The 57,671-nt window shown below is 66.1% G+C and carries 52 protein-coding genes and 1 pseudogene (2 of these 53 cut by a window edge); 23 read left to right on the top strand and 30 right to left on the bottom strand.

Features of this window, described 5'->3' with window-relative positions; all coding sequences use genetic code 11:
* The 4 genes from EFK50_RS13560 to EFK50_RS13545 all read left to right on the top strand — a co-directional run.
* A protein-coding gene (locus tag EFK50_RS13560; protein ID WP_123228062.1) for an acyl-CoA dehydrogenase family protein crosses the window boundary here: on the top strand, positions 1-647 show its 3' portion. 514 nt of this gene lie to the left of the window's left edge; only the last 647 of its 1,161 coding nucleotides appear in the window; the start codon falls outside the window, past its left edge; it ends in the stop codon at positions 645-647.
* A gap of 29 nt (positions 648-676) precedes the next feature.
* A complete protein-coding gene (locus EFK50_RS13555) occupies positions 677-1,654 on the top strand; it encodes an NADPH:quinone oxidoreductase family protein (RefSeq protein WP_123228061.1) in 978 nt (325 codons plus the stop codon).
* Between the two features lie 82 nt (positions 1,655-1,736).
* Entirely contained in the window at positions 1,737-2,336 is a 600-nt protein-coding gene (locus EFK50_RS13550) for a DUF6125 family protein (RefSeq protein ID WP_123228060.1), read from the top strand.
* Between the two features lie 98 nt (positions 2,337-2,434).
* On the top strand, positions 2,435-3,046 hold the full coding sequence (locus tag EFK50_RS13545; protein WP_148046160.1) for a TetR/AcrR family transcriptional regulator: 612 nt from the start codon (positions 2,435-2,437) through the stop codon (positions 3,044-3,046).
* 222 nt (positions 3,047-3,268) lie between these two features.
* On the opposite strand, the gene EFK50_RS13540 is transcribed toward EFK50_RS13545, so the two are convergent.
* The 8 genes from EFK50_RS13540 to EFK50_RS13505 form a co-directional block, all read right to left on the bottom strand.
* Entirely contained in the window at positions 3,269-3,460 is a 192-nt protein-coding gene (locus EFK50_RS13540) for a ferredoxin (protein ID WP_123228058.1), read from the bottom strand.
* Positions 3,461-3,477: 17 nt separating this feature from the next.
* The gene (locus EFK50_RS13535) at positions 3,478-4,866 is read right to left on the bottom strand and encodes an aldehyde dehydrogenase family protein (protein ID WP_123228057.1); all 1,389 of its coding nucleotides are present in this window, start codon (positions 4,864-4,866) and stop codon (positions 3,478-3,480) included.
* Positions 4,866-5,654, bottom strand: a complete 789-nt coding sequence (locus EFK50_RS13530; RefSeq protein WP_123228056.1) for a coniferyl-alcohol dehydrogenase — start codon at positions 5,652-5,654, stop codon at positions 4,866-4,868. The genes EFK50_RS13535 and EFK50_RS13530 overlap by 1 nt, the downstream gene beginning before the upstream one ends.
* Before the next feature lie 30 nt (positions 5,655-5,684).
* The gene (locus EFK50_RS13525) at positions 5,685-6,758 is read right to left on the bottom strand and encodes a cytochrome P450 (protein ID WP_221177382.1); all 1,074 of its coding nucleotides are present in this window, start codon (positions 6,756-6,758) and stop codon (positions 5,685-5,687) included.
* Between the two features lie 176 nt (positions 6,759-6,934).
* Complete coding sequence (locus EFK50_RS13520; RefSeq protein ID WP_123228054.1) at positions 6,935-8,470, bottom strand: acyl-CoA synthetase; 1,536 nt, start codon at positions 8,468-8,470, stop codon at positions 6,935-6,937.
* Positions 8,471-8,495: 25 nt separating this feature from the next.
* Positions 8,496-8,897 carry an SCP2 sterol-binding domain-containing protein gene (locus tag EFK50_RS13515; protein WP_123228053.1) on the bottom strand — a complete coding sequence of 134 codons (402 nt, stop codon included), beginning with the start codon at positions 8,895-8,897 and terminating at the stop codon, positions 8,496-8,498.
* Between the two features lie 211 nt (positions 8,898-9,108).
* Positions 9,109-11,292, bottom strand: coding sequence for a 3-hydroxyacyl-CoA dehydrogenase NAD-binding domain-containing protein (locus EFK50_RS13510; RefSeq protein WP_123228052.1), 2,184 nt, complete (start codon positions 11,290-11,292; stop codon positions 9,109-9,111).
* A gap of 26 nt (positions 11,293-11,318) precedes the next feature.
* Positions 11,319-12,533, bottom strand: a complete 1,215-nt coding sequence (locus tag EFK50_RS13505) for an acetyl-CoA C-acetyltransferase (RefSeq protein ID WP_123228051.1) — start codon at positions 12,531-12,533, stop codon at positions 11,319-11,321.
* Positions 12,534-12,682: 149 nt separating this feature from the next.
* On the opposite strand from EFK50_RS13505, the gene EFK50_RS13500 reads away from it, so the two are divergent.
* The 6 genes and pseudogenes from EFK50_RS13500 (at position 12,683) to EFK50_RS22485 (ending at position 17,178) form a co-directional block, all read left to right on the top strand.
* Positions 12,683-13,306, top strand: a complete 624-nt coding sequence (locus EFK50_RS13500; protein ID WP_123228050.1) for a MerR family transcriptional regulator — start codon at positions 12,683-12,685, stop codon at positions 13,304-13,306.
* A gap of 93 nt (positions 13,307-13,399) precedes the next feature.
* Positions 13,400-13,918: a nuclear transport factor 2 family protein gene (locus EFK50_RS13495; RefSeq protein WP_123228049.1), complete on the top strand. Its 519-nt coding sequence runs from the start codon at positions 13,400-13,402 to the stop codon at positions 13,916-13,918.
* The gene (locus tag EFK50_RS13490) at positions 13,915-14,427 is read left to right on the top strand and encodes an SDR family NAD(P)-dependent oxidoreductase (RefSeq protein ID WP_123228048.1); all 513 of its coding nucleotides are present in this window, start codon (positions 13,915-13,917) and stop codon (positions 14,425-14,427) included. The genes EFK50_RS13495 and EFK50_RS13490 overlap by 4 nt, the downstream gene beginning before the upstream one ends.
* Positions 14,428-14,785: 358 nt before the next feature.
* Positions 14,786-15,571 (top strand): maleylpyruvate isomerase N-terminal domain-containing protein, encoded by a 786-nt coding sequence (locus tag EFK50_RS13485; protein ID WP_183407811.1) that lies wholly within the window; start codon positions 14,786-14,788, stop codon positions 15,569-15,571.
* Between the two features lie 29 nt (positions 15,572-15,600).
* Positions 15,601-16,752: a GMC family oxidoreductase gene (locus EFK50_RS13480; RefSeq protein ID WP_123228046.1), complete on the top strand. Its 1,152-nt coding sequence runs from the start codon at positions 15,601-15,603 to the stop codon at positions 16,750-16,752.
* Positions 16,658-17,178, top strand: a pseudogene (locus EFK50_RS22485) (GMC oxidoreductase). Before EFK50_RS13480 ends, EFK50_RS22485 begins: the two are co-directional and overlap by 95 nt.
* A gap of 448 nt (positions 17,179-17,626) precedes the next feature.
* On the opposite strand, the gene EFK50_RS21880 reads toward EFK50_RS22485, so the two are convergent.
* Both EFK50_RS21880 and EFK50_RS13470 read right to left on the bottom strand, forming a co-directional pair.
* A complete protein-coding gene (locus tag EFK50_RS21880; protein ID WP_148046159.1) occupies positions 17,627-17,818 on the bottom strand; it encodes a hypothetical protein in 192 nt (63 codons plus the stop codon).
* 135 nt (positions 17,819-17,953) lie between these two features.
* A complete protein-coding gene (locus EFK50_RS13470) occupies positions 17,954-18,442 on the bottom strand; it encodes a MarR family winged helix-turn-helix transcriptional regulator (RefSeq protein ID WP_123228045.1) in 489 nt (162 codons plus the stop codon).
* 140 nt (positions 18,443-18,582) lie between these two features.
* Between EFK50_RS13470 and EFK50_RS13465 the strand changes: the two genes are divergently transcribed.
* The gene (locus tag EFK50_RS13465) at positions 18,583-20,070 is read left to right on the top strand and encodes an MFS transporter (RefSeq protein ID WP_123228044.1); all 1,488 of its coding nucleotides are present in this window, start codon (positions 18,583-18,585) and stop codon (positions 20,068-20,070) included.
* A 127-nt stretch (positions 20,071-20,197) separates the two neighbouring features.
* On the opposite strand, the gene EFK50_RS22830 is transcribed toward EFK50_RS13465, so the two are convergent.
* The gene (locus EFK50_RS22830) at positions 20,198-20,428 is read right to left on the bottom strand and encodes a hypothetical protein (RefSeq protein ID WP_281274030.1); all 231 of its coding nucleotides are present in this window, start codon (positions 20,426-20,428) and stop codon (positions 20,198-20,200) included.
* A 173-nt stretch (positions 20,429-20,601) separates the two neighbouring features.
* On the opposite strand from EFK50_RS22830, the gene EFK50_RS13455 reads away from it, so the two are divergent.
* The 3 genes from EFK50_RS13455 to EFK50_RS13445 are packed head-to-tail and all read left to right on the top strand — an operon-like array spanning position 20,602 to position 23,104.
* A complete protein-coding gene (locus tag EFK50_RS13455; RefSeq protein WP_123228042.1) occupies positions 20,602-21,333 on the top strand; it encodes a hypothetical protein in 732 nt (243 codons plus the stop codon).
* 11 nt (positions 21,334-21,344) lie between these two features.
* A complete protein-coding gene (locus EFK50_RS13450) occupies positions 21,345-22,211 on the top strand; it encodes an SDR family NAD(P)-dependent oxidoreductase (protein ID WP_123228041.1) in 867 nt (288 codons plus the stop codon).
* A complete protein-coding gene (locus EFK50_RS13445; RefSeq protein ID WP_123228040.1) occupies positions 22,208-23,104 on the top strand; it encodes an SDR family oxidoreductase in 897 nt (298 codons plus the stop codon). Before EFK50_RS13450 ends, EFK50_RS13445 begins: the two co-directional genes overlap by 4 nt.
* Here the strand turns inward: EFK50_RS13445 and EFK50_RS13440 are convergent.
* Genes EFK50_RS13440 through EFK50_RS13420 form a run of 5 tightly spaced genes read right to left on the bottom strand, consistent with a single transcriptional unit; the run spans position 23,053 to position 28,070 of the window.
* Complete coding sequence (locus EFK50_RS13440; RefSeq protein ID WP_123228039.1) at positions 23,053-23,376, bottom strand: winged helix-turn-helix transcriptional regulator; 324 nt, start codon at positions 23,374-23,376, stop codon at positions 23,053-23,055. The genes EFK50_RS13445 and EFK50_RS13440 overlap by 52 nt on opposite strands.
* 21 nt (positions 23,377-23,397) lie before the next feature.
* A complete protein-coding gene (locus tag EFK50_RS13435; RefSeq protein ID WP_123228038.1) occupies positions 23,398-24,642 on the bottom strand; it encodes an NADH:flavin oxidoreductase/NADH oxidase family protein in 1,245 nt (414 codons plus the stop codon).
* Positions 24,643-24,662: 20 nt separating this feature from the next.
* The gene (locus tag EFK50_RS13430; protein ID WP_123228037.1) at positions 24,663-26,129 is read right to left on the bottom strand and encodes a class I adenylate-forming enzyme family protein; all 1,467 of its coding nucleotides are present in this window, start codon (positions 26,127-26,129) and stop codon (positions 24,663-24,665) included.
* Positions 26,107-27,099 carry an alpha/beta hydrolase gene (locus EFK50_RS13425; protein WP_123228036.1) on the bottom strand — a complete coding sequence of 331 codons (993 nt, stop codon included), beginning with the start codon at positions 27,097-27,099 and terminating at the stop codon, positions 26,107-26,109. The genes EFK50_RS13430 and EFK50_RS13425 overlap by 23 nt, the downstream gene beginning before the upstream one ends.
* Complete coding sequence (locus tag EFK50_RS13420; protein WP_123228035.1) at positions 27,099-28,070, bottom strand: enoyl-CoA hydratase/isomerase family protein; 972 nt, start codon at positions 28,068-28,070, stop codon at positions 27,099-27,101. Before EFK50_RS13420 ends, EFK50_RS13425 begins: the two co-directional genes overlap by 1 nt.
* 135 nt (positions 28,071-28,205) lie before the next feature.
* Here EFK50_RS13420 and EFK50_RS13415 point away from each other — a divergent pair, with 135 nt between their 5' ends.
* Positions 28,206-28,862, top strand: coding sequence for a TetR/AcrR family transcriptional regulator (locus EFK50_RS13415; RefSeq protein ID WP_221177379.1), 657 nt, complete (start codon positions 28,206-28,208; stop codon positions 28,860-28,862).
* 658 nt (positions 28,863-29,520) lie between these two features.
* On the opposite strand, the gene EFK50_RS13405 is transcribed toward EFK50_RS13415, so the two are convergent.
* The 10 genes from EFK50_RS13405 to EFK50_RS13355 form a co-directional block, all read right to left on the bottom strand.
* Positions 29,521-30,345, bottom strand: a complete 825-nt coding sequence (locus EFK50_RS13405) for an SDR family NAD(P)-dependent oxidoreductase (protein ID WP_123228034.1) — start codon at positions 30,343-30,345, stop codon at positions 29,521-29,523.
* A 52-nt stretch (positions 30,346-30,397) separates the two neighbouring features.
* Complete coding sequence (locus tag EFK50_RS13400) at positions 30,398-31,243, bottom strand: alpha/beta fold hydrolase (RefSeq protein ID WP_123228664.1); 846 nt, start codon at positions 31,241-31,243, stop codon at positions 30,398-30,400.
* A 263-nt stretch (positions 31,244-31,506) separates the two neighbouring features.
* The gene (locus tag EFK50_RS13390) at positions 31,507-33,327 is read right to left on the bottom strand and encodes a flavin-containing monooxygenase (protein ID WP_123228033.1); all 1,821 of its coding nucleotides are present in this window, start codon (positions 33,325-33,327) and stop codon (positions 31,507-31,509) included.
* Positions 33,328-33,588: 261 nt separating this feature from the next.
* Entirely contained in the window at positions 33,589-35,148 is a 1,560-nt protein-coding gene (locus EFK50_RS13385; RefSeq protein WP_123228032.1) for a long-chain-fatty-acid--CoA ligase, read from the bottom strand.
* Between the two features lie 28 nt (positions 35,149-35,176).
* Positions 35,177-35,887, bottom strand: a complete 711-nt coding sequence (locus tag EFK50_RS13380) for an SDR family oxidoreductase (RefSeq protein WP_123228031.1) — start codon at positions 35,885-35,887, stop codon at positions 35,177-35,179.
* 46 nt (positions 35,888-35,933) lie between these two features.
* Complete coding sequence (locus EFK50_RS13375; RefSeq protein ID WP_123228030.1) at positions 35,934-36,806, bottom strand: SMP-30/gluconolactonase/LRE family protein; 873 nt, start codon at positions 36,804-36,806, stop codon at positions 35,934-35,936.
* Complete coding sequence (locus EFK50_RS13370) at positions 36,803-37,555, bottom strand: ABC transporter ATP-binding protein (RefSeq protein WP_123228029.1); 753 nt, start codon at positions 37,553-37,555, stop codon at positions 36,803-36,805. The genes EFK50_RS13375 and EFK50_RS13370 overlap by 4 nt, the downstream gene beginning before the upstream one ends.
* Positions 37,552-38,340, bottom strand: coding sequence for an ABC transporter ATP-binding protein (locus tag EFK50_RS13365; protein WP_123228028.1), 789 nt, complete (start codon positions 38,338-38,340; stop codon positions 37,552-37,554). Before EFK50_RS13365 ends, EFK50_RS13370 begins: the two co-directional genes overlap by 4 nt.
* Positions 38,333-40,354, bottom strand: coding sequence for an ABC transporter permease (locus EFK50_RS13360; RefSeq protein WP_123228027.1), 2,022 nt, complete (start codon positions 40,352-40,354; stop codon positions 38,333-38,335). The genes EFK50_RS13365 and EFK50_RS13360 overlap by 8 nt, the downstream gene beginning before the upstream one ends.
* Positions 40,355-40,447: 93 nt before the next feature.
* Positions 40,448-41,752 carry an ABC transporter substrate-binding protein gene (locus EFK50_RS13355; protein ID WP_123228026.1) on the bottom strand — a complete coding sequence of 435 codons (1,305 nt, stop codon included), beginning with the start codon at positions 41,750-41,752 and terminating at the stop codon, positions 40,448-40,450.
* A 498-nt stretch (positions 41,753-42,250) separates the two neighbouring features.
* On the opposite strand from EFK50_RS13355, the gene EFK50_RS13350 reads away from it, so the two are divergent.
* Positions 42,251-43,312, top strand: a complete 1,062-nt coding sequence (locus EFK50_RS13350) for an alpha/beta fold hydrolase (RefSeq protein WP_123228025.1) — start codon at positions 42,251-42,253, stop codon at positions 43,310-43,312.
* A 230-nt stretch (positions 43,313-43,542) separates the two neighbouring features.
* Positions 43,543-44,772 (top strand): PucR family transcriptional regulator, encoded by a 1,230-nt coding sequence (locus EFK50_RS13345; RefSeq protein ID WP_123228024.1) that lies wholly within the window; start codon positions 43,543-43,545, stop codon positions 44,770-44,772.
* Between the two features lie 34 nt (positions 44,773-44,806).
* Here the strand turns inward: EFK50_RS13345 and EFK50_RS13340 are convergent, their stop codons facing one another.
* Positions 44,807-46,027: an MFS transporter gene (locus tag EFK50_RS13340; RefSeq protein ID WP_183407810.1), complete on the bottom strand. Its 1,221-nt coding sequence runs from the start codon at positions 46,025-46,027 to the stop codon at positions 44,807-44,809.
* 449 nt (positions 46,028-46,476) lie between these two features.
* Here EFK50_RS13340 and EFK50_RS13335 point away from each other — a divergent pair, with 449 nt between their 5' ends.
* Positions 46,477-47,484 (top strand): AraC family transcriptional regulator, encoded by a 1,008-nt coding sequence (locus tag EFK50_RS13335; RefSeq protein ID WP_183407809.1) that lies wholly within the window; start codon positions 46,477-46,479, stop codon positions 47,482-47,484.
* Between the two features lie 290 nt (positions 47,485-47,774).
* Here EFK50_RS13335 and EFK50_RS13330 read toward each other — a convergent pair whose 3' ends face one another.
* Positions 47,775-48,722 carry a 3-hydroxyacyl-CoA dehydrogenase gene (locus tag EFK50_RS13330; protein WP_123228021.1) on the bottom strand — a complete coding sequence of 316 codons (948 nt, stop codon included), beginning with the start codon at positions 48,720-48,722 and terminating at the stop codon, positions 47,775-47,777.
* 46 nt (positions 48,723-48,768) lie between these two features.
* Here EFK50_RS13330 and EFK50_RS13325 point away from each other — a divergent pair, with 46 nt between their 5' ends.
* The 3 genes from EFK50_RS13325 (at position 48,769) to EFK50_RS13315 (ending at position 52,693) form a co-directional block, all read left to right on the top strand.
* Positions 48,769-50,097 carry a zinc-binding dehydrogenase gene (locus tag EFK50_RS13325; protein WP_221177378.1) on the top strand — a complete coding sequence of 443 codons (1,329 nt, stop codon included), beginning with the start codon at positions 48,769-48,771 and terminating at the stop codon, positions 50,095-50,097.
* A 1-nt stretch (position 50,098) separates the two neighbouring features.
* Entirely contained in the window at positions 50,099-51,160 is a 1,062-nt protein-coding gene (locus EFK50_RS13320; protein ID WP_123228019.1) for an alpha/beta fold hydrolase, read from the top strand.
* 381 nt (positions 51,161-51,541) lie between these two features.
* Positions 51,542-52,693 carry a glycerate kinase gene (locus tag EFK50_RS13315; RefSeq protein ID WP_123228018.1) on the top strand — a complete coding sequence of 384 codons (1,152 nt, stop codon included), beginning with the start codon at positions 51,542-51,544 and terminating at the stop codon, positions 52,691-52,693.
* Positions 52,694-52,801: 108 nt separating this feature from the next.
* On the opposite strand, the gene EFK50_RS13310 is transcribed toward EFK50_RS13315, so the two are convergent.
* Complete coding sequence (locus EFK50_RS13310; RefSeq protein ID WP_123228017.1) at positions 52,802-53,779, bottom strand: GlxA family transcriptional regulator; 978 nt, start codon at positions 53,777-53,779, stop codon at positions 52,802-52,804.
* Positions 53,780-54,158: 379 nt separating this feature from the next.
* Here EFK50_RS13310 and EFK50_RS13305 point away from each other — a divergent pair, with 379 nt between their 5' ends.
* The gene (locus EFK50_RS13305) at positions 54,159-55,928 is read left to right on the top strand and encodes a zinc-binding dehydrogenase (RefSeq protein ID WP_148046158.1); all 1,770 of its coding nucleotides are present in this window, start codon (positions 54,159-54,161) and stop codon (positions 55,926-55,928) included.
* A gap of 50 nt (positions 55,929-55,978) precedes the next feature.
* Positions 55,979-56,839, top strand: a complete 861-nt coding sequence (locus EFK50_RS13300) for an MBL fold metallo-hydrolase (RefSeq protein ID WP_123228015.1) — start codon at positions 55,979-55,981, stop codon at positions 56,837-56,839.
* A 240-nt stretch (positions 56,840-57,079) separates the two neighbouring features.
* On the opposite strand, the gene EFK50_RS13295 is transcribed toward EFK50_RS13300, so the two are convergent.
* Positions 57,080-57,671, bottom strand: partial view of a PucR family transcriptional regulator gene (locus tag EFK50_RS13295; RefSeq protein WP_183407808.1) — the 3' end only. Its footprint extends 725 nt past the window's final position; the window shows 592 of its 1,317 coding nt (coding positions 726-1,317); its start codon lies beyond the right edge, outside the window — the gene reads right to left on this strand; it ends in the stop codon at positions 57,080-57,082.

Here is a 57,671-nt window from a genome sequence, read left to right as displayed (position 1 = left end):
TCGCGGTCACCGACCCAGAGGAGAAGCCAAGCCGCCGGACCACCTGCTTCCTGGTGCCGACGACGAACAATGGGCTGACGATGCGGAAGATCCCGAAGATCGGGATGCGCGCCGTGGCGTCCAACGAGGTCTACTTCGACGACGTCTTCGTCCCCGACGACCTCGTCCTCGGCGAGATCGGACGCGGGTGGGCCAACATTGTCGCCACCCTGAACAACGAGAGGATCCTGACGGCTTCCTTCGCCACCGGCATGATCGAGGGCGTGCTCGAAGGAAGCCTTGAGTACCTCAAGGTCCGTGAAGCCTTCGGCGGCCCGATCGGCCGCTTCCAGGCCCTCCAGCACTACGTCGCGGACATCTCGTCCTGGCTTCAGCAGAGCGAGCTCATCACCTACTACGCAGCGCTGCTCCAGCAGCAGGGCCAGCCCTGCGCCAAGGAGGCCACCATGGCCAAGATGGTCACGGCCGAGTACGTCTCGAAGGCCTCCGACCTCGGCATCCAGATCCTCGGCGGCATGGGAATGGCCCAGGAGACCGATATGCAGCGCTTCTGGCGCGATTCGCGGCTGTTCCAGATCGCCCCGATCACCAATGAGATGGCCCGGAACATGATCGCCGAGTCCTACGGCCTCCCCCGGTCGTACTGACCGATGCACTGCGCTCGGAGGACACGGCCGTGAAGGCGCTCGTCTGCGACACCTTCGGCTCGATAGACGACGTCACCTACCGCGACATCGAGGCGCCTGCGCCCGGGCCCGGTCAGGTCCTGATCGATGTTCGGTCGGCGGGGACCGGCTTCTACGACGTGCTCTTCGCCGAGGGCAACTACCAGATCAAGCCGGACCCGCCTTTCATTCTCGGGTGCGAGGTGGCCGGGGTGGTCCGCGTCGCTGATCCGGACGACGACCGACTGAAGGTCGGTGACCGAGTCATGAGCCTCGGGATCGAGTTCGGGACCTTCGCCGAGCAGATGGTGCTGCCTTCCTGGCTGCCGACCGTCGTCCCCGCAGGCCTGGACTTCGAGCGCGCCGGCGGGACCATGTCCTCCCTCGGTACCGCCCAGCACGCCCTCTGCCAGCGCGCCGGGCTGCGGCCCGGCGAGACCCTCGTGGTCACCGGGGCAGCCGGAGGTACCGGAAGCGCGGCCATCCAGATCGGCAAGGCGGTCGGCGCACGCGTGATCGCGGTCTGCTCGTCGGACGAGCGAGCCGACTACTGCCGGACGATGGGGGCCGACGAGACCGTGGTCTACACCCGGACCGACCTCAAGAGCGCCCTGCGCGAGCTCACCGGCGGCCGCGGCGCCGACGTCGTCTTCGAGACCGTCGGCGGCGAGGTCTTCGACGTCTGCACCCGGGTCACGGCCATGGGTGGCCGGCTCCTCGTCGTCGGCTTCGCATCCGGCGAGATCGCCCCGTTCCGGACCAACCTGGCCCTCGTCCTGGGCTACTCGCTGGTCGGGGTCAACTGGCTGAGCTACCTGCGCGCCCGACCCACCGACCACGAGGCAACGATGCGCCAGCTCACCGACTGGCTGGACTCCGGCATCGTCGCACCACCCGTCAGCGACGTCGTCGCGATGGCTGATGGCCGCGACGCGCTGCGCCGGATCGCCGAGCGCGCAGTCATGGGGAAGGTCGTGCTGGTTCCGTGAGCAGCATCTCCCGCCGATACAGGTGCACGTCGACCACCTGCTCCCGAATTCGCACGCCACGACAACGCACAGGAGGAAAACCATGGACGAGCTCGATGACTTCAGCGGTCCGTTCGACCCGAACTTCAAGGCTGAGGACCTATCAAAGGAAGCGCTGCTGAAGCTGTGGCGGAACACGTGCCGCCTGCTGATCGGCGTCGACGGCCACTGGGCTGCCCGCGTGCGCGAGCGCCTGGGTGAGGACGAGACCCACGAGATCAACAACGGCGTCTGGGAAGACATGGTGTCCCGCGAGAAGCGCTGGATCACCGACGGCATGAACATCGAAGGCAACGACATCGCCGCCTTCTTCAAGTTCCAGCAGATCAACCCGGCCACCGCGGGCATCATGGAGATCGACCTGGACCTGGAGTCCCCCAACAAGGGCACCATGACGGTCACCAAGTGCTCGGTTCTCGACTCCTGCGAGAAGCTCGGCCTGCCGGGTCGCCAGAAGTCGTGCTGCGACATGGACGTCGTCTACTTCCCGGCACAGGCCCTCGAGATCAACCCGAACATCAAGACGAAGTGCCTGAAACTTCCTCCGCGCAACCGCCCGGACGAGATCGCGTGCAAGTGGGAGTTCACCTTGGACCCCGAGCACGCCAACGTCGAGGAAGCCGAACCGGTAACGACGCCCTGAGCCGGTTGGGGCATGCACCGGTGTGCCCCAACCACCCGGCGTGCGCGCCGAGCGGCTCGCTAGTCTGGTCCAGCCGGTTGGCATGAGATCGTGAGGCGGTGACCACAGTGGCGAAGCGCGGACCCGGACGAGCCCCAGCGGGGACGATGGACGGCCGGGCAGCAGTGCTGCGGGCAGCTCGCGAGGTGTTCGCCGAGCGCGGCTACGGAAGCGCCACGACCCGCGAGGTCCTCGCGCGTGCCGGCACCACCTCGCCGACGCTGCACCACCACTTCGGATCGAAGGCCGGCCTCTACCTTGCCGTGCTCCACGACGTCGTCGAGGAGATCCTGGTGGAGCTGACCGACGCCGTCTCCGGCCACAGCTCGTTCCTAGACCGGGTCGACTCCATGCTCGACGCCTCGGTGCGCCTGAACGAGCAGGACTCGACCACCTCCCGCCTGGTGTTCTCGGCCCCTGTCGAGGTGCGCCAGAACCCTGAGCTCGCGTCCGGGTCGGACCGGGTCGGCCGGTTGGTCGACTTCGTCGAGGACATGTGCCGCGAGTCCGAGGACCTGGCGCTTGAGCCCGCGGAGGCGACCCGGGCCATCATGACGATCCTCTACGGCCTGGGCCGCTCGGCGATCACGCTGGACCAGCGTCAGTACGAGCAGGTGGTCGCCGCGATGCGCGCAGTGATCCACGGCGCGTTCGTCCGCCTTCCTGCCTGACGACTCCCGCTCGAGCGTGCAGAAACCCGCCCGGCACGAGGCCGGGCGGGTGGCGGACGAGCTCAAGGGGAGTTAGCTCGTCCACATGACCGCACTTCTGGGCGTCGGGCTCGAGAAGGAGCCCCGCACGCGGTCACGTCAGCCCGTGGAGCCCGTCCGGCGTCGGTCTGGTCACACGACGCCGGACGGAAGCCGGGTCAGGCGGTGGGTTCGGCCACCGCGTCAGCGCTCGATCCAGAGTGCCTCGGTCGGGCAGCCGGCAACGGCTTCCTCGACGGCCGCGAGGTCGCCCTCGTCGAGGTCCTCGCGGAGCAGGACCAGGTCACCGTCGTCGTTCACCTCGAAGAACTCCGGGGCGAGCGATTCGCAGATCCCGAGTCCCGTGCACTTCTCGAAGTCGACCTTCACCTTCATGCTCGATCACTCCTTCTCTAGAAGACCTTGCGGAACAGCTTGAGCGTGCGTTCGCTGTACGGCGGGTAGATGAACCGCAGGTCGAATTTCATGGTCTTGGCGAGCACCGACTTGCGGTGGCTCATGGTCTCGAAGCCGGTCTGCCCGTGATAGGCCCCCATGCCGCTGGCACCGACACCGCCGAACGGCATCGAGGGCACCAGGCAGTGCATCGCGACGTGGTTGATCACCGCACCGCCGGCCGGGATGGCATCGACCAGAGCCTTGGCCCGCTTGCGCGACTTGCTGAAGACGTACACCGCCAACGGCTTCGGTCGCGCGTTCACGAATGCCGCGGCTTCGTCGAGCGAGTCGACGGCGATAACCGGGAGGACGGGCCCGAAGATCTCCTCCTGCATGAGGTCGTCGTCAGGGTGCGGGTCCACGACGATCGTCGCCTCGATCGTCAGTGCGTCCGGATCGACGCCTCCGCCGAGCACGATCTCGCCGCGCGTGTTGGCCAGGTAGCGACTGAGCCGCTGGTGCTGGCGCGCGTCGATGACGCGCATGGCGTCGGGCTCGTCCTGGCGAAATTCGGCCACCACGGCGATCAGCTCGGCCACGAGTGCGTCCCTGATCGATCGGTGGGCGATCACGTAGTCCGGAGCGATGCAGGTCTGTCCGGCGTTGAGCAGCTTCACCCACAGCAGACGCCGGGCCACGACGGCCAGGTCCGCGTCGGAGGCCACGATGACCGGGCTCTTGCCCCCGAGCTCCAAGGTGACGGGGGTCAGGGTCGGTGCGGCACCGGCCATGATCTTGCTACCGATGTTGGTCCCACCAGTGAATAGAACGTGGTCGAACCCTGCTGCGAGCAGTGCCTGGGTGGTGTCGGCGTCGCCCTCGACGACCCGGACCGCCTCGGGGTCCAGGTACTGCGGAACGAGCTCGGCCAGCAGCGCGGACGTCCGGGGAGCGTGCTCAGAGGGCTTGAGGACAGCACAGTTCCCAGCCGCGACCGCGGCCACCAGGGGACTCAGGGTCAGGTAGACGGGGTAGTTCCACGGCCCGATGACCAGCACGACACCCAACGGTTCGTACTGGACCCAGCCCGACGCGGGCTGCTGGGTCAGCGGGACCCCGGTACGGCGGCGGCGCATCCACCGACGCACGCGCTTGCGGGCGAAGTCGGCCTCGCCGCGGGTCGACGCGATCTCCCCCAGCCAGGACTCGACCGCGTTCCGTCCGAGGTCGGCCTCGATCGCCTGGGCGATGGCCTGCTCCTGCTCCTCGACCAGTCGGGTGATCCCGGCGAGCTGCTGCTCACGCCACTCGAGAGACCTCGTCCGTCCGGTGGCGTGGACGGAGCGAAGTCCGTCCACCACCGCCTGGGCAGACCCGATCGCGTCGACTCCTGTGGTCGTCATCAGATCTGCGGGTCCGGGAACAGGCCGGTGGCGAGTGCACCACTGACGCCACCGTCGACCGCGAGGGCCTGGCCGTTGATCCAGCCGGCCTCGTCGCTCGCCAGGAACACGATCACCTTCGCGATGTCTTCCGGGGTCGCGTGCCGACCGAGCAGGTCCTTGACCCCGTCCAGGGTCTCCTTGCCCATCGACTCCTCGAAGTCGGCGAGGATCGGCGTCTCCACCGGGCCCGGCAGGACGGCGTTGATGCGGACACCGAGATCGACCAGGCCGAGGCCCATCATCTGGGCGTAGACCGTGGTCACCTCCTTCGAGAACGTGTACGCGTTCCCTTCCGGAGCGTTGTCCTTGAACCACTGGAGGCCGTCGGAGTAGGTGTCCGTGGACAGCAGGTCCCTGATGGCGTCGAGCCGGCGCGGCCAGCCGTAGCCTGCCGACGATCCGACGATGACGACGCTTCCGCCGTTGAGGCGGTCGAGCAGCGCTTCGGTCAGGTGCCGGACGGCCAGGGCGTTAACCGCGATCACTACGTCGGCGGGAGCCGTGCCCGGGACACCGGCGACGTTGAGGAGGCCGTCGAAGTCACCCTCGAGCTGGGCGATCGCCTCGTCGATGCTCGCCTCGTCGGCGAGGTCGACCGTGATGTGCCGGCTGACTGCTGCCGTCGGCTGGTTGCGATCGAGGCTGATCACCTCGGCGCCTTCCGCGAGCAGGCGCCGCGCCGTCGCGTCACCGACTCCGGAGGCGGTCCCGGTGACGACGAAACGCTTTCCCTTGAGGCTGGTCATGCTGTGTCTCCTTGAATTCTTCGGACCGACTCAGTCGACCGTGCAGGGCATGGATTTGACCGACCGGACGAAGCTGCCGGTCAGGAAGTCCGGGTCACCGACCCGCAGGTTCGGCGCACGGTGCAGGAGTTGGTCGAAGATCGCTCGCAGCTGCATCTTGGCGACGAAGTTGCCCATGCAGAAGTGCGGTCCACCACCACCGAAGCCCTGGTGCGGGTTCGGACTCCTGGTGATGTCGAACTTCCACGGGTCGACGAACACCGACTCGTCCCGGTTGCCGGAGGTGTAGAGCATGACGACCCAGTCCCCCTTGAGGAGGTCGTGCCCACCGAGCACGGTGTCCTCGGTGACCGTGCGGCGGAAGCTCATCACCGGCGACGTCCAACGGACGAACTCCTCGATCGCACCGCCGATCCGACCGTCGAAGTCCTCCATCAGGAGCGCCCGTTGCACGGGAAAGTCCTGGAGCGCCCGCGCCGCGATCGTAGTGGTGTTCCGAGTGGTGTCGTTTCCGGCGACCGAGAGCAGCACGAAGAATGAGCCGATCTCGTCGTCAGTCAGCTTCCGCCCGTCGACCTCTGCCTGGACGAGCGCCGTCATGAGGTCACTCTTCGGCTCGGCGCGCCGACGTCCGGCAAACTCCATGCCGATCGTCAGGAGACTGACCAGAGCGCCGTTGAGCAGCTCCATCGGCTGCCGCCCAGCAGCGACGTCGTCGTCGTTCCAGGACACCAACTCCTCTGCGTGGAGCGCGGTCTCCTCACGCAGCTCCTCCTCGAGCCCCAGCATCTCGAAGACGGTCCACATCGGCAGCCGCTTGGAGACGAGCTTGACGAAGTCGCCTTCCTTCTCCTTGAGCAGGTCGTCCACGATGCGCGCGGCCTGGCCCTCGATCTGCTCCTGGATCAGGGAGACGCGCTTGGGTGTGAACGCCGAGCTGATCACCTTGCGCAGGGATCCGTGTTTCGGCGGGTCGGTGCCGAGCATCGAGGAAGCGGCCTCCACGATGTCCTCGGAGAGGTCTTCCATGTTGATGCCCTGCGCGGAGCTGTAGATCTCCGGCTTCTTGCTCACCTCCGCGATGAGCTCGTGCGATGTCGCCACCCAGACACCGTCGATGTCAGGTGCCAGGAGCCCACCCTGCATCGGGCGGTGCCAGGAGAGCGGACGTTCGCGACGCAGAACGGAAAAGGTCTTGTCCCGTTCCTCCATGGTTGTCGACCAGAACTCCAACGGAGAGACGTCGAGCTCGTCGAACGGACGCATCGAAGCCCCGGACATCACGCACTCACCTCGTAGCGCTCGCTGAGTTTGCGCTTGAGCAGCTTGCCGGTCGGTGTCCGCGGCATCTCGTCGATGAAGTCGACGCTGCGCGGTGCCTTGAAGTGGGCGACACGTTCGCGGGCGTAGTCCATGATTTCCTGCGCTACCTCGTCCGATGCTTCGACACCGCCCTTGAGCTGCACGACGGCCTTCACCGCTTGGCCCATCTCGGCGTGGGGCACGCCGATCACGGCTACGTCGAAGATCTTCTCGTGCATGGTCAGGACGTTCTCGACCTCTTGCGGATAGATGTTCACCCCGCCCGAGATGATCAGGAAGGCCTGGCGGTCGGCAAGGAAGAGGTAGCCGTCCTCGTCGACCCGGCCCAGGTCCCCGACGGTCGTCCAGGTGGCGTGGGTCGGGTGGGTCGCAGCCTTCGTCTTGTCCGGGTCCTTGTGGTAATCGAACGGGTGGAAGTCCCGCTCGAAGTAGACGGCACCTACCTCGCCTACGGGCAGCTCGTTGCCGTCCTCGTCGCAGATGTGGGCGGTGCCCATCCCGACCTTGCCCACGGAACCGGGCTTGCTCAGCCACTCGGGCGTCGAGATGAAGTACATGCCGTGCTGCTCGCTCGAACCGTAGTACTCGAACAGGATCGGCCCCCACCACTCGATCATCGCGCGCTTGACCTCGGGCGGACACGGGGCCGCGGCGTGCACGGCCATCCGCAGCGACGAGGTGTCGTACGAGGTGCGGGCCTTCTCGTCGAGCTGGAGGATGCGGACGAACATGGTCGGGACGAACTGCGCGATCGTGACGTCGTACTCCTCGATCGCCTTCAGCGCGTTCTCGGGGTCGAACTTGTCCAGCTGCACCACCGTGCCACCCAGGGCGTGGACCGCGGAGGCCCACTTGAGAGGCGCGGCGTGGTACACCGGCGCGGGCTGGAGGTAGACGTCGTCCGGCCCCACCTTGAACATCTGCGACATCATCGCGGTGATCGGGTCACCCGGCTCGTCGACTTGGATGGTCGGCAGCGTCGGGCGGATGCCCTTCGGGCGGCCGGTGGTCCCGGACGAATACAGCATGTCGGATCCCCGCGGCTGGTCGGTCAGCCGTGGGCCGGCGTTCGCCACGACGTCCGCGTACGACTCGTGGCCGTCGATCTCGCCGCCGAAGGCGATTCTGTGCTTGATTCCCGGCGTGGTGTCAGCCAGCGCATCGGCGATATCGGCCAGGGTGGCGGAGACGAAGATCGCCTGGGCATCGCTGTCCTCGGCGATGTAGGCGACCTCGGTGGCCGTGAGGTGCCGGTTGATCGGGGTGATGTAGAGACCCGAACGGAGCGCCGCCCAGTAGATCGTGAAGCACTCGATGGCGTTGGTTGAGAGCAGGGCGACGACGTCACCGCGGCGCAGGCCGCGCGCGTACAGCGCGGACGCGATGGCTGCCGACTCGTCGTCGAGCTGCCGGTAGGTGAGCACCCGCCCCGACTCGTAGGCGATGACTGCAGGCTTGTCGGGCGCCTGCTGGGCGATGCTTCCTGGATACATCCGGGGCTCCTCAGGTGGTCCGGGCTCAGGCCAGGAGGTCGGTACGGCCGTCGGCGTTGAGACGAGCGACGTACGCCGGGACGAGCTTCTTGGTCAGCGGAGCGAGCTTGAGCAGGGACGCGATGTCGCCGGACACCTTGACCTTGCCCTTGGCCATCGCGAGCGGGAGATTGACCTTGCCCTGCCAGTACGAGTTTCCGGTGTCCGCAGCCATGCGCATCTCGGCACCGCTCTCCGCGGACTCGTCGACCCGGGTGACCTGGCCGGCACCGAGGTCGATCAGGAGCGTCACGTCCGGGTCCGCGTAGACGGTCTTGAGCGAGATCCCGGTGGCTCGCAGCTTCGGGCCGATCTCCTGGTCGGCGAGGGCCTCGGCGAAGATCCCTCCCAGATACTTCTCAACCTCATCGGCGTCAGCGAATCCCATGGCGGCGCAGTCCTTTCTGATCGGTGAGCCCCCTGAAGGATCAGCGGGGCGAGCGAGCTGCTGAGCCCACCTAAACATGTTTATGTAGTCTGTGTCACGCATTTTTGCGAACTAATTTTAGAGGCCTTGTGCAGGGTAGTCCGGGGAACAGACCCGAAACAGACCTGTCATTGACGACTCAGAAGTAGGCGACTGATGTCGTCCTGCGGCACTAGGCAAAGGCGCGCCCGGACGCTGCCGCTTCGAGCAGGAAGTCGCTCGGCGCAAACCGATCGCCGTATCGCTCCGCGAGTGCGCGGGCACGGTCGACGAACGCCTGCGCGCCGACCTGTCCGTCCGAGCCCTCGTATCCGGCAACCGCCTGCAACGCCCCACCGAGGTGGGCGGGGAACCCGATGCCGAAGATCGAGCCGACGTTCGCGTCGGCGACCGTGCGTAGCACCCCCTCCTCGAGGCAAGCGACAGCCTCCATCGTCATGATGAAGGTCAGGCGGTCACGCAGGTCCTCCAGCGGAGGCTGCGCCTTGTCGACAGGGAACCGTTCGGCGAGACCCGGCCACAGGTCCCCGCGACGCCCGTCCACGTACTCGTAGAAGCCCGCTTCCCCGAGCTTCCCCGGACGCTGTGCGCCGAGCAGCGTGTCCACCACGCCGTCTGCCGGATGAGGCGTCCATGCGATCCCTGCCGCCTCGGCGGCCGCGACGGATTCCGCGCGCACGTTGGCGAGCAGGTCGAGGTTGAGCTCGTCCGCGAGTTGGAGCACGGGGGCAGGGAAGCCCGCCTGCGTGGTGGCCCGCTCGATCGTCCACGGCGCGACGCCTTCGCTCACCATCGAAAGACCCTCGTTGATGAACGTGCTCATCACCCGGCTGGTGAAGAACCCGCGACTGTCGTTGACCACGATCGGCGTCTTGCGGATCAGCAGCGCGAAGTCCAGGGCTCGGGCAATCGCCACGTCCGAGGTCTTGTCCCCGACGACGATCTCGACCAGCGGCATCTTTTCCACCGGGCTGAAGAAGTGGATCCCGATGAAGTCCTCGGGCCGCGTCACAGCCGTGGCCAAGCCGGTGATGGGCAGCGTCGACGTGTTGGAACCCAGGAGCGCCGTCGGCGCCACGACCTTCTCGATCTCGGCGAAGACCGAGTGCTTGAGCTCTGCCGACTCGAAGACCGCCTCGACCACGAAGTCAGCGCCGGACAGGTCCTCGTAGGCGTCCGTGGGCTGGATACGCCCGAGCAGCGCGTCCGCCTTCTCGGCGGTCAACCGCCCCCGCTCGACCTGCTTGGCCACGAGCGAGGCGGAATAGGCCTTGCCGCGCTCAGCAGCCGCCAGGTCCCGGTCCTTGAGAACTACGAGGAGGCCGGCCTTCGCAGCGACGTAGGCGATGCCTGCGCCCATCATGCCGGCTCCGATCACCGCCACCTTCTCGATGCTCGACGCCGGGATGCCCTCGGGACGCGAACCTCCCGAGTTGATCGAGGCCAGGTCGAAGAAGAGGGCCTTGATCATGTTGGTCGACTGCTGGCCTACGACCAGGTCGACGAAGTACCGGGTCTCGATCCGGCTCGCGGTGTCAAAGTCGACCAACGCGCCCTCAACGGCCGCCGAGAGGATACTGCGGGGGGCCTTGATCGGGGCACCCTTCAACTGCTTGCGCAGGGTGGCAGGGAAGCTCGGCAGGATTCCGGCGATCTTCGGCGAGGACGGCGCGCCCCCGGGCAGACGGTAGCCCGGCCGGTCCCAAGGCTGGGTCGCGGCGACCTCGTCCTCGGCTTGGTCGCGCAGCCAGACAAGCGCGCAGTCGACCAGCTTGTCGGCAGGAACGATCTCATCGACCAGTCCGACCCCCCGCGCGGCCTCGGGCCGCAGCCGGGCGCCATTCAGGAGCACTTTCGTCAGCGCCGACTGAAGGCCGAGCATCCGAACGACGCGCGTGATCCCGCCACCGCCCGGCAGGAGTCCGAGTGAGACCTCCGGTAGCCCGATGTCGTAGCGCCCTTCGGCTGCGATCCGGTGGTGCGCCGCCAAGGCCAGCTCGAGACCGCCGCCGAGCGCTGCGCCGTTGATCGCAGCAACCACCGGGACACCGATCGTCTCGAGTCGTCGGAGCAGGCTCTTCGTCTCCTGGCACCGGTCGAAGAATGCCTGCGCGTCGTCCGCGGTCGCGGCGATCAGCTCGTTAAGGTCGCCGCCCGCCAGGAAGGTCCGCTTCGCCGAGCGAACGAGCACACCACGGACCGCTCCGCTGGCGACGTCGGCAGCAAGTCGGTCCACAGCCTTCGCCAGGGACGGAGCGAACTGGTCGTTCATCGTGTTCGCGGCCTGTCGCGGGTCGTCGAGGACGATGTGCGCGACGGCTTCATCCACGTCGTACTGAATCACGTCGGTGTTCATGGGTTACTCCTGAAGATTCGTAAAGGTCAGAGGCGTTCGATGACGGTGGCGACGCCCATGCCGCCGGCGACGCACAGCGTCACTAGGCCGATGCGCTTGTCCCGTCGCTCCAGCTCGTCGACCACTGTGCCGACGAGCATTGCTCCGGTGGCGCCGATCGGGTGCCCCATCGCGATCGAGCCTCCGTTGACGTTCGTCCGGTCGTGGGGGAAGTCGTCGAGATCCCGCATCGTGCGTAGCGCGACGGCTGCGAACGCCTCGTTGATCTCCAGCAGGTCGACGTCCTCGACTCCCAGGCCTGCCTTGGCGAGCGCCTTGCGGCATGCAGGCCCTGGTCCCGTGAGCATGATGGTGGGCTCGTCGCCGACGACCGCCGAGGCGAGGATCCGCGCCCGAGGTCGAAGGCCGTACCGTTCCCCGACGGCTTCGTTGCCGATCACGACGAGCGCGGCGCCGTCGACGATGCCCGAGCTGTTGCCAGCGTGGTGCACGTGCTCGATCCGCGGCACCCAGCTGTACTTCTCGAGTGCGACAGCGTTGAACCCGCCCTGGTCACCGGCCATCGCGAACGACGGCTTGAGCTTCGAGAGCGTTTCGACCGTCGTACCTTCACGGATGAACTCGTCGTGGTCGAGGATGGTCAAACCTGAGGCGTCGCGCACGGGCTCGAGCGAGCGGTCGAACCATCCGTTCGCGCGGGCCTTGGCGGCTCGCGCCTGGCTCTCGGCGGCGAACGCGTCGACATCGTCACGGGAGAAGCCTTCGAGGGTCGCCAGGAGGTCGGCGCCGACCCCCTGCGGGATGAACCCGAAAGCGAATTGCGTCTGTGGGTCGGTCGCGTAGGGCCCCGCGTCGTCGGCCATGGAGACCCGGCTCATCGACTCGACGCCGCCGGCGATGATGAGGTCCTCCCACCCGCTGCGTACGCGTGCTGCGGCCTGACTGACAGCTTCGAGGCCGGACCCGCAGAACCGGTTCAGTTGTACGCCGGGCACGACATGCGGAAGCTTTGCGGCCAGCGCTGCGGTCTTCGCCAGGTCGCTGCCCTGTTGCCCCACCGGCATACCGACACCGAGCACGATGTCTTCGATCGCTGAGGCGTCCAAGTCGGGGTTCCGGCGCTGGACCGCGTCCAGGAGCCCGACCACCAGCGAGACCGGCTTCACCTCGTGCAGCGAGCCGTCCGTCTTGCCGCGCCCGCGCGGTGTCCTGACGGCGTCGTAGATGAAGGCTTCAGCCATGGTGGGTCTCCATATTCGAATGAGCGTTAGAATTAAGCGGATCATGCCACGCGGGCGGCCCGAGAGGTGAAACCGCTCCACAATATAGCGTACGCTATATTCGTACCACCACGATCTCTTACCTAGGAATCCGTGACAGCGAGGGCACCATGTTCACTCCCGACACCACGCCGAAGGCCAGCGCGAGGTATGACGTCGACGAGTTGGCAGCCGCGGTCGGCCTCCCGCTACGGCGCGTTCGTTTCTACCTCGCTCGCCGCCTGTTGCCACCCGGCAGTCTCGACGGCCGCGCTGCCCGCTACGACGAGCGTCACCGAGCTCGTCTTGAACTCATCCGCACCCTCCAGGACCACGGACTCAGACTCGACGCCGTGGAACGACACCTCAGAAATATCCCGATGTCGGCCGCGCCCGAGGCGATCGCCTTGCGCGGTGCGTTGTTCAAGGCCTGGCAACAGCACGAGACTACGACACCGGAACTCCGCGGCACTAAGAACCGAGCCCGGCGCCACGTCGACGCCGCAGCCCTCGAACAGCTCCCCACGATGCGCGCCTCTGGTGATTCTGAGAACGAAGCCGACGCCATGGCAACCGCAACCTCAGTGATCGAACGGCGCACGGATGCTCTCGTTGACGAACTGTCGAGCATCCTCTCGTCAAACGATCCTAACCAAGAGGCCCTAACTTTCATTCGCTCAGTGTCGATCAATGTTGTGGCCAGCAGGTTCGGAGTGGTCGCCGATGACGCCATACGAAGCCCATTTCGGAACTGACGTGCCCGTTCCGCCTCTCTGCGCCATAGGCTAATCTGTATTCACTAGCAAGTGACGACTCGCCACGACGACACCTGAAGGGACCCCATAACCATGGCATCCAGCCCCGACCTGGCCACCGACAAGGGAAAACCCATCACGATGGACTTCCTCCGGGAGTTCGGCACCCGGTGGGAGCACGCCTGGAACTCGCACCGGACCGACGAGGTGCTGGCACTCGTCGACGACGACATCCTCTTCGAGGACACTGTGTTCTGGCCCGAGGTGGTCCGCGGGATCGACGAGCTGCGCCGCTATGTCGACACGATCTGGCAGGTGATGCCGGACGTGCAGTTCAGCGAAGTTCAGCTGTTCGCCGCGCCTGACGACGGCCGCGGCCTCTATCTGTTCCGCCAGCAGGGAAGCGCGCCTGACCGTTTCGGCTACGGTCGTTTCGACACCTACGGTTGCGACATCTTCCTCGAGTTCAAGGACGGCCGGCTGGCCCGCTACCTGGCCCAGTACGAGATCACCGAGATGATGCGACAGTTCGGCGCGCTGCCGCCACGGGAGGGCCGCATCGGTGGCGCCTACCTGCTCTCACTCCTCGGCCGACGAGGCAATGAAGCGTGATCGGGCCCCTCACCGGGCAGGCGGCCGTCGTGACTGGTTCATCGCGCGGCCTCGGCCGTGCGTTCGCGGTGGCTCTCGCCCGGAACGGCTCCCGGCTGGTCGTCAACGGCACGGATGCTGCCGCCGCCCAGGACACCGCTGACCTGATAGTCGCGAACGGAGGCAGCGCGATCGTGTGCGTCGGATCGGTCGCCGACCACGCGTTCTGCCAAGAACTGGTCGACGCGTGCATCGACGCCCACGGCACCATCGACGTTCTCGTCAACAACGCGGGGTTCACACGCGACAGGTCGTCGACCCGGATGACTCCGGAGGAGTTCGACGAGGTCATAGCCGTCCACCTCCGCGGCACCTGGTCCTGCAGCACCGCGGCGGCACGGGCGATGCGCGGTGGCGGTGGTTCCCTCATCAACATCACATCCGGAGCCGGGCTCTTCGGCATGTTCGGACAGGCGAACTACTCCGCAGCCAAGGCCGCATCGTCGGCCTCAACAGAGTCCTGGATCTAGAGCTCTCACGCTTCGACATCAGGGTCAATGCCCTTGCACCCGGCTCGGACACACATGATCGCCGTGTTCGCGGATGCCGCATCAGGTTCGACCGTTTCTCACCAGCTGACCTTCCCCCGCCGGAATCCGTCGCGCCCGTCGTCGCCTTCCTGGCTGAGCCAGCCGCGAAGCACATCCGGGGCCAGGTCCTCTCGTTCGACGGCACGGCGCTCGCGGTGTGGTCCCAGCCCGAGGCCGTGTCCACCTGGCACCTCCCAGCATGGGCCGCAGGCGACTTCGAAGCGGCGTTGTCCCGCGACGTGATGCAGTCGGTGCATCCCGACGCATGGGGACCGGGTGTCGTGACACCTCGTGAATCGTGACGCAGAGCCAGCGGGTGGAAGCATTCCGCCGGGAACGACGCGCTCTCTCCGCCGTGCTGAGCACGCTGGAGACGTCCGAGTGGGCGACTCCGAGCGCGGCTGCCGACTGGACAGTGCACGACGTCGTCGCCCACATGAGCGTCGGATGCAAGGCCTTGCTCACGCCCGCCATACTCGACCTCGTCCGCAGCTCCGACATCGAGGCGACGAATGAGGGCGCGGTCGCTTCGCGACGTCACTGGGACTCCGATCGTCTGGTGGCCGAGTACGAGCGCTGGAGCTCAGCGGCATTGCGCTGCTCGGCCGTCGTCGGTCGTACGCCGCTGATCCACCTCCGCGTGCCGCTTGCCGAGCTCGGCCGCTTCCGTCTCGGTGTCATGCTGCCCGGCGCGATGTTCTTCGACCACCACATCCACCTGCGCCACGACATCCTCACGGTCATCGATCGCGACGCCGACGGCTCGGACGCCCTTCGCTCGTCGGTCGTCGTGGAGTGGATGGTCGCCGTGATGACCAACCAGATGCGCGCCGACGGGCTCCCGTGGCTCGACGCCCCCATGAACCTGACCCTGGTCGGCGATGGAGGTGGGAGCTGGACGGTCGAACCGGGCGGTCTCGTCACCGCCGGCCTCACCCCCGGCGCACCCACCGCCGTCCGGGCCGCGGTCGAGGACTTCCCCATCTGGGGAACTGCGAGGACGCCGTGGACCGACCACCGAATCGAGATCGCGGGCCCGGAGGAAAGCGTCATCCGGTTCCTCGACGGACTCAACATCGTGTAACAGGCCCCGAGGCCAGCAGGAGCCCCGCCATGCCAGCAGCAAGCCGCAGGAGAATCGCCTCCGCCGAGGCCGACTACGTCATCGTCGGCGCAGGGTCTGCCGGGTCGGTCGTCGCAGCGAGGCTCGCCTCCGCAGGCGCGTCCGTGATCGTCGTCGAAGCCGGAGGCACGGACCGCAGGCCTGACGTCAAGCTCGCCCCGGGCGTGATGACACTCTACCGCTCGGCGAACTGGAAGTACCCGACCCTGGCGGACCCGACGAAGGACGGTGAGCGCCCGCCATTCGCAGCCGGACGGATCGTCGGGGGCAGCGGGGCGATCAACGCCATGGTCTACGTGCGCGGGCGGGCCGGCGACTACGACTGCTGGGCGGAGGCCGGCTGCACCGGGTGGTCGTACGACGACGTTCTCCCTACCTTCAAGGCCATCGAGTCCTGGGCCGGCGGCGCCGACGACTTCCGCGGCGGCGCAGGTCCAATCCACGTCGAGTGGTGCGGGCACGACCACGAGATCGACCGGGCGTTCGTCGATGCGGCAACGCAGGCGGGGTACCTGCGCAACCCGGACCCAAACGGAAGGGACCAACTGGGCGTCGCCCGAGCCCAGGTGAACCGGCGCCGCGGGATCCGGTCCCACTCGGGGCGTGAATTCCTCAGGGCGGCCCCACGAGGTTCCCGGCCGGTCCTCCTCACCCGCACGACTGTCACCGGCATCCGTCTCGACGGCAGACGCGCGGTCGGGGTCGAGACCACGGCCGGACTGATCAGGGCTCGTCAGGAGGTGATCCTCGCGGCGGGCGCGATCGGCTCGCCAGGGCTCCTCCTGCGCTCGGGGATCGGGCCGGACGGGAGCCGCCACCGGCTCAACGGGGTCGGCACGAACTTCCAGGACCATCTCGTCGTGACGCAGCGCTGGTCGTCGAAGGTCCCGACCTTGAACACGATCGGTCCGATATCCGCGGCGACAGCTGCGGCCGACTTCCTGTGGAACCGGACCGGCCCGATCGCCACCTCACCGTTCGAGGCGCAGCTGCTCACGGACGATTTCCAGATCGCTGTCGGGCCTGTCCAGTACCAGGTGGGGCAAGGTGACCGGAAAGACATTCCTGGAACGAGCCGATGGTTTCACCGTCTATACGGTCCTGCTGCACCCGCAGGGACGCGGCCGCGTCGTCCTCCGTGACGGCAGCCCGGCCGTCGACTTCCAGCTGCTGGGGCACGCCGGCGACCGGCGCAAGCTCGTCGTCGGCGCCGATCTCGCACGCAGCCTGGTCGAGGATCAGAGTGCGATGAGGCACGTCGTGGGCGCCTACGACAGCCCTGCTGACCGCGCCGGAACGAGGTGGCTGGCGAGGTCCGAGGAGAGCATCGCCCACCCGGTGGGCACCTGCCGGATGGGCATGGACGACGACGCCGTGGTGAACCGGAGCTGAAGGTCCACGGGATCGATGCGCTGAGGGTCATCGATGCATCCGCGATCCCGTTCCTCCCGTCGGGACACCAACGCCCCCACCATGATGCTCGCGCACCGGGGCGCGGACCTGGTCCTCGCCTCGTCCGGGTGACGGTCACGCTCTCGGTAACGAGAAACAATTCGAGTATGAGTTAGATCTTACGCTCACCGATCGGAGCACCCGTTACCACGACCGAGCGCAAGGCGTTCTGCCGGACCACCGGAATCTTTGGACAGCTCAGCGATCAGACGATGGCAAGTAGGAAGTGCGGCCCGATCCGACCAGATCAGCGCCGGCATCCTGGCTTGCCGCGAGTAGTTGTGCGCGACGTAGCGGTGATGCAGTAGCGGTCGCGATAGGCCGCAACGGTGCCAACCTCGGTGAGCCAATGCGGACGGCCGGTGAGAGGTGTGCCAAGTCGACTAATCCAGGGGGCACCCGAACCGAGAGCGTCCTCGGCGAGTCCTCGCGCACGGACCTCGATGGTTTTCTTGCGATCGTCAGGCGCAATGCGCATTTCGTCGGTCATCGCGCCGAGGGCCTCCGGGATGAGTCCAGCGATCAGGTGGGAGCACCGCGAGGCTTGCGACCGGATGTTCGACTTCAACTGACCGCCGAGTTGATGCGGTGGACGAGGAACGGCGGCCAGGTCTTCGGCATCACCTGAACGGTGCTGCACGAGTTCTGGAAGGAGTTGGCCGACGTCGTGGCCGCAGTCAGTGGCCCGAAGGCTGTGGAGTCGACGAACGCTTGGGTCTTATTGGGGTCGAGCCCGCAGTTGGAGACCAGCGCCACCAGGCGCGCCCTCGCCGCTTTGGTCGCCTGACCTCGGCGCTGAGGCATCACCGGTGGCTGTGCGAGACCAGACGGCGTGGTCAACCAATCGCCGTGAGCGATCCAGACCAACTTCCAGGTACCGCCAACAGAGCCTTACACGCCGGACAGCGATGCGTCCTGGCGGTGTGCAATCCGGGCCAGCAGGTCCATCAATAGCGCGCGGCCGGATTGGTCCACGCCGTCGAGTGCGCACGCCTCAGCCATGTCGCGGGCGATCGCGAACTTGGCGTAAACCTTCCGACCGGTCGGCGTGATCGCAGGGATACGGACCCGGCGGTCTGACGGATCGACCGAACGCACGATCAACTCGTGCTTTTCGAGCCGGTCGAGAACGCTGATGAGCGTCGTCTTGTCGACGCACACGACCCGGCTCAACTCGAGCTGAGTGCGCTGGCGGCCATCATCGAGCGCCGCGAGCACAAGCCAGTCGCGGACGTCGTTGAGGCCCATCTGGACGGCAGCGAGGTCGAGGTCATCGGTCATCCGACCGGCGGCGGCGTGCAGCAGCATCGTCAGATCGGTGGGGAACGCGGCACAGATCGCCAGCTCCGTCTGGTCAGCGTGGCTTGAAGGTGTTCCCATGCTCCGCACCGTACAACGACAGGCAGAGTTGGTCAAGAGTCGGATTAGTCACACTCGGATCGTCTGGACTCGGACGATCCGAGTCCATATGGTGGAGCGAGTTGAACTCCTCCGCTACTCCGAACTCTCGAAGGACTGACATGAGCACCACTCCCCCCGAGACGACCACGGTCGTCGACCCGCGTCGATGGTTGGCGCTGGTCGTCATCGCCGTCGCCCAGCTGATGGTGGTGCTCGACGCCAGCATCGTCAACATCGCCCTTCCATCCGCCCAGCACGCGCTGGGCATCACCGACGCCAACCGGCAGTGGGTCGTGACCGCGTACGCACTCGCGTTCGGCGGACTGCTCCTGCTCGGCGGCCGGGTGGCTGACTTCATCGGCCGGAAGCGGGCGTTCATCATCGGCCTCGTCGGCTTCGGAGTAGCCTCCGCAATCGGCGGCCTTGCCCAGAACCAGGGCGAGTTGTTCGGGGCCCGCGCCCTGCAGGGCGCCTTCGCGGCGCTGATGGCACCCGCCGCCCTCTCGCTCATCACCGTCACCTTCAGCGAGCCGAAGGAGCGCGCCAAGGCATTCGGTGTCTACGGAGGGATCTCCGGCGGCGGCGCCGCACTCGGCCTTATCCTCGGCGGCGTCCTCACCGAGTACGCCTCCTGGCGCTGGACCCTGCTGGTCAACACCCCGATCGCGATCGCAACCGCGGTCGCCGCATACGTCTTGGTGCGCGAGAGCCGCGCCGAGGGCGAGCCCAAGTACGACATCCCCGGAGTCGTCACCAGCACCCTGGGCCTGGTCGCCCTGGTCTACGGGTTCACCAAGGCCAACGAGAGCGGCTGGTCGGCCACCAGCACGATCTCGCTGCTGGCCGCAGCCGTCGTGCTCCTGGTCGCCTTCGTGGTGATCGAGCGGAACACCTCCGAGCCGCTGCTGCCGCCGCGGGTCTTCACCGAGCGCAACCGTGCCGGCGCCTTCCTGGTCTCGCTGTTGCTCGGCCTGGCGTTGTTCGGGATGTTCCTGTTCCTCGTCTACTACATGCAGGGAACGCTGCACTACTCCGCGGTGAAGTCCGGGCTGGCATTCCTGCCCTTCAGCGTCGGCGTCGTAGCCGGCGCGGGTGTGGCCAGCAGTCTCCTCCCCCGCATCGGGCCACGTCCCCTGATGGTCGGCGGCACCGCAGCAGCCGCCATCGGGATGGCGCTCTTTGCCCAGATCACGGTCGACGGAAGCTACCTGTCGACCGTGCTCCCGGCCCAGATCGTAGTGAGCGTCGGCATGGGACTCGCGTTCGTGGCTCTCTCGAGCACGGCTCTCGTCGGAGTCGAGGACCACGACGCGGGCGTCGCCAGCGCATTGGTAAACACCACCCAACAAGTCGGCGGATCGTTGGGCACTGCCTTGCTCAACACCATTGCAGCCACAGCGACCGCCAACTACATCTCCGCCAATGGTGCAGGCCAGGTCGCCGAGGGTCTGGTCCACGGCTACACCGTCGCCTTCACCTGGAGCCTCGGCGCCCTCATCCTCGCTACGATCCTCTCCCTGGCACTCGTGACCAAGCAGCGTCCTCAGTCCGAGATCGAGGGCGCGGAGACTGCGTTCGAGCATGCCGAGGAACTCTTGCTCATCTGAGCAACAGCGGGCAGAAGAACCGATTAGTGACGGCGCAGGTCCCTAACCGCTGATGTCGGTGAGGGACCTGCTTCGTACGTCCGCGCTCATCACGCGATGTATTGCGGACCGCCTGCGTGCGGACACGTCAAACGCACGCCAGGTCATCATCGCCTTCGCTCTCAAAAGCGGCGAAGGCGCACTGGAGCGCGCGTGCGCCGAAGAGCTCACCCTGGGTCTGCGCGAGGCCGCCGATGGCCGAGGCCACTCCGAACCAGGCAAGGCCGATGATGAACGCCCGCTTGCGACCGATGAAGTCGGCGATCCGGCCGCCGAGCAGGAGCAGTCCGCCGAACACGAGTGCGTACGCCGTGACCACCCATTGTCGGTTGGCATCGGCGTCGACCAGGCTGAGCGCGCGCTACTGCTGGCCCGGATCGCAAGGTAGTCAGAGCGCAGAACTCTCCCTGGCCTGAAACCACAACCCCTTCTTTGCATCTTCGAGCCAATGACTTACCCTCTTCCTATAACTTGGTTATAGGAGGAGGATCCATGAGCCAGGCCGACTACCTCACCATCGACGTCTTCGAGAAGCCCTCGCTGAGCGCCGCGCGCTGGAAGCGGTCGGTACGGGACGCCATCTCACGCGGTGTCGACGGGTTGCGCTCCGCGACCGTCAACCACGCCAACAACGGCACTCATGCGCTCATCCCCCGCGTGTTCCCGGCTGGTCGCGCACTCGTCGCTGCCTGGGAATCACCGGAGGCAGCCGCTGCCGCGTGGACCGGTCCGCTCAAGGTCGCGCTGGACGGTCCCGAACGGTTCAGCCTGGACGGCGAGGTCGTGCGCTTCCGGGTCGCGACGCCCGGCGACCACTGGCACGGATGGACACCCCGCACGGACGGGGCTGAGCCTCTGGACACGGGCGAGCCGATGATCGCCATCGTTCACGGCATCGTGAACCGGGGGCACCTGCACAAGTTCCTCCGGAACAACCTGCACGCCGCGAGCAGGGCCGCACACCACCCGGGTCATCGCGGCAGCGTCGACATCTCCAGCCAGCTGCCGTTCGAGCACACCTCGATCAGCCTCTGGAAGTCGCTCCGAACAGCGCAGGAGTACGCCTACCAGCCGGGAGGGCACGCGTTCGCGATGAAGAGCTCGCTCGAGACCAACATGCACCGGGTCGGCTGCTACCTGCAGGTACGCCCGCTGGCCAGCACCGGGTCCTTGGGCATCGACACCGCGCCCTTCCCCACCTTGCCTCCCGCCTTCCGCGGCTGACCCTCCCTCACATGAAAGGCAATGAGATGCCGACGTACGACCTCCGCGACAAGACCGCACTGATCACCGGAGGCACCGGTGGGCTCGGGCGCGCCACTGCCGAGCTGCTCCTGAAGCGCGGCGCCCGGGTCGCGATCCTCGACGTGAACCCGGAGACGCCGCGGATCGCTCGGGACCTCTCTCCGACCGGCGCCCTCGGCGTGATCGCCGATGTCCGCGACCGCGAACGCCTGGATGCCGCAGTAGCGCAGGTGGTCGACCGATTCGGTAGCGTCGACATCTCCATCGCCAACGCTGGCGTGCTCAGCCGCGGCGCGACGCTGCGGTCGATGCCGGCATCCTCGGTGGACCAGTTGTTCGCCGTCAACATCGGCGGGGTCGTGAACACGGTCAGCGCGACGATGGAGCAGGTCATCGCCAACCGCGGCCAGGTCGTCCTGATCAGCTCGGTCTTCGCCTTTCTCAACGGGATGGGCACCGTCCCGTACGCGATGAGCAAGGCTGCAGTTGAACAGCTCGGGCGCGGCCTCCGGGTCGAGCTGGCCCAGCACGGCGCCTCAGCGACCACGGCGTACTTCTCGCTCATCGAGACCGACATGATCCGCAACGGCGTCGATGCGGACCCGACCGTGATCCAGCTCATGGCTGCCCTGCCGAAGCCGCTGCTCGTCCGGATCCAGCCCCAGCAAGCGGCCAAGGCGATCGTCGACGGCATCGAACGGCGGGCACCCCGCGTGATCAAGCCCGCGCGCTGGGCGCCGCTGTCCGCGCTGCGGGGAGTACTGAGCCCTGCTCTCGATGCACGCCTGGCCGCCGACCAGCAGACCCAGAGCCTTCTCGACGAGCTCGAGACCCGCGCAGGAGCGAGACCAGCATGAAGCGGAGCCTGAAGGGCAAGCGGATCGTCGTCACTGGAGGTGCCCGCGGGATCGGCGAGCAGGTCGCCCGACTTGCCGGAGCCCGGGGCGCCCAGGTGGCGATCATCGGCCTCGAGCCCGAGCGGCTCAGGGAGGTTGCTGCCGAGCTCGGGCGCGACTCCGTGTGGCGGTACGCGGACGTGCGCGACGCCCCGACGTTCCGGGACGCGATCGATGCGTGCGCAGACGAGATGGGCGGGATCGACGCCGTGGTCGCCAACGCGGGAATCGCCGGCTACGGCACCGTCCGCCAGGTCGACGACGCCTCGTTCGAGCGGGTCATCGACGTGAACCTCAACGGAACGTTCCGCACCCTCAAGTACTCGACCTACCACCTCGAGCGCACCCGGGGTCATGTCGTCGTCATCGCCTCGGCGATGTCGTTCCTGGCACTGCCCTCGATGGCGTCGTACTCAGCCAGCAAGGCCGGCGTGGAGATGCTTGCCCTCGCGTACCGCCAAGAGGTGGCGCATCTCGGGATCACCGTCGGCCTGGTGCACCCGTCCTGGATCGACACGGACCTGGTGCGCGGCGCAGACGCCGACCTGCCGTCGTTCCAGGCCCTGCGGAGCAAGCTCCCCTACCCGGGCAACGTCACGACCACCGTGGAGGAGGCTGCGCGGGCGATCGTCAACGGCCTCGCGAAGCGTCGTGCTCGCGTGTTCGTGCCCCAGGCCGTCGTGGTCGCCCACTGGGCCAAGGCCCTGGTCAGCTCTGCGCTGGTCTGGCCCTGGTCGCGACGTTTCGCAGCGGATGCCGTGCCGACGCTGGAGCGCGAGGTGGATGCGCTCGGGCGCAACGATCAGCTCACCGGACCTGTCCCCCAGCGGTCGGCCCACGCCGCCATCAGCTGAAAGGCCGGCAGCAGCTCGAGGCCCTTGTCCGTGACCCGGTACTCGTAGCGCTGAGGCCGGGTCTGGTAGCACTCACGGAACAGCAGGCCCTCGGAGACCAGGTACTTCAGGCGTTCGGCAAGCGTCTTCCGCGACACACCCAACGTCCGCTGGTAGTCGTCGAACCTGCGCACCCCGGCCAGGCATGCCCCGAGGACGGGCGCATCCCAGCGGCTACGGAAGACGCTCAGCGCGGTCACGAACGGGTCAGGGCGAGAGGCGGAGGAATCCACGCGCTCTCGCCCCGACCCGACTCAGTGCCCGCGCTTGGGCAGGAAGCTGGCCCGGCCGTTCTTGCGGATCGCCGAGACGGTGGTCACGAGTCGGCCGCGGTCCAGGTCCGGCTCCAGACCCGCCGCGATCCGGTGCAGCTGGTCGCCGTGCCATCCGAGGTTCAGGATGCCGTCCAGCGCCTTGATGTCGGCGACCTTCCCGAGCAGCCGCCGCATCCCGTACCGGAGATCGTGATCGCTGAGCCTGTCGGTCCGGCCCGACAGGATCGCGTCCGCCGCATCGGTCTTCGTCGCCGTCGGCCGGCCGATCCCGACGACGTCGCACTCGCCCTCGAACACGGCTGCTTCCATCGCGCCGCGACTCCGGAAGCCACCCGTCACGGCGAGCGGCACCTCGCCGACGAGACCACGCACCGTGCGCGCGTACTCCAGGAAGTACGCCTCGCGTGAGCGGGTGCTGTCCGCCTCGGTTCCCATCATCGCCGGGGACTCGTAGCTGCCGCCGCTGATCTCGATCAGGTCGAGACCCTCGCTCGCCAGCGCCGCCACGACTTCGTACGACTCGTCCACGGTGAACCCACCGCGCTGGAAGTCGGCGGAGTTGAGCTTGATCCCGACGGCGAATCCTGGCGACACCCGAGATCGGATCCGTCGGACGACCTCGAGGACGAACCGCCTGCGCCGTTCAGCGTCGCCACCCCAGTCGTCCGTACGGAGGTTCGTCTTCGGTGACAGGAACTGGGTGACCAGGTACCCATGGGCACCATGGACCTGAACGCCGTCGAACCCAGCGGTCTCGCAGACCGCCGCAGTCGTGGCGAACCGCTCGATGATGTCCTCGATCTCAGCGCCGGTGAGCTCCCGGGGCTTGGTCGCACCGGGCAGCGCGAGCGCCACCGGGCTCGGAGCGACGGGAGTGTGACCGAGCGCCAACGGGTTGGACTGCCTCCCGGGATGGTTGATCTGGGCCCAGATCGGTACCCCGCCGTCGTGGGTCGCTTTCGTCCAGCGGGTCAGGGCATCGAGGTCGCGCTCATCCTCGATGACCACGTTGCCGGGCTCGCCGAGCTGCCGGCGGTCGACCATCACGTTGCCGGTGATCAGCAGGCCGTAGCCACCCTGACTCCACGTGGTGTACAGCCGCTCGAGGCGTTCATCAGGAGCGTTCTGCTTGGTGGCGAGCACCTCGCTCAACGCGGCCTTCATGATCCGGTTGGGCAGGACCTGGCCGTTCGGCAGGGTGAGCGGTTCGTGCAGAGAGGGCATCTTGGTTCGTCCTTTGGCAGTTAGTGAGGTGAAGAATAGGCAGCACGCAGCGCGATCTTGTCGATCTTGCCGACGGCGTTCTTGGGGAGGGTTTCGAGCACGACGGTCTCGGTCGGTCGCTTGAAGCCCGAGAGCGACTCGACGCAGCGGGCGCGCAACGCGGGTGTATCGATCGCCCGGCCGTTCGGAGGCTGCACGAAGGCGACGACGCGCTCGCCCCACTTCTTGTCGGGCACGCCGACGACGGCGACCTCGGCCACCGACGGATCGGCGGACAGTACGTCTTCGATCTCTTTGGGGTAGATGTTCTCGCCGCCGCGTATGATCATGTCCTTCGACCGGCCCACCAAGGTCAGGTAGCCGTCGGCGTCAAGCTGACCGAGATCTCCGGTGTGCAACCAGCCATCGACGACGACGCGCGCGGTCTCCTCCGGCTGACCGAGGTAGCCGCGCATCACGTTGCGGCCCCGGACGACCACCTCCCCGACGCCGCCTACCGGCAGCTCGTGGTCGTGGGAGTCGACGATGCGGACCTGCTGACCGGGAAGGGCGATGCCGACCGTGCCGGGCCGCCGTGGACCGTCGAGGGGATTGAAGGTGGAGCCGCAGGTCGCCTCCGAGAGGCCGTACGCCTCGACGACCGGGAAGCCGTAGCGCGCTTCGAACGCGACCAGCAGATCCGGCGCCGCCGGGGCTGCACCGCACACCCCGAAGCGTAACGAGGACCAGTCGACGTCGGAATTCTCGGGGAGCTGCGCCAACATGCCGTAGATCGTCGGGACCGCGCTGAAGTACGTCGGGCGCTCACGCTCGACGGTCTCGAAGAAGCTGTGCGGATTGAACCGTCCCGCGATCGCCACACTGGCATGAGCGAGCAGCGGCGTCAGCACACTGACGACGATCCCGTTCACGTGGAAGAGCGGAAGAATGAGCAGGCACCGGTCGGTCCGCCCGAGCTGGAGGGCCGCCAACCCCATCTGCGTCATCGCGTCCAGGTTGGCGTGGTCGAGCATCACGCCCTTCGGCGCTCCCGTCGTACCGCTCGTGTAGATCAGCAGCGCGAGCTCGTCGGAATCGTGCCGTGGAGTCCACTCCTTGCCTTCGGCCACGGCATAGAGGTCACTGACGGCCAGCAGAGCACCTCCCGGCCAGGCTTCGTCGGGAGCGTCATCCTCAATCACCAGCAGCCGAGCCCCGGAGTCCTCGAGCTGGCGAGTGACCTCGACCGACGTCAGCGACGGATTGACCGGGGTGACGGTGGCGCCCAGCCGCCACGCAGCGAACAGCAGCACCACGAACTCGAGCCGGTTGCTGAGCTTGAGCGCGACCACCTGGCCTGGTCCGATCCCCAGATCGTCCAGATGCCGGGCGGCAGCACGAACGCGGGCCAGGAAAGCCAGGTTCGTCAACGACTCACGGTCATCCGACACAGCAGGACCGTCGGGGTCGAACTCGGCCCGGAGGTCAGGAAGGGAGGACAGGTGCATCGCTACCCACCTTCTTCCCCTTTACCGATCGTTGCCGTGCAGCGCGTCGGGTTGTCGATCTCGCCGGCGCTGGCTGCAGGTGCCGCACCAGGAACTCGAGCTGGTCGGTGACCAGCTGTTCGAAGGTGTCGCCGAGGTAGAACTCGAAGTGCCCGGCCGCATACGTCTTGATCTCGCCCTGGGGCGCCGTCCGCGCGTAGCGCAACGTCTGAGCGGGTGGGGTGACGCTGTCGGTGTTGCTGACGCAGAACAGGATCGGCATCGTGACGTTCTTGGCTGCACGTCCGGGCCGGTAGGTCGCCAGCCTCGGAATCTCCCGTGCCGCGGCGCCGTTGGTGAAGGTTCCACCCGGCGGGATCAGCGCCTGGTACCCCGGCAGGGCATCCGGAGCGTTCATGAACGCCAGCGCCCCTGGTACGCCGGCGAGCGGCACCAGGACCGGATCCCACCCCCGGACCTTGGCCACCAGGTCACGGGCGACCACCGGGGTCAGGCGCAGAGATGCCACCGGACCAAGGGCCAGCGCGGACGCGAGACCGTCCGTGAACGGGCACTGCGAGACCGCCGCGGCCAGCTCGGGGTGCCGGGACGCGACCGTGATCGCATGCCCGCCTCCGAACGAGCTGCCCCAGACGGCGACGCGCGAACCGTCGACCTCGGGCCTCGCCTTCACGTAGGCGATCGCAGCGTCCCAGTCAGCGAGCTGTCGCTTGATCGAGAGCAGCTGGCGTGGCTGACCACCACTGTCACCGAAGTGCCGGTAGGTGAAGGCAAGAGCGGCGATCCCCGCACTCGCGAACTGCTCGGCGAACGCGTCAAGTCGCATCTCGCGGGTCGCGCCGAGCCCATGACCGAGGACGACGACGGGCGGTGAGCTGACCCCTGCAGGCAGGTAGAGCCACGCCGCGCAGGTGCTGTCGCTGGAGGAGAAGACAACGTCGTGGCGGGTAAAGAGCGCCTCGTCAGCCATCACCGAATCACCGCCGCGGCAGGCGAGCCGGCTGGGACGCGGCCGACCTGGAGAGCTTCCTCGAAGACCCCCTCGGAGTAGAGGGGCAGCTCGCCCTCCACCTCGCTTCGGTTCATGTAGTCGAGCATCAATTCCTGCCCCTCGTCGGAAAGGACGCGCGTCAGGAACTCCGCGCGTTCGACATGCAGGCCGTCCGTCAGCGACATCGAGCCGCCGAAGTAGACCGCCCTCTTGATGGCCGCCACGGAGTCCTTGGAACGCGCACCGAAGTGCACGGCGAGCTGGAGGGCTCGCGCGATCACCTCGTCGGGCGCCACGACCTCGTCGACCGCACCGGCAGCGAGGGCTTCGGCAGGGGTGAATGGCTTGCCCTCCAAGATCGCCACCAGCGATCTGTGGGTGCCGACCAGCCTGGTCAGACGTTGGGTACCACCGCCTCCGGGCATGATCCCGAGCAGGACCTCGGGTTGGCCGATGACGTAGTCACCCTCGGCCATCACGCGCAGATCGTGAGCCCAGGCGAATTCCGCTCCCAGTCCGAGAGCTGAGCCGTTGAGTGCCGCCACGTAGATGACGCCGCTGCTGTTCATCCGGAGGAAGGTGGCGTGGATGCGTTCGAGGTCGATGACCGGGCTCAGCGGGGTGCGTCTGACCGCTCCGGCGAGGTGAGCCCGATCCACCGCCCGGGCGGTCCGTGCGATGGTCGAGGCACCACGGCGACCCAGGGCGGGAACCGCCGCACCGCCTTCCTGGAGCCAGCGCACTTCCGCGTGGCTCACGAACCTCTCGCGGTGAGCACCGGTGATCACGACGGCCCGGACCCTCGGGTCGCGGTCGGCGCGATCGACGAGCGCATCGAGCTGCTCCGCGACGTCGCGGCCGAACACCTGGTCGGGTCCTCCGTCGAGGGTCGCGACCAGCACTGCTCCGCGATCTTCGATGTCGATGTGTCCTCTGACTTCCTGCGTCATGACGTTCGTGCCCCTTCGGTTCGGTGAGGGCTAACATAACTAAGTTATAGTGACCGAGACAAGAGGCTCCGCACGTGTTTCACGCCACCGCGCGACACATATCCGGCCGCAGATGGAAGCATGAGGAACATGTCCGTGGATTCGACCGAGCCGGTACCAGAGCGCCTGGTCAATGCGGCTATCAAGCTCTTGCGTGAGCAGGGCCCGTCCGCGATCAAGGCGCGCACGGTGGCGGCCGAGTGTGACCTATCGACCATGGTCGTCTACCACCACTTCGGAGGAGTCGCCGAGCTGGTGACGGCCGTGGTTGCTGCGGGCTTTACGGAATTCGATCGCGCGTTCGCAGCCGTTCCCGACACCGATGACCCGGTGACCGATCTGTTCGTCATGGCCCTGGCAGTGCGGGACCTGGCGCGCGCGAACCCGCACCTGTACGACCTGATGTTCGGCCTCTCCACGCGCTCGACCTACCGGCCAGCAACCGAGACCGAAGGTCGACTGAGCGGCCACTCGCCGGAGTTTCGGCACGCCTACGCGCAGATCGTCGACACTTGCGCCCGGCTCGTGAAGACGGGACGGGTGCACCCCATAGCACCCGAGATCGTTGCGGCGCAGCTGTGGAGCTTCGTGCACGGCTACGTCACCCTGGAGCTGAGTGATCACTTCGCGGACTTCACCGACCCGGTGGCCGAGGTGTTCCTGCCCACCGGCGTCAACATCTGCGTCGGACTCGGCGACGACCCCGAACGCGCCCGCGCCTCTCACGAAGCCACCGGCATCCTGTCCAGCTGAGATCTCCCGTTCACGATAAGGCTAGGCCGTCGCCGCGGATTCGACGACCTGTTCCGTGCCGGTCACCGATCGGCACCGAGGACGAGACCGTCACTCAGGTCAAGGGGTTCGAAGAAGTCGGCGTGACCACGCTGCTGCTCACCCCGCACGCGGGCGTACCCGAGCAGCGCGCGGCAGAGGTGGCGACACTCGCAGCAATTAACGCTGATTGCGCCCATCCACGAGCTGAGTCGGCCGTCCGAGCTCAAGTGGAGTTGAGTGGGAGCCTATGCGTCGCTGCCAGATGACCGAGAGCGGCGGTGTGTCGATCTCGAGCACTATCGCCTCACCGTGACCGCGTGCGGTCTTGCACGTTGTCGCCAGGACCTCAGACGGGCGAATCCACCCACGAAGATGCAGAGAAGCATGTGGGCCAGACTCGGCGATCGCTCGACCCGCCCGGAGTTGGGACCAGATAGCCGGACCCACGGCGAGCTTGAACAAGTTCATCGAAGAGCGCTGTCCACGATTGGGGCACCCCCGGAGATCCGTCCGCCCACTCGAGGTCCGAGCACATCTCGCGGCTGGTGCTGACGACGGGCACGCGCGCTAGCTCCGCGAAGGTCCGCGCAAGCTTCGTCGACTCGCTCTCGGCGGCGAGGGCGCGCCATGCCTGAACTCATTTCGACGTGGTTGCGGCAGCGAACACGGCATCACTGACGGCGGTCGGTGTTGCAGACGTGATCGCAAGCTGCACACGGCTGACGTTGTCGCAGCGGTATCGACGTCTCGGACGCCTCGATGTGAGAGCACTATCTACAGCCGCCACGACCTTCTTGGGATCGCCCGCGAACTTCTGCATGCGGCCCAGGAGCTTGCGAGTACCGACAAGGTGCGCTGCATACAGCTCACGGTTCTCTGGGCTCAGCTTGCTCGTCATCCGGTCGTAGTCGACAAGCACATCGCCCCACATGTCGGTGCGCGTCGGCCCAGGCTCGATAAGCGAGACCGGGATCCTCCAAGGACGCAGCTCCATCCGAAGGGCATCGGCCATTGATTCGAGTGCGTACTTCGATGCACTGTATGCGCCGGTGCTCGGCAGGGTGATCAGACCGCTGACCGAGGACATGAATACCACCCGCCCGCGGGCCTCGCGGATCTGCGGGAGAACTGCTTGGGTCACCGCGATCTGGGCCGTGACGTTGACGTCCAGTTGCCGCGATAGGTCGTCGAGCGACGTCCCCTCGACGGGTCCCTGCACGATGATCCCGGCGTTGTTGACCACCCCGTCGACGGCAGAAGGGAGATGTTCGTGCAGGCCGGCTACAGCGGACCGATCGGTGACGTCTAGCTGGATCGGGTGCACACGCGGCATTCGACCGAGGTCACGAAGGTCGGCCGCTGACCGAGCAGTCGCATGCACGTTCCAGCCTCGCTCGCTCATGTGTCGGGTGATTGCCAGACCGATTCCTCGTCCGGCACCCGTCACCAGTACAGACGGCACGCGGTTCCTTCTCTCTTGTTGTCGACAGGGTGGTGTGCACGTGGCCTCGTGGTCAGGCCTGGAGAAATTCCAGTGCTTGTGCGACGAACTCGTCGTGGAACTGGAAGACCCCGCCGTGGCCTGCGTCCGGGTAGATCCTCAGTTCGCTGTTCGGGAAACGGGAGGCCATATCCTCAGAGTTCGAGGTCGGAACCATGCGGTCGTCTTCACCGTTGGCTACCAGTACCGGGTGGTCGAACTTCGAGAGGTCGATCGGCTTCTTCAGCCCCCAGGCGTGGATGGCCTTCAGCTGGGCTCTGAAGGCGCCCACGCTGATCTTCTTGTCCCGGTCCTTGGTGCGCTCGTTGATTCGCTTGATGAACGCCGAGGCGGCCTGCTTGCCGTTCTCCGTACGCGTGAAGAATAAATAGACCTTCGGATCCTTCAAGGTCAGCACCCCTCGCAGCGAGTCACGGATCGAAATCCCAGTGACCTTGTCGATTCCGACGCCGCCAGCAGGTCCGGTACCAGTGAGGATCAACTTCCTCACCAACCCGGGCTCGATGCCCAGGATCTCCTGCGCGACCATGCCGCCCAGGGAGAACCCGTGTACATCCACCTTGTCGTAGCCCAGCGCGTGGATGGCATCAACCGCATCCTGAGCCATCTCCTCGATCGACGCTCGTGGCTTGCCAGTCGAGCCGCCGGTACCGCGGTAGTTCAACGTGATCACGTGGCGCTGTTGGGCAATCCCGTCAACAATTCGTGGGTCCCAGTTGTCCTGGACGGCCGCGAGGTGGACCAGGAAGACGATCGGAACGTCACCACGGGGACCCAGTTCCCGATACGTATACGAAGCATCACTTGCCTTCACTGACAGGTTGGGTGCGTCCTGAAAGCGCGTCCCTGCGGTGGTCATGGCCATCTCCTTCGTCGGTCCGTGCATCTGTAACGCGGAATCGCGTTCTGGTTACCTTACGTTCATAATATTATCGTCTAGAGCGAAGGAACGGTCAAGGCGTCGGAGAGTTCGGGAGACCCCCCTAGCCCCTGACGAGGTTCTCGTCCAAGTCCGGGCGGCTGGAGCCAACCCGCTCGACTCCAAGGTCGGAGCCGGCGAGTTCAATCTGGGGCTCCCGTACGACCCGCTGTTCATCAGCGGTCGGGCTTGACTAGAGAGCGTCAGGAGGAAACGGTCAAGCCATCCAGGTCCTTGCGGTCGCGCCAGGCCCCAAGGAGCTCGGTGAATTCGGGAACGCCTCCGAAGCCGCCGTACGTGTTTGCTGCCCAACTGCGCTCGACGTCGCCCTCGCTGTTGAAGTAGCCGGGCGTGCAATTCGCGGCGACCTGACGGATTTCGGCAGTCTTTTCACGAATCGTCCCTCGCCATGCGTCCTCGGCTTCGGCCGTGGCCTCGATGCGCGCGCCTCGCGCGGCCTGCGCCTCGACGATAACGCCCGCGAGGTGCTCAGCCTGCTCGCCGAGCATATCGGTGAAGTTGCCTTTGACAGCGTTGTTGCCCGAGCCGAGGAGAAAGAGGTTGGGGAAGCCGTGGACATAGAACCCGTGGAAAGTGCGTGGCCCGTCGGCGAAGTGGTCGGTCAGCTGCTCGCCGTTGACGCCGCGGATGTCCGCCCCGGCGGTTCGGTTGGCCGAGGTAGCTACTTCGAACCCGGTGGCGAAGATAATGCAGTCGACCGGATGGGACACCCCGTCGACCACGATCGAGTCGGTGGTGATCTCGCTGATTCCTGCGCCGTGGGTGTCAACCAGGGACACGTTGTCACGGTTGAAGGCGGGTAGGTAGCCATCGTTGAATGCAGGTCGCTTGCACAGCACGCCGTACCAGGGCTTGAGGGCCTCCGCGGTCTCCGGGTCTTCGACTTGGGATGCGATCCATTCGCGCATCTTTTCGCCCGCGAGGTAGTCCGTGCGCTCAATGACGTCCATCATCACGTCAGGCGTGACCTCCTCGCCTTCCTCAGGCGCCCAGCCGAAGGCGGTGTAAAGGTCGCGAAACATCTCCGTCCAGCCGTCCCGCACCAGGTCTTCCTCGACCGGCACGCCGGCGCTTAGGCGGCTGAAGTTGTCCATCCGGCGCTGCTGCCAGCCGGGGGTTAGCGTCCCGACCCACTCGGGGTCGGTGGGCTGGTTGCCGCGCCGGCTGACGTTGGACGGGGTCCGTTGCACGACGTACAGGTGGGCCGCGTCGCGGGCCAGGTAGGGGACGGCTTGGATAGCGGTGGCGCCGGTGCCGACGATGGCGACCCGCTTGTCTGCCAGCCCGGTCATGCCGCCGGTGTGGTTGCCGCGTGTGTATTCGTAGTCCCACCGGCTGGTGTGGAATATCTTTCCCTGGAAGTTGTTGATGCCGGGGATGCCAGGGAGCTTGGGCCGGTTGAGCGGCCCGCTGGCGGTGAAGACGTAGCGGGCGCGGATGAGATCGTCGCGATCGGTTCGAACGATCCAGCGCAGCGACTCCTCCTCCCAGGTCATACTGGTGATTTCGGTCTGGAAGATCGCCTGCTCGTAGAGGCCGAAGTGCTTCCCGATGGCCTGGGCGTGGGCGAAGATCTCTGGGCGGTGAGCGTACTTCTCCGTCGGGAACTGGCCGACCTCCTCCAGCAGCGGGAGGTAAATGTACGACTCAACGTCGCACTGGGCGCCCGGGTAGCGATTCCAGTACCAGGTGCCGCCAAAATCGGAGGCCTTGTCGATGACCCGCAGGTCCTCGATGCCACGCTTCTTCAGGTGGGCCGCGGCGAGGAGGCCGCCGAAACCGGCACCCACGACGAGCACCTCAACGGTCTCATCGAGGGGTTCGCGGACGAGCGGCTCGTCGACGTACGGGTCCGCGTCGACCCACCCCAGCTCGCCCTCGACACTGGCGTACTGGGCCTGCTCGAGCGGGTTGAGCCGACGGTCCCGCTCATCGGCGTACTTGGCGCGCAGCGCGTCCACGTCGAGCGCGGCCATCTTGGCCCGGGTGTCGGTGGCGTTCATATCGAGGTCCCCTTTGTCTTTGTCGGAACGAGCATGTCGGAAATTGCATGGTGCAACGTGCGTGAAGAGCGCGACGCCAAGACCGCCGCCGGGTGTGCAGACCGGCGACGGTCTTCGGACTCTCGCCTCGCAGTAGTGACAGCCGCCACACCTCGAACCTGTCAGGAGTGTCGACGAGGCGGTATATCTCGGCGCACCGAAATTTCGTGCCGCCGATGTGCCGAGCCACAACATCGGAGTACGACGCCGGGAAGGACTGAATCAGCTCAGCTCGCGCTTGAGGATCTTGCCTGTCGCGGTCATTGGGAGCGCGTTAACGAACTCCACGACGCGTGGATACTTGTAGGCCGCGATCTCCTGGCGCGCCCACGCTACGAGCTCGGCCTCGGTCGTCGTCGCGCCGACTGCCGGGACGACGAATGCCTTGATTTCTTCCCCATGGCTGGGGTGCGGGACGCCGATGACGGCTACGAGGGAGACAGCGGGGTGCTGGAGAAGCACCTCCTCGATCTCACGCGGATAAACGTTGAATCCGCCGCGGATAATCATATCCTTGGACCGATCGACGATGAAATAGAAGCCGTCCTCGTCCTTGCGGGCAAGGTCCCCCGTGCGGAACCACCCGTCGCGGATCGCCCACGAGGTGTCGTCAGGGCGGCGGTAGTAGCCCTTCATCACGTTGTGACCTTTGATCGCGATCTCACCGATCTCGCCAGGCACGTCCTTGACCTCCGACCAGTCGTTGTCGATGAGCTTCATCTCCACTCCGGGGATCGGCACACCGATCGACCCCACCCGGGGTTCCTCGCCGAACCGGGCGAACGAAGCCACCGGCGAGGTCTCAGAGAGCCCGTAGCCTTCGAGGATGGTGACCCCGAAGCGCCTCAGGAACTCGCGGTGGATCTCCACTGGCAGCGCGGAGCCGCCTGCGACCGCGACCCGCAGCCGGGCCGCGAGGCGGGCGACGTCGACGGTCTCATCGAGCGCGTTCAGCAGCCCCCAGTACATCGTGGGGACGCCTGCGAAGTAGGTGATCTCGTGCTCCAGCATCGCCCGCAGCGCAGCGCCAGCGTCGAAGCGCGGCAGCATGACCAACTTGCCACCAACTGCGAGCGCGCCGTTCTGGATCATCGTCTGTCCGAACGAGTGGAACAGCGGGAGCACCGAAAGGTAGGTGTCGGGGCGCTCGGGATCGGCGCCGACGATGTCCTTTGCGATCAGAGCGTTGTCCAGCATGTTGCGGTGCCGCAACTCAGCACCCTTGGGCAGTCCGGTGGTTCCGGAGGTGTAAAGGATCACCGCGGTGTCGTCGAGGTCAACCGTCACTGTCTCGAACGTGGGCGGCTGTTCGGCGACGGCAGCGGCGAGCGACTCGGGGCGCTCACCGGGCTCCCAGGTCAACGCGCCGGTGTCGAGCAGAAACAGATCACGGCAGCCGTCGGCGGCATCGAATCCGGCCTTAGCCCAAGCGCCGACTGGCAGCTCGGGGGTGCCCTCGAACGCGAGATAGGCGCGGGCCTCGGAGTCGCGGAGATGGTAGGCGATCTCCCGGTCCTTGAGGAGCACGTTTAGGGGCACCACCACGCCGCCGGCCTTCAGGACTCCGTAGTACGCGATGGTGAACTGCGGGACGTTTGGGCTCGACAGTGCCACCTTCTCGCCGGTTCGGAGGCCTCGTGAGACCAGGAGTCCGGCGACCCGGTTGACTGCGGCGTCGAGCTCGGCGTATGAATAGCGCTGTGCTCCGCAGACCACAGCCGTGCGGTTCGGGTGGGCGGCGGCGGAGACGCTGAGAAGGTCGGCGAGGTTGCGGTATGTCACGGGTGTGCTCCTGGTGGGTCGTCTGAGGTCAGTGGGTCGCGAGCTCGGGATAGACCGCGTCGAGGGGGGCGCTCAGGCCGGCCTTGGCCAGGCGCGACGCGTCGTCGACGAGAATCTCCAGTGCGCCGGCTTCGACGCCGTCATAGACCGTGCGGGCAAAGTCCGCGGGGTCGATCTTGGGATCGTCGGTATGGGCCGCCATCGGGGTGTCGACGTAGCCCATATGGACGCCAACCACGTGCACGCCGGCCGGTTTGAGCTCAAGGCGCAGGGAGTTGGTAACCGACCACAGCGCGGCCTTGGTCGCGGAGTAGATTCCGGCGACGGCGTACCAGCTGAGTACCGAGTGGATGTCGACTAAGACTGAGCCTTCCGTTGCCGCAAGCTGTGGCGCGAACGCCCGAGCGATGAACAGCGGGCCGAGAAAGTTGGTCTCGACGTTGGCCCGAATTTCTTCCTCGGAGTGGGTCAGAATGCCGGGCGTCGATACCGAGACCGCGGCGTTGTTGACTAGGACCGACACGTCGCCTGCGGCCTCAACGCACGCCTTGATCGACGCGGGGTCGGTGACGTCGAGGCGCAGCGGGATGACGCGTTCGTTGCCCCAGTTGGAGCGCGGGGTGCGTGCGGTCGCGTAGACCTTGGTGGCGCCGCGGCGCAACGCCTCCTCGACGAGCGGCACGCCGATCCCGCCGTTGGCGCCGGTGACCATGACAACGGACTCGTGTAGCGATGGCATCAGGTGGTCTCTTCCAGTGGGAGGTAACGATTGTGGGTAGATGGAGTCACAGTTCGACGGTCACGATGACCGATTCCGCCGCCGCCTGGCGGGGGGTCGGTAGGTGGTCGGGCGAGCAGCACAGCATCAGAGTGGTGCCGTTAGGACCGCCGAGCGCGCACGAGTAGACCGATAACCCCTCGGGCGCGGCGACCTCGTCAACAATCTCCCCGCCCTCGGCGATGAGCAGGGCTCGCCGACCGACGCCGTCGGCCATCCAGATCCGGTCGTGCGGGTCGACGGCGCAGCCGTCGAGGCCCGCAGCGGGCAGGCCAACGATCTGGCCGCCTGCGTCGATCTTCATCGCGACGCCAAGGTCGGCCCAGATGCGCCGGTCCACCAGGGTCCCGTCGGGGCGGATTGTCCACGCCAATGCCTCTGAGCCGAAGGTGTCGGCGACCACAAGAGTGACACCGTCGGACAAGATCGACCCGCCGTTGGGGAAGGTCACTTCGTCGGACGCCAGGGCGGTGGTGCCGTCGGGCGAGATGTGCACAAGAACGGCCTTCTGCGGTCGGGCTTCGTCCCACTCGTACCCCATGCTGCCGACGTAGGCGTGTCCGTCTGCGGTGACGACCATGTCGTTGGCCAAGCCCTCGCAGTACTCCGCCAGGTCGGCGTGCACGGAAACGTCGCCGCCAGGGGCGCGACGCAGGACGCGCCTGTCGCCCATCGAGACCACCAGGAGGCTTCCGTCGGGCAGCCAGCCGAGGCCCGATGGCCAGTGCGGCACCGCGAGTTCGGTCGTGACGTCCCCGTCGGGAGTGATCGAGTAGACCGCGCCGGCGTAGAAATCCGAGACCCACCAGCGGCCGTCGCGCCACCGGCCGCTCTCGAAGAAGTGGCCGCGGCGATGCAGGGTGGTGAGGGTTCTGGTCATCGTCTCTCCATCTGGGGTTGGTGGTTGGACTCGGTCGTGCCGAAGTAGGCGGCCTCGACCAACTGACGGTCCCGGCGCAACCGTTCGGCCGGGCCCGCGAGAGCGACCCTCCCGTGGTGGAGCACGAGAGAGGTGTCAGCGATGGCGAGCGCGAGGTCAATGTGTTGCTCGACCAGCACCACTGCAATCGCTTGCTCGGTGGCGATGGCTCGCAGCCGCGGCAGGATGTCCTGCACCGCGATCGGTGACAGGCCCATGCTCAACTCGTCGATCAGAAGTACCTTCGGCTCTTGCAACATGACCTTGCCGAGTGCCAGCATCTGCTGCTCGCCGCCGGACAGGTTCCCGCAAGTCTGACGCAGCAGCGTCTTGAGTTTGGGAAAGTGATCGAAGACTGACTCCACCGGGGGGCCACCCCGGCGCTTCGATAGCGCGAGGTTCTCCTGCACCCGCAGTTGGCGAAAGACTCCGCGGCTGTCGGGTACCAAAGCCAAGCCGCGTCGGGAGGTGCGCTCGATGCGGCGGTCAATCGGAGCGCCCAATGCACTGATCTGGCCCGACATCACAGGTAGCGCGCCGACCGAGGCCAGAAGGGTCGTGGTCTTGCCAGCGCCGTTAGGCCCGAGCAGGGCCAGGATCTCACCCGGGTGGACTTCGAATGAGAGGTCGCGGACGGCGGGCACGCCCTGGTAGCCGACTGTGATGCCCTTGACGGACAGTGCAGGGGCAGCGGTCGCGGCGGCGTTCACGAGCGCCCTCCGTCCACTGCGGCGGCTGTGTCGACTAAGGGGCTGCCGAGGTAGGCGGCGACGACCTGGGGGGCGTTGCGGATCTCCTCGGGCGTCCCGGTAGCGATGACTTTTCCGAAGTCGAGGACGTAGAGGCGGTGGCACACGTCCAGGACAAGAGACATGTCGTGATCGATAAGCAGCACGCCGGGGCCGGCCGCCGCGATCCGGCGCAGCTCGACGCCGAAGTGCTGGCTCTCGTGGGTGTCGAGGCCGGCCGCGGGCTCGTCGAGCAGCAGCAGAGAGGTGCCCCCGACCAGCGCCCGGGCCACGCCCACCATCTTCTGCTGGCCGAGGGACAACTCGGGGGGTCGGCGGTCGGCCACGTCGACGAGTCCGACGGTCTCGAGCGCCGAACCGATGGTGGCGGCGGGCGGCACCGAGCCTGTCAGCACGTCGCGGATCAGGCCTCGCAGGCCAGGACGCTGAACTGCTACGGCGAGATTTTGGGCGACGGTGAGTTCGTCGAACAGTTCGCCGGCTTGCCAGGTGCGGGCCACGCCGCTGCGTCGCCTGCGGTGCGGCGGGAGCCCGTCGACCCGCTTACCGCCGACCCGGACCTCGCCGGTGGAGCGGGCAAACCCAGTCACGGCGTCGACGAAGGTCGTCTTGCCGGCGCCGTTGGGGCCGATCAGACCGACGATCTCCCCGGGCTCAACCGTGAGGGAGACATCCTGATTGGCCGTGACCCCGCCGTAACGTACGGACAGGTCGCGGGTTTCGAGGAGCGGCTGCTGGTCAGACATGAGTCTCCACCTTCGAGGTCAGGCCCTTCGCGGGGGCGACTGTGGGCGTACGTGCGGACGTCGAGGAGTGCTCGCTACGCCTGCGTCGGAGCCGGCGGAGCATCTCCGCATTGGCCCCCGCGGCGCCGACCGGGTTGGTGACGGCCATCAGCAGCAGACCTCCGGCGGAGATCACCTGGTAGTACTGGCCGAGGTCGAGGGTCTGGTTGAGGAAGACGTAGAACACGCCGAGCGGACCTATGAAGCCGGCGACTAGTGCACCGCCGACCGAGGTGATGCCACCGCAGTAGGCGATTGCCAACAGGGAGAGCCCGGCGACTACCGAGAACGACGCCGCCGAGAGCTGGCCGCGGCTGTAACCGATCAGGCAGCCGGCCACGCCGGATAAGAACGCCGAAAGCGCGAACCCGAGCAGTTTGGTGGCCGCGACGTTGATGCCCACCGAGGCCGCGGCGCGCTCGTTGGAGCGCACAGCGAGGAAGCTGCGCCCGGTCGACCCGGCCATCCAGCGCATCACGACAAGGGTGGTTGTCGTGACCACTACTAGCACCAGCATCGAGAAGCGCAGCGTGATGAGGTCGGTGCCTCGGCGGACCGACAGGTCGAGCCCAAACAGGTTCGGCGTCCCGATCAGGTTGCCAGAGTAGGGCGTGAACGAGGGGTTGTTGAAGACGAAGCTTTGGATTGCGAACGCTGCGGCGAGCGTGACTACCGCCAACTGCGCGCCACGGATGCGTAAAGCTGGTATCCCGACGCCGACGCCGAGCAGAGTCGCGAGGCCAGCAGAGAGAACGATGCTAATGGGGAAGGGAACATGCCACTCCGTGGTGGCTTTGGATAGCGTGAAGCCGGCGGTTCCGGCGAAGGCCATGCTCGCCAGCGAGATCTGGCCGAGGTAGCCGGTCAGCAGCACCAGCGAAAGCGCGATGAGCGAAAGAATCAGCGAGGTCACGATACCGAAGCGCCAGCTGTCGCTGGTGAGCGCGATGGCTAGCGCGGCGAGACCAACAACGCCGGCCACGGGCAGCGGTCGCAGCCGCGGGATTCGTACTTCCGGCATGGCGACCTGGGTCAGCGCTCCACGCGCCGGGATCTTGCCGCCAAGTACGAATAGCGCGATGACCACGACGACGAATGGGATCGCGTCGCCGAGGCCCGCTTGAGCCCAGGAGGGCCACCACTCAAGGGTATTGGCCCACAGCAGGACGGCTTGGAAGGCGCCCATGAGCAGGCCCGCCGCGCAGGCGACGCCGAACGACGTGAGGCGGCCGACGAGCGCGACCGCGAGGGCCGGAACCACGTAGTAGGTGTAGCTGGTCGGGTCGAGACCGATCGTGTAGGCGCCAAGGACCACAATCAGGCCGGAGGCCATTGCTGTAACGACCCAGACGACCGCGGCGAGCCGGTCGGGCGAGAAACCCACTAGACGGGCGGCCAGCTCGTCCTCCGACGCCGCGCGGGTCGCCACGCCGGTGGTGGTGAGGCGGAAATACGCCCACAGCAGCAGTGCGACCAGAACGGCTGTGCCGCCCATGATCAAGTCGCTGGCATTGACAACGACGTTGCCCAGGGTGAAGGTCTTGAAGGGCAGGACCGGCTGAGCAAACAGGGCGTCCGTGTCGAAGCGGAGCACAACTAGAGCCTGCAGAAAGAGCATCAGGCCGACCGAGGCGGCGACATTGGCCAGCGGCGGCGCGGATCGCAGAGGCCGGAAGACGAGCAGGTGGGCGAGGAGCGCCAGTAGCCCGGCTGACAAGACGCCGACAACTACTGCCAGCACCATTGGCATCGGCGAGGTGACATCACCGAACCTTAGGCTGCCGCCGAACGGGAGCACGAGGGTGCCGTCGGTTCTCAGTGCAGCGACCGTATATGCAGCCCACAGAGCGACCGATCCCTGTGCGAAGTTGACTATTCCCGTGGCCGCGTAAACCCCGACCAGGGAGGTCGCGAACACCGAGTAGACGGCCCCGAGGGTCAGGCCGAGGAAGACGAACTGGATGAAGACGGACACCGCGGAACCTCACTGCGAGTGCGGCGCGGGCCGCCGATCGGACTAAGAGTTCGACCAGCGGCCCCGTCGCGGACTGGATGGTGCGGGACAGGTCTAGCTGGCTCCCGGCACCGCCTTGAGGGCCTGCTCCGCCGGATGGATAGTGCCGCCGCCGACCGCCTCCATCGTGTTGGGCGCTGTGACCTTGAAGTTGTAGATCTCGGTCGTGCAGTTGGGGCTGGTAGGCCGAGTGCAGTCGAGTTGGGGCCCGAGGAACGATTGGTAGCCCTTGACAGCCTTGAGTGTTGAGAGCACGGACTCGCCGGTGGGGTTGGACACTTTGGCTTGGTCGAGGATCCGGGTGAGATCGACGACGGTCGCGAAGGCGGCGTAAGCGTTCCAATCACTGGGGCCACGCTCGGCGGCCATGTAAGGCGCGGCGGCCGACAGGTTCTTCTGGATTTCAGCAGGTGCCTGCTTCTGTGCTTGGGGCAGCCAAACCGAGGAATAGGTCTCCGCGCCAACGGCCTTGGACCCAAGCTTGCCAATGAAGTTGGAGCAGGAGGCCATGAATGGCGTGCCGTCGAACCCGACGTTGACCATTGCCTTGAAAAGGTTGGTGCACATCGCTTCGTTTAGTGTCACGAGCAGGCCCGCCACTTCCGAGCCAGTTGACTTGATCGAGGACGCCAGCACGTTGAAGTTGGGGTTGGCCGGCGGGAAATAGATCGCCTTGACGTCTAGGCCGAGCTGCGCGCCCAATGGCTTGAGGATCTTGTCGATCGTCGCGTGACCGGTCGGGTCGTCGAGGTTGGCTAGGGTAATAGAAGAGAAACCTTGCTCCTTCAGCGACTGCATGGCGCCGAGCAGAAAGGCCGCTGGGGCAGGTCCGAAGTAGACGCGACTGTCGGGGGCCGAACCCAGCGTGGGGTCGAAAGCCAGAGGCCCGATGATCGGGATCTTCGCCGATTGCAGAATCGGCAGAGCAGCACCGGCCGAGGGGTTGAAGGCGTCGATGACCGCGACAACGCCGTCCTTGGCGAACTGGTTGGCGCAGTTGATGTTGGACTCGGGCGAGAGGACGTCGACGTCGCAGTTGACAACCTGGACAGGGCGACCGCCGATGCCGCCGAGGTTGCCGTTAGCGAACGCTACGCCGGCGTTGGCTCCCTGCGAAGCACCTGGCGCGGTCGCGCCGCCGTTCACAGGGTTGAGCAGGCCGACCTTGACCGGGGTGCTCCCCGTTGCCTGGTCGGTGCCTGTCGGGGTGGCCGGACTGGCCGACCCGTCGGAGTTACCGCATCCGGCCAGCCCGAGAAGTGCGAGTGCGACGAGGGAGGCGAGAGTGGCTCGACTCCGCGCCGAGCCCGTTTGCCGTCCCGACCGGGGCTCGAGAGTCTGACGTGTTGGGTTGTCCATGGGATCCCTTGTTCTTCCGGGCTCGAGACGAGCAGTTGGACGTGCGAGTCGGCTCGCGAGAGGCACTCTCGTGTCCTTAGCCGAGATCGGGTTTTCACGACAGGCGCGTGACTCTGGAGGTGCTAGCCACGGCGAGTGTGTCAGCGGTCACAGGAGGTATCCATGTGTCCCGGGCCAGCCCTTCGGGGCCTCGATTGTGCCGTCGCACAACCTGTCCTCGACTTGTCATCGGCTCCTTCCGCGGCTTGAGCGAGCGACCGTCTGGGCGCAGATGTGACGTGGCACATACCGACCACGGCAAAGTGGGTTTACAGCACAAAGACGCCCCGCCCGGTCGCTCCTAATCTGAATCGGTCGCAGGCGGCGACGGACGGTAGCGGGTCAAGAGACCAGCACCCCATCACGTGCCGGGGCCGTGACGTCATACACCACCACGATCAAAGGAGCTACATATGCCTGGACCGTCGCGCACGCCGCGCACCATCGAAGAGGCACACCATGCCCCGGTCTGACTGGGAGGAGCGGACCGTCCAGGCCAACGGCAACCGTGTCCACGTCCGGATCGCCGGCACGAGCGGACCGATGGTGCTGTTGTGTCACGGCTTTCCCGAATCCTCCTATAGCTGGCACCACCAGCTCGACGCCCTTGCGGCGGGCGGCTACCGGGCCGTGGCCATGGACATGCCGGGATACGGCCGGTCGAGCAAGCCGATCCAGCCATCGGACTACCGGGTCACAGAGCTCGTCGCAGCCTGCGTTGGAGTCGTCGAAGCCCTCGGCGAGGCTCAGTCCGTCGTCGTCGGACACGACTTCGGGGCACCGGTCGCCTGGACCGCGGCGTGGACCCGCCCCGACGTTTTCCGAGCAGTAGTCGGCATAAGCCTCCCGTTCGGTGCGCGCGGAATGGCTGCCCTGCCCGGGGATCCGTTCGGCGACCAGCGGCCATCGGTCACGCACAGCGCGCTCGCTGGCGACGACGCTGTGTTTTATCAGGAGTACTTCGCCGACCCCTCCGGCGTTGCCGAGAAGGAGATGGAGGCCGACCTGAGGGCTTTCGTCACTAGCGGGTTTTACGGACTGTCGGCGGACAGCCCGCTGCCACCCGAGATGGAGGGTGTCGACCTGACCAATCTTCCCCTTGAGTTCCTGATCCAGTGGATCCGGGCCGCGATGTGCGTGCACCACGGCGAGGGCTTCGCGTCCAACCTGCAGTACCCCGACCAGCTCCCGCCCTGGCTCGACCAGGAGACACTCGACATCTTTATCGATGAGCTCGAAACCGGCGGGATGCGCGCGCCCCTGGCCTGGTACACCAACGCCGACCTCAACTGGGAGGTCCTCGGCCCTTACCAGGGCACCCCCGTGACAGTGCCCGCGATGTTCATCGGCGGCGATCGCGACGTGGGGACAATCTGGAGCCAGGAGGCCCGGTTCCGCCAGGACGAGTACGTAAAGGACCTGCGGCGCAGCGTGATCATCCCGAATTGCGGCCACTGGATCCCGCAAGAGCACCCTGAGGTGGTCAACACCGAACTGCTGACCTTCCTCAAGGGCCTTTGACTGCTCCCTGGACTTGACGCTCACTTGGCATATGGCGTCGGTCCCGGGCTCGTCCGGGACCGGCCGCTCGCATTCCCGTCCCATCCTCCGATGGTCGTCAAATGGCAAGTAAATGTCGTACTACGTCAAGTACCCCCCATCCAAGGTGCCCACACTGTGAATGCCGCCACCACAGAGCAACCGAGGAGCCATCTTGAAAATGAACACACTGACCGAACTGGAGGACTGAGGTGGCCCTGACCGTGATGGCCCAGGCGGGCTCGGCCGTCGACCCGGGCGTGGTCGAAGCCTGCCGCGTGCTGGCCCACGACGTCGACCGCCTGACTTTGGCGCTTTCAGAACTCATCGCGAGCAAGGAGCCCTACTACGTCACCACGCTAAGCCTCGACGAGTTGATGGACAGCGTGCGACCCAATGTACTGGGCATCCTCGATGCGATCTCGTGTACCGGCGCCGACGACGTCACCGCTGCACCCTGCAGGACGGGCCGTCTCCGCGCTGCCCAGGGCGCGCCCTTGGGCCCGGTGCAGCGCGCCTACCGGATCGGGATGTCCTTCATCTGGGAGGAGCTAGTCCGCGTGATGAGCCGGGACGCCGACCAACAAGCTCTGCTGCGCTCAGCCACTTCGTTCTGGAACACCCTCGACCTCTTTCTCGAGACCCTCAGCAGGGCCTACCGCGAGTTCGAGGCCGAGCAGATCCAGCACGACTCCCGCACCCGCGACCTCGCTCTCACCGCACTGTTCCACGGCACCCACTCGGCGGGATTGACGATCTCGAGCATCGCGGCTGCGCTGCGGCTGCCCACGGAGGGCGCCTTCGTCGTCATCGCGACCGACCCCGTGCCGGTCGGCGGCGAGCGCGCAATGGTGACCACGGCCCGCTCCGTGACTGGTGCCGGTGGCCACGTCACTTGGCGTTCGGACCCCGACGGCGCAATCGCGCTGATTGCCCTCTCGCCGCGCTTCACCCTCGATCGGCTTCTCACCCACCTCGCAACCCTGTCGCTGGGCCGGATCGGGGTCAGCGAGGTCTTCACCTCGCTTCAGGCGACCAGCGGCTCTGCCGCCGAGGCACGAGCCGCCCGCGGGGCCGCGACCCTGGGCAGCAGCGCGGTCCTGCGCTACGGCCGGGTGCGCGTAGCGGTACTCCTCGCCTCCGAGAGCGACGTCGCCGAGGATCTCTTTCGTGACGTGCTGGGCGGGGTAATCGAGCTTCCCGAGGTTGACCAGACCTTGCTGCTCGCAACGTTGCGTGCCTGGTTCGAGGCGGAAGGGTCGACCGCCGGCGCGGCGGCCGCGCTACATTGCCATCCCAACACTGTCCGGTACCGCCTCGGAAAGGTCAGCCAGTTGACCGGCCGATCGCTGACCGCGCCCATCGACACGGCGCATCTCTACCTCGCGATGGAGTTCCACCGGATTCTCGCTCCGCGCTCGACCATGGCCGACGGGCGTTGAGCCTGGGAGGGCAACGGGCGCGTCCAGAGATCCCTCAGGTCGCACCACGACCTTGAACGCCATGCAGCCACCAAGTAGTGGCAAGCCCGGCGAGCAACGCGACCACCCCGGCCAGGAAGTAGTCAGTGCGCACGTCGAGCCAATCGACGAGTACGCCGCCGAGGGCCGATCCACCGGCCAGGGATAACTGGAGCACCGAGACGAACATGGCCTGGTCGCCGTCGCGTGCTTGCGGGGTTGCGGCCAGGATCCAGATTTGCAGGCTCAGCGGAATCAGACCCCACGAGATGCCCCAAGTGAAGATCAGCGCGACCGTTAGCGCAGGCAGGGACTCAGTCATCGGCATGACTATGAGCGCCACGCCGAGTATCAGGAGGGCTCCCGAGAACACGGGGCGCAGACGCGAGTCGAGCACCCAGCCGCCCACAAGGTTACTGACGACCCCGACTAGCCCGAAAGCCAGCAGCACCACCGGCAGCGCCGACTCCGGCAGCCCGGTCTGGTTCACGAACGGCGTGACGTAGGTGTACGTGGCAAAGTGGGCGCCGAATGCGGCGACGGTGATACCCAGGCACTGACGGGCCTTGCGCGTAGAGAAGACCCCGAGCAACGTACTCCAGCGGACCGAGCCGACGGGGGCCAGGCGCGGCACCGCGACGATCTCGAGACAGACGGCGACGAACGCAAACGCGGCAGCAACCACGAAGGCCCATCGCCAGTTGGTGACCACGACGATCCAGGCGCCGAGGGGCAGGCTAATAACGGTCGCCATCGAAATGCCGCCGATCACGAGTGACGCCGCGCGGGTTGCGTGCCGATCGGCAACGAAGCGGGTGGCGGTTGGCGGGCCGATCGTCCAGAACCCGCCAACCGCGAAGCCGAGGGCGGCGCGGCCGATGAGGGCGACAGCGAAGGTCGGGGCAAACACGACCCAAATATTGGAGGCCAGGACGGTCGCGCTGAGTAGTAGCAGTACCCGGCGTCGGTCGGTGCTCCCTGCGAGCACGGTCACCAGCGGAGCTCCGATGCACGCGGCGAGGCCGGGTAGGACAACAAATAGCCCCGCCCGACCCTCGGTAACACCCAGATCCCGGCTGAGTTCGTCGAGCAGGCCGAGCGGGATGAACTCCGACAGCACGAGCGCGAAACTGGCGCTCATCACGGAGCAGACGGCGAACCAGCCGGCCGGTTCGGCCTTCCTTGGCTTCGGGCCTGCGTGGGTCTCGGCATTCTCGGTCTGGGCGATGAATTCCACTGGCGGGCCTCTCGGTAGTGGCCGACCGATCGGTCGGGGCATGGATGTCCGGTAGCGCGTCTTCGGAACATGCCGCGCAGGACGAGCTGCCCCGATCACGCTAGAACCGCACCTCGGCTCCGTCGTACGGGTCGCCGTACCGAGTTCGCGGCACCCTGTTGTGCGGCGGCACAATCGAGCCAGACGAACTGGAGCAACCCGGCGCCTCAAGGGTCAGCGCGGAGCATTGGAGGCTTAGCGATCAGGCCGGAAGTGTCCGCGACTATCCGACATGATCCCGCCCGATGCTATGGGGACCTTGCTAGCTGTGTCGTTCGCGGTAACGGTCACGACGGCCGTCTGCATTCTCATCGGCACTGCACCGCGGATACCGAGGTGCAGTCAAAGCTCCTCGCCTAGTCGCCCGCTACACTTGGCAATACGCGACGATGACTTTACATTTGGTGACGATGGCCTCACTGATTCGCGGAACTGTCTTGCTCAACTTCGTCAGTCTCGTCAACACCCTAGGCGGCGACGCGGAAGCGATGCTGCACGCCCGCGGGATCGACCCCTCCGCGACGACCGACCACGAGCGATTTCTATCCAGCACAGCGGCAGCGGCCGTCATAGCCGACGCTGCCGATGAGCTCGAATGCTCGGATTTCGGGATGCGCTTGGCACGCGAACAAGGAATCCAAATTCTCGGGCCGGTCGCCGTTATCATCCGCAACTCGGAGACAGTTGCCTCGGCGCTAGAGTCTGTCTCCCGGTTCCTTCACAACATCGCACCAGTCGATCGCGTGGAGCTCGTACGTGGACCCCGCTCAGCGGTGTTCACCCTCACCACCACCGTTCGTCAGCCAGCCCGACATGACCAGTGGATCGAGCATGGTCTTGGCATTGCTATGGACGCCTTCCGCCTCATGGTCGGCGACGGCTTCGTGCCTTTGCGTGTCACGATGCAGCATCCGCGAATCAGCCCGATAGCCGCCTACAAGGACATGTTCGGCTGCCCCGTGACCTTCGAGTCAGACCTGAACTCCGTCCACCTGCCCAACCACGTCCTGAATGAGCCAATCCGCGGACGAGATGCGGAGGCTTTCGTACTTGCGGAGCGCTACCTGTCGGAGATCCGACCCGACCTGGAGATCGTTGACCATGTGCGCGAACTGACCCAGCGTCTCCTCGCCGTAAATCAGGCCAGCCTGCTCGTCACAGCACGAGCCATGGCCATTCATCCGCGGGTCCTGCAACGAAAGCTCGCTGAAGCAGGCTCCTCGTTCGAAGACGTCCTCGACGATGTCCGCAGAGGGCTGGCCTGGCAGCTTTCAGCTACCGGGATGCCCATCTCGCGTATTGCGAGTTCCCTGGGGTACGCCGAGCACAGCAGCTACACGCGCGCCTGCCGGCGTTGGTACGGCGAGTCCCCACGTCAGTTGCGCGCTCGGCGACGCCAGAACGAACCGTCTGCCTGAACTAGCCCGCCGGAACCAGCGCTCCCTACCTAGGTGAGAGACCTAGGTAGGGAGCGTCGGGGAGTTCTGGACGAGCCGAGTAGGGAGAAGGGTCGCCCAGACGTCGCGCGCGGAGGGCTTGCCCCTGATCGCAGGCAAGCGCCTCGGTGGCCGGACTGCGGTGGCAGCCGGACGTGGTGCAAGCGTCTCCGCCGCTTGGGGCGGTTCCTCGCCCGAGACCCCAACCTGCCCGGAGGCCGCGTGCACCTCGGCGAGCAAACCAAGGACCAGCGAGGCGAACGCGCATCGAGCTAGTCGGCCGCAATAAGTGCCACGAGTCCGGGCACAGCCGAGGGATCAGGGATCGCGAGAAAGCCTGGCTCAGCGTATGCGGGGCTCGGGTAGTCGTAGTAACCCTTGCCGGTGGGGACACCGAGGTCCCCCTTGTCGAGGAACCGCTCCTTGATATATGCAGCGTTGGCCGTCATCTGGACGTCATCGTTCTCACGTCCCCAGTGGGCCAGGACGTCGTAGGCGGTCTTCATTCCGACCATGTCCATCATCCCGAGCGGACCGACCGCCGGGCCTCCGATCATGAAGGTCCGATCGACGTCCTCAGGACGCGCGATCCCGTTGGTCACCAAGGTCTGGGCCGCGTTGAGCAGAGGCACGAACCAGGTGTTGACGACGTAGCCGGACTGCTCCTTGAGGAGGGGGATCGGAACCATGCCGATCTCGGTGGAGAACTCGGCGAGGGCTGTGACGGTCTCACGCGACGTCCCGGCGTGAACCATGAGCTCGGCGAAGTTCATCGCCCAGATACCGTTTCCGAAGTGCAGGGAGGCGAACCGGTCGGGTCGTCCGGATGCCGCCGCGAAGTCGCTCGGCAACAGTGTCGAGGAGTTCGTCGCGACGATGGTGTGCGCCGGCAGGAGCGGCGCCATCTGCTGGTAAGTCGCAGTCTTGATGTCGGGAATCTCCGGAACCGCCTCGATCACCAGGTCTGCAGCTGACACCGCACTCGCAAGCTCGGTCGTGAAGGATAGGCGTGCCCGCGTCGCGTCGATTTCGGCGTCGGTGGCTCCGACATCGGCGAGGTAGATCGCGGCGTACTGGTCGTGAGCGGCGCGGCAGCGTTCGATAGCCTCATCCGAGATGTCGTAGACCGTTACGCGCTTGCCCTTGAACGCGCTCTGCCAGGCGATCTGTCCCCCGAGGACACCAGCGCCGAGAACTGTGAGGTTGTGGAGCGACGACATGATGTGGTGAGTCCTTCCGGAGAGATACGTGCAGTTTTCGGCACGTGTGACTGCAATCAGCACACTGATCATGGGCGTGCCAGCGGCTGCCTGGCTTGCCCTCACACGACAAAAATTTGTCATTGCGCGACGCCGTTACATTGACCTTCCATCGGTCGCCAAATGCCAAGTAATAGTCGTTTCAAGGCAAGTTCAAACAGGTGCTGAGTGCGATCCTGGAGGAGCCGCCACTGGGGTGGCGACCCCTCATCGCATTAAGGAACGGTCCTCGATGACACCCGAAACGAGCAGCATGGAAACCGTCGTCATGCAGAACGGCACCCTTACCGTCACGACTGTCCCGATCCCGACGCCTGGCCCCCGCGAGGTGCTGGTCAAGGTACTTGCCGCTGGCATCTGCGGCAGCGACCTGCACTGTCTCGCGCACGCCTCCGAGCTGCTCTCCAGCACCAAGGCGGCTACCGGGATCGACCTCTTCGACATCAACGACCCCGTCGTGATGGGTCACGAGTTCTGTGCCGAGGTTGTGTCCTACGGACCCGAGACCCGAGGCACCATCACTCCAGGTACAAGAGTTGCGTCGCCACCCCTCCTCCTGCGCGAACGGCCGATCCTGATCGGCTACGGCGGACCTGACATCCCTGGGGCCTACTCCGAGTACATGATCCTCTCCGAGGACCTTCTCTTTCCGGTGCCCGACAGCATTTCCGACGAGAACGCGGCCCTCGCTGAGCCGCTCGCGGTCGCGCTACACGCCGTGAACCGCGGCAAGCTCGGAACCCATGATGTCCCGCTGGTCATCGGCTGCGGACCCATCGGACTCGCCGTGATCTCGATCCTGAAGATGCAAGGCACCGGACCAATCGTCGCCGCCGACTTCTCGCCGTCACGGCGCGCCATGGCAGAGGCCCTCGGTGCCGACGTCGTCGTCGACCCCCGCGTGACCTCGCCGTACGACGCATGGCGCGAGGTCGCGGCCACCGACGACCCTGAGCAGATGGCGCCAGGCAACTTGATGTTCCCCCCGGGATTCCGGCCGGCGGTCGTCTTCGAGTGCGTCGGCGTGCCCGGCGTCATCCAGCAGATCCTGGACGGCGCTCCGGCCAACGCGACGGTCGTAGTCGCCGGAGTCTGCATGCAACAGGACTCGTTCTACCCGACCTTCGCCATCCTCAAGGAGATCGACCTGGTCTTCAGCATCGCCTTCTCCCCCGAGGAGTACGGCGAAGTCCTCGGGCACCTCGCCTCGGGAGCGCTCAAGGTCGACGGACTCGTTACGAGCCGGGTCGGCCTGAACGAGGTCGCGGATGCCTTCAAGCGGCTGGCTGACCCCGAGCAGGACGGAAAGATCGTCGCCATCCCGGGAAGGCACTGAGATGGGCTTCACCGACTACCCGACGCAGACAGTCCGAGCCAACGGCCAACGGATCCACCTCCGCATCGCCGGTGAGAGCGGTCCGCTGGTGCTCCTCTGCCATGGCTTCCCCGAGTCGTCCTACTCCTGGCGCCACCAGCTCAAGGCACTCTCGGAAGCCGGCTACCGAGCCGTCGCAATGGACATGCGGGGATTCGGACGCTCGTCCAAGCCAATGGCCACCGAGGACTACTCCATTCCCACTGTCGCGCAGGACTGCATCGAGGTCGTCGAGGCGCTCGGCGAAAAGAGTGCCGTCATCGTCGGCCACGATCTCGGCGCACCAGTTGCATGGACCGCAGCGTGGATGCGTCCCGACCTGTTCCGCGGCGTCGTCGGCCTGAGCGTTCCGTTCGGCGCTCGTGGCACCGCCGGTCTGCCCGGAGACCCCTTCGGCGCGCGCCGCCCGAGCGAGGTCCACCATGAGATCGCCGGTCCAGGCCTGACGTTCTACCAGGACTACTTCGCCAAACCGGGCCACGTGGCCGAGCTCGAGATCGAGGAGGATCTGCGCACATGGGCCCTCGCCGGCCTCTACAGCCTGTCCGCGGATAGCCCGCTGCCGCCGGAACTGGACGGCGTCAATCTTCTCGATCTGCCCTACGAGTGGGTTGTTGGGTTCGTGAGAGCGTCGATGTGTGTGCCCGACGGAGAGACGTTCGCCGGTCGCCTCGAGGTGCCGGAGTCGCTTCCGGCATGGCTTAGCCAGGAGGACGTCGAGTACATCGTGAGCGAGCTCGAGCACGGCGGCATCCGAGCGCCGCTCGCCTATTACGGCGCGATCGACCTTGGGTGGGAACAGCTCGCCGAACTCGACGGCCAGCCACTCACCGTCCCGGCGCTTTTCATCGGAGGTGATCGGGACGTCGCCACCGTCTGGAGCCAAGAGGCCGCCGCGAGGGCAAACGAGGTCGTTAAGGACCTCCGTGGCTCGATAATCATCCCCGATTGCGGTCACTGGATCCCCCAGGAAAAGCCTGAGGCCGTCAACCGCGAGCTGCTTACGTTCCTCGACGGGCTCTGAATGACTCAGAGGTGGTCACCGACCTCCGACAACCCGGATGAGGACGCCTACATCCGGGTCGTCGGCTTCAACGACGACCTGACTATCGGAGGTCTCAATGCGCTGCCCGTCCTTGGAACGCCGCACTGGACTGCGGGTTTCGCAGGACGCGCTCGGTACCGGCAACTCCCGTACCGGCAAGGCGCAGATGGCAACGAGGCACGCGCGCTCGTCGATCGGTCCGTCGGGTCCGACAGAACGCGGGCGAACCGTCGTGTGGTTCTGTTGAGTCGGTCGTAGGCACTGCGCCAGGCCGAAGAACGTAGTCGAGGAACATTCGGCGCGCCGCCACAGCTTTTAGTGCCGAAATTTTGGAGGCCGACGCAAGGTAGAGGATGTGGCATGGTGGTGGACGCTGGAGCGCAGGGTGTGCAGCGGGTCCTCGTAGCCGCGGACAAGTTCAAGGGCTCGCTGACGGCCGTGCAAGTTGCCGAGCGGGTGACGGTCGGCCTGCGCCGGGTCGTACCGGACATCGAGGTGGAGACCTTTCCCGTCGCCGACGGGGGCGACGGGACGGTCGCGGCGGCAGTTTCAGCCGGGTTCGAACGCCGGGAGGTGCGAGTTACAGGACCCCTCGGCCACGAGGTCATCGCAGCGTTCGCGTTGCGCGGCGACACCGCGATCATGGAGATGGCGGAGGCGAGCGGTCTGCAACGAATGACGACCGGCGTGTTCGCACCGCTCACGGCGTCGACTTACGGCTCGGGCGAGCTGCTACGCGCCGGACTGGAAGCAGGTGCGCGAACGATTGTGTTCGGCGCCGGCGGCAGCGCGACCACGGACGGTGGCGCGGGCATGCTGTCGGCGCTCGGCGCGCGGTTCCTTAACCAGCGCGGCCAGCCAGTGTCGCCCGGGGGCGGTGGCCTCACCGAACTTGCGCGCGCAGACCTATCGGATTTGGACCCCCGCCTCGCTTCAGTAGATTTGATCCTGGCCAGCGACGTCGACAACCCACTGACTGGCCCCGAGGGCGCACCAGCGGTTTACGGACCACAGAAAGGCGCTTCTCAGGACGACGTAAAGACGCTGGACGCAGCCCTAAGACACTACGTCAACGTCCTGGCGGAGGCTCGGCCGAAGGCGACGGAGTACGCCGCCGCGCCTGGCGCGGGCGCAGGAGGTGGTATCGGCTACGGCGCACTGCTGGTCGGTGCCCGCTTCCAGCCCGGCATAGAGGTAGTTCTGGACGTGCTGGGTTTCGCGCCGGCGGTCGAGCGCGCCACGCTGGTGATCACCGGTGAGGGGTCGCTGGACCAGCAGACCTTGCATGGCAAGGCTCCTGTGGGCGTCGCCGCGGCCGCACGGGCAGCCGGCAAGAATGTAGTCGCCGTGTGCGGCCGCCTCGGACTATCACGGACGGAGCTGAGCCGCGTCGGAATCCACCGAGCCTACGCGCTCAATGAATTGCAGCCGGATATCGCCAAATGCATTTCGGACGCGGGGCCGATCCTGGAGAGAGTCGCGGAGCGGATCGGGCGGGACTTCCTGAGCTAGCGACAGTTCTGAGCGCGACCGCGCCGTGCCGAGGACACCGCCTAGTACCCTCGCGGAAGATCAATCTTGGCCTTCATTTGCTTGATCGTCGCAAGTGTGGCGACTATTTCACTTTGCGGTGGTGTTCGGCGGATCGGGTATCAAAGTGCCCCGGAAAGTGCGCCGGTAGGCGAACGGCGAGACGCCGATGGCGGCGCGCAAGTGCTCTCGTAGTGACGTGCCACCGGAAAAGCCGACCCAGCCCGCTATCTCCTCGACAGGCAGATCCGTGGTCTCCAGGAGGTGTCGCGCACGCTCGATGCGCTGCTGGATCAACCACCGTCCCGGGCTCATTCCGACCTCTTCGGTGAAACGGCGGACAAAGGTACGCAGGCTCATATGGGAGCGCTCGGCAAGATCCGCCAGGGTCATCGGCTCATGGATGTTCCCCAGCGCCCATAGACGAGCGCCAGCCGTTCCGCTGTCCCCGGCCTCAGGTACCGGGTGCTGGATATATTGCGCCTGTCCTCCGTCGCGCCAAGGGGGGACGACGCACATGCGGGCGACCTGGTTCGCGACTTCGCTGCCGTGGTCCTTGCGGATGATGTGCAGACATAGGTCAAGACCAGAGGCGGCGCCGGCCGACGTCATCACGTCTCCGTCATCGATGAAAAGGACGTCGGGATTCAGTGCGACCTGAGGAAACCATTCGCGGAAGAGGTCCGTCGTCCGCCAGTGAGTGGTTGCCGGGCGACCATCGAGGAGCCCTGCAGCGGCTAAGACAAACGCGCCGGTACAGATCGAGACCAGCCGTGCACCAGGAGGAACGGAACTGAGCGCCTTCACCACGGCTGTCGGCACTCCATGCGGGATCGCAGGCGAGACAAATGGCGGTATAACCACGGTGTCGGCCGTGCGAAGTACCTCTGGGCCGTGCTCGACCGTGATCGAGAAGTCGGAATTGGTGCGGACGGGGAGGCCATCAACGCTGCAAGTAAGTACCTCGTAGCGGCCGCCCGCAGCCCCGAACACGCGGCTCGGAATGCCGAGTTCGAATGGATACACCCCTTCGCTAGCCAGGACGACGATGCGGTGAAGGTTTGCCACGGCAGGATCCCGTCGATAGTCGATATTCGCGCCATGCTACCCGGGGGCAGTGGCGATGCCTCCCACCAGTCCTCGGAGCGAGCGGGCCGCGCCCGCTCCTGATGATCACGTGCGCGGCCGTGCCTGATCAACCGTCTGCCACGTTAGCTGACCAGCGAACTGAGACCCGACATTCACATACGTCGCGAACGTCCTCGCCAATGCCAGGATCTACGAATCGATCCAGGAACCGAGAGACCCGCGCTGCCGCACCGAACTCACACGACCAATGGCCCTCAATGAGAATCAGTGCGTCGAATCCTCGACCATTGGCGCGATCCCGTTGTAACTTGGCATTCATGCCATGGTGACCGCCGTGACATGCGGCGACGCTGGACGCATGACGAATTCCAGCACAGTCACGATGCGCGCCATCCTCCAGGAGACTTACGGTTCCCCCGAAGTGCTTCAAGAGGTAGACCTTCCTCGGCCCGTGCCGGGTCCGAGTGAGATCCTGGTCGCGGTCCACGCCGCTGGGGTCAACCCAACCGACTGGTGGAACCGCGCCCAGCCACGGACCATCGACCGCCTGCCGCTCGTCCTTGGCTGGGACGTCTCCGGCGTCGTCGAGGCCGTTGGCACGGGCGTCACGCTGTTCAAACAGGGCGACGAAGTCTTCGGCATGCTGCCCTACCCCTACGGAGTCGGTTCCCATGCCGAATACGTGTGCGGTTCTGCCCGTGCCTTCGCTCACAAGCCCCCTAGCATCGACCACATACAGGCCGGCGCTCTCCCGCTCGCCGCTCTGACCGCGTACCAGGCACTCGTCGACACAGCCGACGTTCAACCCAACCAGCGCGTCCTCATCCACGCAGCCGCCGGCGGGGTTGGTCATCTCGCCGTCCAAATCGCCAAGTCCCGTGGCGCGTACGTGATCGGAACCGCAAGCGCCGCGAAACACGACTTCGTACGTGGCCTAGGAGCCGACGAGGTCATTGACTATCGCACCGTCGACTTCGCCGAAGTCGTCACGGACATCGACGTGGTCCTAGACTCGATCTCTTTGGACCCCGTCGCCCGCGGCCGCTCCGTCGCTGTCCTTCACCCGGGCGGCACACTCGTATCGATCCTGCCGGTAGCTATCGACCCCGAAGAACTGGCAGAGATCGCCGAGCACGGTATCCGCTATGAGTCCCTCCTCGTCGAGGCTGACCAAGCCGGCATGCAAGCCATCGCCAATCTTGTGGAAACCGGCGCCTTGCGCGCCCATATTGAGGCCACCTTCCCGCTCGCCGAGGCAGCTAAGGCCCACGCCCTCGGTGAGACCGGCCGCACCACCGGCAAGATCGTTCTCACGATGGAGGGGACCGTGAAGGGGCAGATCGCCGTAAAGGTCCTCAGGGCGGCGTTCGAGGGCGGTGACTCGGCCCTCATCGACCGCTACGTGCGTCCGGAATACATTCAGCACAATCCGCTGGCTCCCGACGGCCCGGAAGCCATGAAGGCCTTCGGCGCAGCCTGGAAACTGCAGTTCCCGGACGCCACTTACGAGGAGAAACGGCTCGTCACGGAGGGTGACCTAGTGGTTCTGCACTCTCACGGTGTCCTGGTCCCTGGCACTCCAGGACTCGCCGTCTTTGACATCTTCCGCTTCCATGACGGAAGGATCGCCGAACACTGGGACATCCTGCAGGAGGTGCCTGCGACCACGGCCAACGGCAACGACATGTTTTCGACGTTCAATGAGCCACAGATTGAGGCTGCGGGCCGACGACGGTTCACCCCGTACAACAAGAAACTCGTCACTGACTACGTGCGGCAGCTTCTGGTCCGAAAAGACCTGGCCGCCATCGACACGTACGTATGCACCGATTACCGCGAGCACAGCCCGAACATCCCCGACGGCGCGCCGGGCCTAAAGTCCGGCCTTGCCGCGTTCTTTGGGCGGTACCCGCAACTGAAGGTGGCACCGCAGCAGGTCATCGCCGAGGGCGATTTGGTGGCTGTCCACAGCCATTATGTCGACGCACCTGGCGAGCGCGGCCGGGCGGTCATCGATCTCTTTCGGGTACAGGACGGAAGGATCGTCGAACACTGGGACGCCTCGCAGGACGTCCCGGAGACCTCCGCCAACGGCAACACGATGTTCTTGACGCCCGGAGCGTCGTAGCGACATCTTCGCCCGACAGCTCCTCAGTTGCTCTAAAGAAAGGAACAACTATGACCCAATTGCAGTATGACCTGTTCGTGACCCCCTCGGTTTCGCAGAGCAGCGGCACTCTCAACCTTCCCAACGGGGATCCCATGGAGTGGTCGCCGACCGCGACGACCCTTATCTACGGAAAGCACGATGCCGTCCTTGTCGACCCACCTTTCACCAGGGCCACCACCGCGAAGATGCTTGCCTGGGTCGAAAGGACCGGCCGTGTCATCACAGAGATCTACATCACGCACGGCCATGGCGACCACTGGCTCGGCGCTCCCGTCGTGCTCGAACGATTCCCTGACGCCGTGGTCCGCGCGACGGCCGGGACGAAAGCGCTCATGGCCGACCTGGACAGCGCGGAGTCCCGCGAAGAGTTCTGGGGCTTGCTGTTTCCGGACCAAATCCCGACCGCCCCTGTCGACGTGCAGGTCGTCGGCGAGGAGGGATTGAGCTTGGAGGGCGAGTCGCTGATCCCCATCGAGGTTGGTCATACCGACAGCGACGACACGACCGTACTCTGGGTACCGAGCCTCAAGTTGGCGGTCGCTGGTGATGTCGTCTACAACGGCGTGCACCTCTCACTCGCGGAATCCGCTGGCGGGGGCCGCGACTCGTGGCGACAGGCTCTCGACCAAGTAGAGTCGCTCGGAGCTGAATATGTGGTGGCCTCACACAAAGACCCCACCCGTCGGGACGACCCGGCCGACATCGGTCGCACACGACGCTACCTCGACGATGTGGACACGCAACTGCCGATTTCCGCCACGCCCCTTGAGTTTTTCGAGGGGATGAACAGACTCCACCCCGAGCGCATCAATCCAGGCGTACTGTGGTTCGGTGCCCTTACCCTCTTGGGCGGCGCATCGACTAAGTGACGCCGTCTCACGGGAGCCCCTGACTTGCCGACCACGCGCCTTGGAGCGCCCGGCGGTTGCACAGCAGGCTGCCGTGTCCGCGGCTTCGCCCAGCACCCAGCGCCCAACGAAGTGAAGTTCGAGAACAACTCGATCAGCCACTAGTTCGTGATGGCGACGGTCCGGTCTCATCGCCTTTTGTCAAACACTCGGAAGTTTCCCGAGTGCAGGTCAAGCCACGGCAGAGAAGTCTGACCTGCCTCATGCACCACTCGAGCGAGCCACATCGAGTCTCTTGAGAATTGGGATCATCATAAGAGCGACGCGAAGTTCAAGTGAATTCTCGTCAATGCTTCGGCCAAGGAGTTCCTCGGCCTGACGCACGCGGTAGTTCACTGTGTTTGGATGAACAGACAACTCAGCTGCAGCCCGAGCACGACTGCGATTCTCGCGTAGGTAGACGTGCAACGTCATGGCAAGCCGAAACGTTGATTCGTCCTCCGCGGCTAGGGAGCCGAGGGTCTGTCTGACGAATCGTATGGCGTGCTCCGGGTCGGCGACGCACAACGCAGTCAGTGCGATGTCCTGGTACCGGGTGATGCCGACATCTTCGGGTGGAAACAGTGCGGCCACGCGGCGCGCGTGTCCGGCTTGAACATAGGTCAGTCGGAATCCGTCTATCCCGTGAGCCGGCCGCCCGGCCGCCACCTTGAGTCCCTTGCGAAAGACCGATGTTCGCTTTTCGCCAAGTTCGAACTTCAAATCAGGCCCGAACTCATGCCGGCTGCTGAACCAACCGGCAACTGCCAACGAACCTAGCGGATGGGTAATGCTGGACTCCGCGCCATTGGCG

Source organism: Nocardioides marmoriginsengisoli (genome assembly GCF_003725695.1).
Lineage (GTDB): Bacteria > Actinomycetota > Actinomycetes > Propionibacteriales > Nocardioidaceae > Marmoricola > Marmoricola marmoriginsengisoli.
This window is presented reverse-complemented; position numbering and strand designations above follow the sequence as displayed.

Coding starts and splice junctions, on each gene's coding strand:
- EFK50_RS13550 (WP_123228060.1), top strand. CDS start 1,737: ATGGACGAGCTCGATGACTTCAGCGGTCCGTTCGACCCGAACTTCAAG.
- EFK50_RS13540 (WP_123228058.1), bottom strand. CDS start 3,460: ATGAAGGTGAAGGTCGACTTCGAGAAGTGCACGGGACTCGGGATCTGC.
- EFK50_RS13535 (WP_123228057.1), bottom strand. CDS start 4,866: ATGACGACCACAGGAGTCGACGCGATCGGGTCTGCCCAGGCGGTGGTG.
- EFK50_RS13530 (WP_123228056.1), bottom strand. CDS start 5,654: ATGACCAGCCTCAAGGGAAAGCGTTTCGTCGTCACCGGGACCGCCTCC.
- EFK50_RS13520 (WP_123228054.1), bottom strand. CDS start 8,470: ATGTATCCAGGAAGCATCGCCCAGCAGGCGCCCGACAAGCCTGCAGTC.
- EFK50_RS13515 (WP_123228053.1), bottom strand. CDS start 8,897: ATGGGATTCGCTGACGCCGATGAGGTTGAGAAGTATCTGGGAGGGATC.
- EFK50_RS13510 (WP_123228052.1), bottom strand. CDS start 11,292: ATGAACACCGACGTGATTCAGTACGACGTGGATGAAGCCGTCGCGCAC.
- EFK50_RS13505 (WP_123228051.1), bottom strand. CDS start 12,533: ATGGCTGAAGCCTTCATCTACGACGCCGTCAGGACACCGCGCGGGCGC.
- EFK50_RS13500 (WP_123228050.1), top strand. CDS start 12,683: ATGTTCACTCCCGACACCACGCCGAAGGCCAGCGCGAGGTATGACGTC.
- EFK50_RS13495 (WP_123228049.1), top strand. CDS start 13,400: ATGGCATCCAGCCCCGACCTGGCCACCGACAAGGGAAAACCCATCACG.
- EFK50_RS13480 (WP_123228046.1), top strand. CDS start 15,601: ATGCCAGCAGCAAGCCGCAGGAGAATCGCCTCCGCCGAGGCCGACTAC.
- EFK50_RS13470 (WP_123228045.1), bottom strand. CDS start 18,442: ATGGGAACACCTTCAAGCCACGCTGACCAGACGGAGCTGGCGATCTGT.
- EFK50_RS13465 (WP_123228044.1), top strand. CDS start 18,583: ATGAGCACCACTCCCCCCGAGACGACCACGGTCGTCGACCCGCGTCGA.
- EFK50_RS13455 (WP_123228042.1), top strand. CDS start 20,602: ATGAGCCAGGCCGACTACCTCACCATCGACGTCTTCGAGAAGCCCTCG.
- EFK50_RS13450 (WP_123228041.1), top strand. CDS start 21,345: ATGAAAGGCAATGAGATGCCGACGTACGACCTCCGCGACAAGACCGCA.
- EFK50_RS13445 (WP_123228040.1), top strand. CDS start 22,208: ATGAAGCGGAGCCTGAAGGGCAAGCGGATCGTCGTCACTGGAGGTGCC.
- EFK50_RS13435 (WP_123228038.1), bottom strand. CDS start 24,642: ATGCCCTCTCTGCACGAACCGCTCACCCTGCCGAACGGCCAGGTCCTG.
- EFK50_RS13430 (WP_123228037.1), bottom strand. CDS start 26,129: ATGCACCTGTCCTCCCTTCCTGACCTCCGGGCCGAGTTCGACCCCGAC.
- EFK50_RS13425 (WP_123228036.1), bottom strand. CDS start 27,099: ATGGCTGACGAGGCGCTCTTTACCCGCCACGACGTTGTCTTCTCCTCC.
- EFK50_RS13420 (WP_123228035.1), bottom strand. CDS start 28,070: ATGACGCAGGAAGTCAGAGGACACATCGACATCGAAGATCGCGGAGCA.
- EFK50_RS13400 (WP_123228664.1), bottom strand. CDS start 31,243: ATGACCACCGCAGGGACGCGCTTTCAGGACGCACCCAACCTGTCAGTG.
- EFK50_RS13390 (WP_123228033.1), bottom strand. CDS start 33,327: ATGAACGCCACCGACACCCGGGCCAAGATGGCCGCGCTCGACGTGGAC.
- EFK50_RS13380 (WP_123228031.1), bottom strand. CDS start 35,887: ATGCCATCGCTACACGAGTCCGTTGTCATGGTCACCGGCGCCAACGGC.
- EFK50_RS13375 (WP_123228030.1), bottom strand. CDS start 36,806: ATGACCAGAACCCTCACCACCCTGCATCGCCGCGGCCACTTCTTCGAG.
- EFK50_RS13365 (WP_123228028.1), bottom strand. CDS start 38,340: ATGTCTGACCAGCAGCCGCTCCTCGAAACCCGCGACCTGTCCGTACGT.
- EFK50_RS13355 (WP_123228026.1), bottom strand. CDS start 41,752: ATGGACAACCCAACACGTCAGACTCTCGAGCCCCGGTCGGGACGGCAA.
- EFK50_RS13350 (WP_123228025.1), top strand. CDS start 42,251: ATGCCCCGGTCTGACTGGGAGGAGCGGACCGTCCAGGCCAACGGCAAC.
- EFK50_RS13335 (WP_183407809.1), top strand. CDS start 46,477: ATGGCCTCACTGATTCGCGGAACTGTCTTGCTCAACTTCGTCAGTCTC.
- EFK50_RS13330 (WP_123228021.1), bottom strand. CDS start 48,722: ATGTCGTCGCTCCACAACCTCACAGTTCTCGGCGCTGGTGTCCTCGGG.
- EFK50_RS13320 (WP_123228019.1), top strand. CDS start 50,099: ATGGGCTTCACCGACTACCCGACGCAGACAGTCCGAGCCAACGGCCAA.
- EFK50_RS13315 (WP_123228018.1), top strand. CDS start 51,542: ATGGTGGTGGACGCTGGAGCGCAGGGTGTGCAGCGGGTCCTCGTAGCC.
- EFK50_RS13305 (WP_148046158.1), top strand. CDS start 54,159: ATGACGAATTCCAGCACAGTCACGATGCGCGCCATCCTCCAGGAGACT.
- EFK50_RS13300 (WP_123228015.1), top strand. CDS start 55,979: ATGACCCAATTGCAGTATGACCTGTTCGTGACCCCCTCGGTTTCGCAG.